The following is a 57,671-nucleotide window of genomic DNA, read 5'->3' on the forward strand; positions in this document are numbered from 1 at the left end:
GGCGCTGGACTAAACAAAGGCCCCCTTTTAGGGGGCTCACACAAAGCCACCTTCTTTAGAAGGTGGTAATTTACTTTTGTCAGGTTTTCCAACCTTGTGGAATGCTTTGGTGAATGCAGTCTAAAAGTACGGATAAGCGCAGTGGTGGTCGTCCTGCTGGTGTATAGCAGTTAATGGAAATAGGCTCAGAAAGCCAACCTTCTAAGCAAGGCGTGATTCGCCCTGGGTGATGTTTCTCATAGCCGTATGCTGTCCAAGTCGGCAGCAGTCCAATACCATGACCATTCGCGATACTGTCTATTTGCATTGCTATGTTGTCGCTGTATAAGCGACTAACAAAGGGTTCTAAAAAGAACTCACCGTGTTGAGGGTGTGCTAGCATCAATCCATTTTCTTGCACTGAACCAAAATCGATCCATGGATGTGCTTCAAGTTCTTTGGGGTGCGGTATAGGCCCATGTTGTTTTAGATAATTTGGAGAGGCAAAAGGCGTATAGCGAAATACCCCCAGCACTTCTTTTCGCCAGTCTAGCTCTTTACGTTCACCGAGCCAGATGAACAAATCTGGGTCATGATGCGCCTCAGAAAAGTCACTGGTAAGTTGAACTCTAACATCGGGATTATCAGCTAGAAAACGATTGAGTACGCCGCCGAGCCAGCTTCTAACTAAGGCAGTATGACAAACAATATGCAGTGGCCCTGAAACTTGGTTCGTTAAACCTTGCAGTGCATCATAACTCTCTTCGCTTAACTCAAGAATCTGGCGGCTGTAGTGGGCAAAGATTTCTCCAGCTCTTGTCAGAACTAATCGATTACCTTGTCTGGCGGTTAGAGCCTGACCGAAGTCTTCTTCTAATTGTGCCAAGCGACGACTTAGCGTTGATTTTGGCTGATTAAGGGCTTTAGCAGCGGCTGTCAAACTTTTATGCTGATTGAGCGCATCAAAGGCTCTAATTGATGCTAAGTCGTGCATATTTCTTTTACTCCTTACTGCGTTATGTACGAGTTCCATAAATGGAAAGAACCGTTCCATAACTCTCACTATGCATCTCATTCTATTTGTGAATAATTCACTTTCGAAAATAATAATCATTATCAATTATGGAGATGTAGATGTCTACTCTTAGACTGCCAGTTATTACCGCAACTGGTATTTTAGCCTTCGTCAGTGTCCCTCATGTTTTTGCCAATGATGCAGTTTCTAAAATGGAAACAGTGGTTGTAACTGCATCAAGTTATGAGCAATCTCAAGCGGACGCGCCTGCAAGTATTAGTGTGATTTCACGTGAGGAGTTGGACTCCCGTTATTACCGCGATGTGACTGATGCACTAAAAAGTGTGCCAGGTGTTGTCGTGACAGGTGGTGGTGATACCACCGACATTAGTATCCGTGGTATGGGTTCTAAATACACTTTGATACTGGTCGATGGTAAACGTCAAAGTACGCGTGAAACTCGTCCAAATAGTGACGGCCCTGGTATCGAACAAGGTTGGTTACCTCCTCTTCAAGCGATTGAGCGAATCGAAGTTATTCGTGGCCCAATGTCGACGCTTTACGGTTCTGATGCGATTGGTGGTGTGATTAACGTCATCACACGAAAAGATGCGCTAGAGTGGACGGGTAATGTTCAACTGGGCACGGTACTACAAGAGAATAGTCGCTCAGGGGGAGAGCAGAGCGCGAACTTTTTCGTTAATGGTCCGTTGGCTGAAAATTTATCTCTCCAAGTATATGGTCAGTACACAACCAGAGAAGAAGATGACATCGAATACGGTTATGAAGATAAAGATATGCAGAGTATCTCTTCAAAACTGACTTACCAGATTAATGATCGCCACTCGGTGCAATTAGAAGGCGGCACGTCGGCACAAAGTCGTCGTGGTAATGTAGGCCTTTCAGTGCCGACCACTGGGTGTCGTGGTGGGTGTGAAGACTCACTGAATGAATATCGTCGTAATTACGTAACGGTAAGCCACAACGGTGATTGGGATTCGATTGGCATTTCAGATACTTACTTACAGCGAGAAGAGAGCGAGAACAAATCTCGTGAGATGACGATCACCAACACCACGTTCAAATCGAGCTTGGTGACTGGTATCGGAAACCATACGTTGACGACGGGTGTGGACGCCACTCATGCAGAGCTTGAGGATTTCACCTCCAACAAAGCGTCATCGAAGACTGAAACATCGAATACGCAGTGGGCTGTTTTCATTGAAGATGAATGGAGAATCGCTGATCCGTTTAGCGTTACGCTTGGTGGTCGTCTAGATCATGACGAAAACTATGGCGCGCACTTTAGTCCGCGTGTTTACGGTGTATGGCGAGTTGAACCGTCTTGGACGGTGAAAGGCGGTGTGGCAACAGGTTTCCGTTCTCCACAATTACGTGAAATTACTCCTGGCTGGGCGCAAGTCAGTGGTGGCGGTAATATCTACGGTAACCCAGATCTTGACCCTGAAACGTCGCTAAACAAAGAAATCAGCGTCTTGTATCAAGGTGATTCTGGCTTAGATGTTTCTTTGACAGCGTTCCATAACGAATTCAAAGACAAGATCACACGTGTTGTTTGTCCAGACACTATCTGTACTGATGGTCCAAACCAATGGGGCGCAGATCCAACGTACCGTATTAACGTGGATGAAGCCGTCACACAAGGTATTGAAGCGACCTTAGCATCGCCGTTAACGGAAACCATTTACCTTAGCTCGAGCTACACATTTACCGACTCAGAGCAAAAAACAGGTGAATACAAAGGCATGCCGCTGCAGCAGTTACCAAAGCATCTGTTTAATGTGGATGTGACTTGGCAAACGACAACAGATCTAGAGAGCTGGGCGAAAGTCACGTACCGAGGTAAAGAAATGGATCCGGTTACTGGCCCATCAAGAAACAGTATCGTAGAGCCAGCTTATACCTTTGTGGACGCCGGTGTGACATACCAGTTAACCGACAATACTCGTATTAAAGGCGCTATCTATAACTTGCTGGACGAGGAAATCAGTTACGAAGAATACGGATATATTGAAGATGGTCGTCGCTACTGGTTAGGTTTAGACGTCGCATTTTAATTATCTATCGTTGTAATAAGGTCGAGCATAGTCTCGACCTTTTTTAATCCTGCTTTACTGTGATTCAACAGGTGCGTTTGTCAGCCTGATCAGGTAGTATCTGTAACACGAAATTTTTGGTAGGGCGAAGGATAAATGCTAAAGGTTGCGATCAATGGATTTGGACGTATAGGTCGTAATGTTCTGCGAGCGGTGTATGAAAGCGGAAAACACCAGCAGATCAAGGTTGTGGCGGTTAACGAACTAGCACAGCCAGAGGCGATGGCACACCTACTGCAATATGACACCAGTCATGGTCGCTTTGGTAAAAAAATTTCCCATGACCAAGAACATTTGCATGTTCATCATGACAGCGGTGAATATGATTCCATTCGCATTCTCCACCTCTCCGAAATCGAATTACTTCCTTGGCGTGATTTAGAAGTTGATATCGTCTTGGATTGCACTGGCGTATTTGGTTCGCAAGCGGATGGGCAAGCGCATATAGAAGCTGGCGCGAAGAAAGTACTGTTTTCGCACCCGGGCGCAAACGACCTAGATAATACGATTATCTATGGCGTGAACCACGAAACTCTGAAAGACGAGCACCGTGTTGTCTCCAATGGCTCTTGCACCACCAACTGTATCGTTCCCATCATTAAAGTATTAGACGAAGCCTTCGGCATAGAGTCTGGCACCATTACCACAATTCATTCGTCCATGAACGATCAACAAGTAATTGATGCGTATCATAACGACTTACGCCGTACCCGCGCTGCAAGCCAATCTATTATTCCGGTGGACACTAAGTTGCATAAGGGGATTGAAAGAATCTTCCCGAAATTTTCCAACAAATTCGAAGCAATTTCTGTTCGTGTTCCAACGGTTAACGTCACTGCAATGGATTTAAGTGTCACAATTAGTACAAATGTGAAAGTTAATGACGTAAATCAAACCATTGTTAACGCATCTCAGTGTACATTACGTAACATTGTTGACTATACTGAATCGCCACTCGTTTCCATCGACTTTAACCACGACCCCCATAGTGCGATTGTGGATGGAAGCCAGACTAGAGTGAGTAACGGGCAACTCGTAAAAATGCTCGTTTGGTGCGACAACGAATGGGGCTTTGCTAACCGGATGCTGGATACTGCCTTAGCAATGCAAGCTTCTTCGCAAGTGGAACAGTAATGACGAAGAAGTGATGGAGAATTTTTATTTCTAGCCTTGAAATAAATCCATAATATCTCCATATCTATAACCAGTTTGAAGAATTAACAGGCTTGGCAGGGTTGCCGAGTTTTCAAAAACTTTAATTATTAAATATTTGAGAGGACACATCATGTCTGTAATCAAGATGACTGACCTGGATCTTGCAGGTAAACGTGTATTTATCCGTGCTGACCTAAACGTGCCAGTAAAAGACGGTAAAGTAACTTCGGATGCACGTATCATCGCATCTCTTCCAACTATTAAGCACTGCCTAGAAGCAGGCGCTAAAGTAATGGTTACGTCTCACCTAGGTCGCCCAACTGAAGGTGAATACGCTGAAGAGTTCTCTCTACAACCAGTTGTTAATTACCTAAACGACGCACTAGATTGCGAAGTGAAGCTAGCAAAAGACTACCTAGATGGCCTAGAGCTAAATGCGGGTGAACTTGTTGTTCTTGAAAACGTTCGCTTCAACAAAGGCGAAAAGAAAAACGACGAAGAGCTATCTAAGAAATACGCAGCACTATGTGACGTATTCGTAATGGACGCATTCGGTACGGCTCACCGTGCTCAAGCATCTACTCACGGCGTTGGTATGCACGCAGACGTAGCATGTGCTGGTCCTCTACTAGCGAACGAACTAGAAGCGCTAGGCAAAGCAATGGACAAGCCAGCTCGCCCAATGGTTGCTATCGTTGGTGGTTCAAAAGTATCTACTAAGCTAACGGTTCTTGAGTCTCTATCTAAAATCGCTGACCAACTCGTTGTTGGTGGTGGTATTGCTAACACATTCATCGCAGCTGCTGGCCACAACGTTGGTAAGTCTCTATACGAAGCAGACCTAGTTGAAACAGCTAAGAAGCTAATGGACGAGTGTGCAATTCCAGTAGCAACTGACGTTGCATGTGCGAAAGCATTTGACGAGAACGCAGAAGCTGAAATCAAGCACGTTTCTGAAGTACAAGACGACGACATGATCTTCGACCTTGGTCCAGATTCAACTGCTGAACTAGCTGAAATCCTTAAAAACGCTAAGACTATCCTATGGAATGGTCCAGTAGGCGTATTCGAATTCAAGAACTTCGAAGCAGGTACTAAAGGTATCTCTGAAGCTATCGCAGCTTCTGAAGGCTTCTCTGTTGCTGGTGGTGGTGACACGCTAGCGGCTATCGACAAGTTCGGTATCAAAGCGGATGTATCTTACATCTCTACTGGCGGCGGCGCTTTCCTTGAGTTCGTAGAAGGTAAAGTTCTTCCAGCAGTAGAAATGCTAGAAGCACGCGCTAAGTAATTAAAGCAAAGCGGGGGAGTGATTCTCCCGCTTTCTTGTTTGCTGCAACGTGTGAGGAACTCTGCTAGAATAGCCTCAGTTGTGAGCAAACGTTTGCAAGATTTTCAACTTAACAAGTTTTGTTTAAAAACGACAGATAAATAGGATTACATCCATGTCTAAGATCTTCGACTTCGTAAAACCAGGTGTTATCTCTGGCGATGACGTTCAGAAAGTATTTGAAGTTGCAAAAGAAAACAGCTTTGCACTTCCAGCAGTAAACTGTGTGGGTACTGACTCTGTAAACGCAGTACTTGAAGCAGCTGCAAAAGTTAAAGCTCCAGTTATCGTTCAGTTCTCTAACGGTGGCGCTGCTTTCTTTGCTGGTAAAGGTCTAAAACTTGAAGGTCAAGAAGCTCAAATCCTAGGTGCTGTTGCTGGTGCGAAATACGTTCACGCTGTAGCTGAAGCTTACGGTGTTCCAGTAATCCTACACACTGACCACGCAGCTAAGAAACTACTTCCTTGGATCGACGGTCTACTAGACGCTGGTGAAGAGTACTTCGCGCAAACTGGTAAGCCACTATTCTCTTCTCACATGATCGACCTTTCTGAAGAGTCTCTAGAAGAGAACATCGAAATTTCTGCTAAGTACCTAGAGCGCATGGCTAAAATGAACATGACTCTAGAAATCGAACTAGGTTGTACTGGTGGTGAAGAAGACGGCGTTGACAACTCTGATATGGATGCGTCTGAGCTATACACTTCTCCAGAAGACGTTGCATACGCATACGAGAAACTAAGCGCAATCAGCCACCGTTTCACTATCGCAGCATCTTTCGGTAACGTACACGGCGTATACAAGCCAGGTAACGTTGTACTAACTCCAACTATCCTACGTGATTCTCAAGCGCACGTTTCTGAGAAATTCGGTCTTCCAGCGAACTCTCTAAACTTCGTATTCCACGGCGGTTCAGGTTCTTCTCTAGAAGAAATCCGTGAATCTATCGGCTACGGTGTAATCAAAATGAACATCGATACTGATACACAGTGGGCTACTTGGGATGGTATCCGTAAGTTCGAAGCTGAAAACCACGATTACCTACAAGGTCAGATCGGTAACCCAACGGGTGAAGATGCACCAAACAAGAAGTACTACGATCCACGCGTATGGCTACGTGCAGGCCAAGCTTCAATGGTTACTCGTCTAGAGCAAGCATTTGCTGACCTTAACGCAGTTGACGTACTATAATCGTTACTGATTAAGTTACTTAAAAACCCGCTCTCTGAGCGGGTTTTTTTATGTCTATCACTTTCTTCCCCGCTGCTTTCTCCCGATATTTTTATGCGTTAGGTTGTATTTGCTAGTGAGATATCTCACCTTTAACGTTTTTTTAAAGAAAACATGGGAATATCAGTCTTAAGAGTGGCGAAATCAGAGTGCATTGCGTAACCTGTAACAAGTCAGTGTCAGAAAGCTCTGATAAAGTCTTGTTTTGCATATCTTTGCGAAACTCTGACTTTGAAAAAAGTCAGAGTTGGGATATTGTGCCAAAAATCTGACACTGTTCAGTGGAGCAATAGGGATGTTGTTTTAGAAAAGAGCCTTTAAAAAACAAGGTTCATAAATTAACGGCAATTGGATTTATATCTCTTTATTTTTGAGGATAAGAATTATGGCAGGTGAATCGGTGGGTATCGATACCACTTTAACGGATGGTCTAACTCAGGCTGAAACTTGGCTGACAAACAATTCAGATCTACTGGTTCAGTACGGTGTGAACATTATCTCTGCGCTGCTTATTCTGTTTATCGGTAATCTTATCGTTAAGGCAGTCGCTGGTAGTGTTTCTAAAGTACTAGAAAAGAAAAACATGGATAAGGCCGTCGTTGAATTTATTCACGGTCTTGTTCGTTACTTGCTATTTGTAATCGTGCTAATCGCGGCTCTTGGTCGATTAGGAGTTCAAACCGCTTCTGTTGTTGCTGTGATTGGTGCGGCAGGTCTTGCTGTTGGTCTTGCACTACAAGGTTCACTATCAAACTTTGCAGCAGGCGTACTTATTGTTGCGTTCCGTCCATTCAAATCAGGCGACTACGTAGAAATCGGTGGTGTAGCGGGTAGTGTTGAAGCAATTCAAATCTTCCAAACAGTTCTAAAAACACCAGACAACAAAATGGTTGTTGTGCCTAACTCTTCAGTTATCGGCGGTGCCATTACTAACTACTCTCGCCATGCGACACGACGTGTCGACCTAGTGATTGGTGTTTCATACAAAGCAGACCTTAAACTAACCAAGAAAGTGATTCGTGAGACGCTAGAGAAAGATCCACGTATCTTGAAAGACCCAGATATCACAATTGGTGTACTTACGTTAGCAGACTCTTCAGTTAACTTTGTGGTTCGTCCATGGGTGAAAACTGCAGATTACTGGGGCGTATACTTTGATGCAATGCAAGGTATTAAAGAAGCATTGGATGAAAATGGTATCGAGATTCCATTCCCACAAATGGATGTTCACCTGAACAAAGTCGACGCTTAATCAAAAGCAGTCGATATTCAAAAGCGAGGCCAATAGGCCTCGCTTTTTTATATTTCGTAAAGGGTGTGATGACCAGCAAGTAAGAGGCGTTTTAGATGTTTACCTGCAAATCCAAATGTGAACTCAGGTAAGCCAGGCGTATAGAGCAACTCTTGATGTTGATAGAGATTGGTATCAACAATGATAGTGATGTATTCCGGTAAGCCTATTGGGCAAACCGCGCCGGGTACGCAACCTAACACTTCGACCATTTCATCGTCATTACAAATAGAGGGACGTTTACCTGTAATCGCTTTAATCTGCTTGGCATCGAGGCGCGAGTCCTTATCTGTCAGATAAACCGCGTAACCTTGTCCTTTGAGTGTTAAAAAGAGGCTTTTGGTATGCGTACCCGTCCAACCAAGCTCTCTCGCAATACGTATATCTGTCTCAAAGTCTAAGATGGCTTCGTGCTGCCATTCCCGAAAAGGAATAGAGAGCGCGTTGAATCGCTCTCTATTGTTGTTATAAATACGTTTTAGTGACTCCATGTCTTTGCTGCCTTACTACCTTATGATTACCAATACTTATCAATAAGCTCACTCGCTAAGATATACGCTATTGTGAACATCATCATTGCGATTGCAATGTCGATGGTTTTTTTCACTTTTGGTTTAGAGAGTGTTGGACCTAGTTTGGCGGCTCCTATCGATAAAGTGTAGAACCAAACAAAGGAAGCCATAATCGTACCTAGTGCAAAAGCAATGCGATCATGGCCTTCAAATTGTCCACCGATCGAACCTAGAATAACGACTGTATCTAAATATAAGTGCGGATTAAGCACAGTAACGGCTAACGCACCTAGAATAACCGTTCGACGACCTCGAGCTACGATCTCCCCTTTTGATTCCGATTCACTCTCTGGCTTAAAAGCACTTTTTAGTGAGAGCAGTCCATAGAAGCTCAAGAAAGCAATACCACCAAGTGTCACCGACGTCAGTAAGATTTCATTTTGAGACAGAATTGCACCACCACCAAAAATACCTAGAGAGATGAAAATCATATCTAGCACGCTACAAATAGTGGCGGTTGTTAGGTGGTGGTTACGCTTTATGCCTTGATTCAAAACATACGCATTTTGCGCGCCGATCGGAATGATCATTGATGCTCCTAAACCAAAACCTTGCAATAGAACCCACAAGCTCACACTTCACCTCACTTCAAAATAACAAATACATTTACAGAAAAGGGAAAGATAAAGCGTTTATCTAAATAAGTATAATTAATGATTTTAATCTTACATTAGATAGACTAATTTAACGGGAGGCGTTTGATCAAGAGTGAGAGGAAAGGTATGCGAGGGTTAGATTACAAATGGATTGAGGCATTAGACGCTATAGTTTATCAGGGTAGCTTTGAGCGTGCTGCCGAGCATTTATTTGTTTCTCAATCCGCCATTTCTCAACGTATCAAGCAGTTAGAGAAGTTTCTCGCGCAGCCTGTTTTAATTCGAAGCCAGCCACCTAAGCCAACGCCAATTGGTAAAAAATTGTTGGGTCTTTATCGGCGAGTACGCTTGCTAGAGCATGAAATTCTCCCCGAACTAAAAAATGATACCAGTACGCGACCTGTGCAACTCTCTTTAGCGACTAATGCAGATAGCCTTGCAACATGGCTACTGCCAGCGCTGAAAAATGTTATGAAGCAGCGTCAAGTTGAACTAAAACTGACTATCTATGGTGAATACCGCTCTATTGAAAAACTCAAAAGTGGCGAAGTGACAGGAGCGATCAGCTTGGAGTCCCAGCCAATCCCCGGATGCAGAGCAGACTATTTAGGTCGCATCGATTATGTTTGTGTCGCGAGCCCAGAGTTCTATCAGCGTTATTTTTCTAAAGGCGTAAATAATCAGACATTGGCAAAAGCACCGGCCGTTTCATATGACCAATATGATGATCTACATAAAACATTTCTTACCGAGCATTTTAACGTCAATCCTGACAGCGTTATTCATCACAACATCAGTAGTTCTGAAGCGTTTCTAAAAGTGGCGTTAGCTGGTGTTGCTTATTGCTTGATCCCCCGCTTGCAAATTACCGACGAATTAGACAGAGGTGTGTTGGTTGATGTGACTCCAGGTTTTTTAATGTCCCATCGGATTTATTGGCACCACTGGCAGTTAGAAACTGGGGTATTACAAGAAATCTCACACGCGATAGTCGGGTATGCGCAGGAGCATCTACCTCAATAAGTTTGTCAGAGCTGCATATCGTTAACTTAAGTGTGTTTTGTTTAAAAATTACGCCAATGTTACATAGTCAAAGTTGTGTTAGAAGTCACTATGGGTGCTTGGATAATCGGCGGAAGTTTCTATTATGAAACCACACGCTTTCTCAGCCATGATAGTGATGTTGGAATCTGAGATTAAGTACTTAATTTTGTATGGATGGATTTATTGAATGAAATTGTATTCATTTTTGCTGGCTTCAGCACTCAGCCTTACCAGTGCTTCAGTTTTGGCGAATACGCCAGAGTTTGCTCATGTTACGACAACGGGGTATGGCGAAGTGACGGCCACACCTGATATGGCTACGTTTTCTGTAAAAGTAGTCGATACGACAATGACGGCCGAACAAGCGAAATTGTCCGTAGATAAAACCGTTGAAGAGTTTCTAAAAAGCTTATCGGATGCCGGCTTGTCAAAAGACAATATTACTAGCTCGAATTTATACCTTGCTCCTCAGTACCATTACCCTAAATCAGGGAAAGCAGAACTTGTTGGGTATCGAGCATCTCGCAGTATTGATGTCACGGTGACGGATCTGAAAAACCTTAACCAATACCTAGATATGGCGTTAGAAGCGGGAATTAATCAGGTTGATAATATTCAACTTAAGGTAAGCAACCAAGCCGAGTATCAGCAAAAGGCACGAATGGCTGCGATTAAGGACGCAAGAGAAAAAGCAGGGTCATTAGCGACTGGTTTTGAGAAAAAGTTGGGCGATGTATGGCAGATCAATTACAGACAGATGCACGTTCAGCCTGTGTTAATGCGTTCAATGGCGATGGATAGTAAAGAAGGAGCGAATAGCTACCAAGATTCAACTATGATCATTCGCGATCAAGTCGATGTCATTTATAAGCTAAAGTAAGGCTTAGCAAACAGTAAAAAGCAAAAGGCAGGGAGTCATAACCCCTGCCTTTGTCGTTTCTGTTTCACTGTTTAGTGCAGGATACGAGCACGGATTGTGCCTTCAATGTTTTTGAGCTTTGTTAGAGCTTCTTCTGAGCGTTCAGTTTCAACGTCGATCACTACGTAGCCTATTTCAGCGGCTGTTTGTAGGTACTGCGCGGCAATGTTAATGCCTTCTTCAGCAAAGATGGTGTTGATCTGAGTTAGGATACCAGGACGGTTCTTGTGGATATGAAGCAGACGAGAACACTCACCACTGTGTTCTGGTAATGACACTTCAGGGAAGTTTACGCTTGAAAGTGTCGAGCCATTATCAGAGTACTTAGCCAGTTTACCCGCCACTTCTAAGCCGATATTCTCTTGCGCTTCTTGCGTTGAACCACCAACGTGTGGAGTGAGGATGACGTTATCGAATTTTTGTAAAGGAGACTCGAACGGGTCAGCATTCGTTTTTGGTTCAGTTGGGAATACATCAATTGCAGCGCCGGCAAGGTGACCAGCTTCTAAGCTATGGCAAAGTGCAGGAATATCCACAACGGTGCCACGTGCCGCGTTGATAAAGATGGAACCTGGTTTCATTCGAGCAAATTCAGCTTCACCCATCATGTTTTTCGTTTCCGGTGTTTCGGGAACGTGCAAAGAAATCACATCACATTTGTTCAATAGTTCACTCATGGTATGTACTTGCGTCGCATTACCAAGGGACAGTTTGTTCTCAATATCGTAGTAGTAAACGCGCATACCTAAGTTTTCGGCAATAATACCAAGCTGCGTACCAATGTGACCGTATCCGATAATGCCAAGGCACTTACCACGAGCTTCGTAAGAGTTGTCTGCACTTTTCTTCCAAATACCGCGATGTGCAAGTGCATTCTTTTCAGGAATACCACGCACTAGTAAAAGGATTTGCCCAAGTACAAGCTCTGCCACGCTTCGAGTGTTAGAGAATGGTGCATTAAAGACAGGAATACCGCGTTTTGCTGCTGCATCTAGGTTTACTTGGTTAGTACCAATACAAAAACAGCCAATTGCAACCAGCTTGTTCGCCGCATTGATTACCTCTTCGGATAGGTTCGTACGGGAGCGGATACCAATGAAGTGCACGTCTTTTACCGCTTCAATTAGTTCTTCTTCCGGAAGGGAACCTTTATGGTATTCAATGTTGGTATAACCAGCTGCTTGAAGAACTTCAACTGAAGAAGGGTGGAGTCCCTCTAACAAGAGGATCTTAATCTTTTCTTTTTCCAGTGAAACTTTGGCCATTTTTTCTCGTCCTTAAAATGGAAAGGTGGGCTAATGTGGCGCACATTGGGCAAAACTATTAAAAAGGGGATAATTAACAGTTTTGTAGGAAGACAAACGTTTCCCTGTGCGTCTTCTGTTCAATAAAGTAACAAAAAAAAATTGCTTTGGGTAAGAAAATTACGGAATAAGAGATAATTTTCTTATAGAAAGGAATAAAAAACGGTGCCTTGCAGCACCGTATGTAATGAAATAACAGAAAAGTGAACCAGATAGGTTCATTTTGGGCTGTTATTTATTCTTCAATTTTTGCACCTTCTGGTGTGCCAGTGATCACTACGTCAGCACCACGATGAGCGAAAAGACCCACAGTCACCACACCAGCGATGCCGTTTATTTTGTCTTCCATTTCTTTCGGGTTGGTAATTTGCATATTGTGCACATCCAGAATCACGTTGCCGTTGTCAGTCACAACGCCTTCACGGTAAGCTGGATCACCACCTAGTTTTACCAATTCACGAGCCACGTAAGAGCGTGCCATTGGGATTACTTCAACAGGCAATGGGAACTGGCCAAGTACGTCAACTGCTTTAGTGCCGTCAACGATACATACGAACTTATCAGAGATTGCTGCGACAATTTTCTCACGAGTCAGAGCCGCGCCGCCGCCTTTGATCATTTCACGTGCTGGGTTGATCTCATCTGCGCCATCAACATACACATCCAGCTTCATTACATCGTTACACTCGTATACTTCAATACCAAGCTCTTTAAGGCGCTCAGTTGAAGCGACAGAGCTAGACACTGCACCTTTAATATCATCTTTGATAGTGCCTAGTGCATCGATGAAGTGATTCACGGTAGAGCCAGTACCAACACCGACAATGCTGCCTTTCTCAACATATTTTAGTGCTGCCCAACCAGCCGCTTTTTTCATTTCATCTTGAGTCATGCCAATCTCCTGAATAGATGTTCGTTAACGTTTGCGGGCGTGATTATAGCGGCTTACTTGTCACTTTCCCATTGCCATATTTGGCTTGGGGTCACGATCTTAGGTAATGGAATATCCCAGCTTTCAATTGGTAAGCGTTCTACATGTTGGCAGTCATGAGCGATACCGACAGGTTTAGCACCCTCTCCAGTTATAAACCAACGTGACAGAGTACGATCGTAGTACCCTCCGCCCATGCCTAAGCGGTGTCCGATACTGTCGAACCCAACTAAAGGCGTGCAGATTAAATCAAGCTGGCGAACGGGTTTGAGGTGTCTGATATCGAGCTTGGGCTCTAAGATGCCGTACTTGTTGTAGACGAGCTGTTCATCACTTATATACTGAAGAAACAGTAACTGACCTTTAGAAAAGGGATGGATGACGGGCAGATAAACCGATTTTCCCTGTTGCCATAACCATTCAATGAGCGGTTTAGTATCAAGCTCACCGTCTGCAGAAAGGTAGATGGCAATATGTTGCGCCTGATCGATTTCAGGAAGTTGGGAAAATTGAGTAATAAGGTCGATTCCCGCTTGGTATTGCGTATCACTGCACAGAGCGTTGCGCTTTTCACGAATCAGTTTGCGGAAGTCTTGTCGAGAGAGGTCTGACATAGAGAGAATACCCCAGGGTGCCGTTGAGGATTGTGGCCCTTGAACCAGCTGGTTCAAGGCGGATCAGCAATGACAACCGTAGGCTTCTCGGTGCATGCCGAGCTTGCTCAATAGTTACCAAATACTAACCCTTAGGTATTGCTTATCGGCTCAGGGACTTAAATCCTGCTGACGCACACCCCAGGGTAAATTTTGTATTTACTGCTGTCCTTGCGTAACTTTGCTTAGTGCGTTCTCTAAAGACGCGGTGAGCTTTTCCATTCGCTCAGTAATTTCTTGCTGTTGACCATTGGATTCGTATGACTTGGTGTGCAACTCATAGCAAATATTCAATGCAGCAAAGGTCAGCAGTTGGATTTCATTGGTTACCTTAGTACGTTCGCTCATTTCTTTCAATCGGCGATCCAGATCTTTTGCCGCTGCAACAAGAGACTCTTCTTGTCCTGTCGGACAATTCACACGTGTAAGTTTGCCTAATATTTCAACGTCGATCGCTTGATTGCTCATGATGAATAAACTCTATATTCGCGCTATCTAAGGTGTTGCTTCATACAACTACCGAGGAGCAAACTATAGGAAAACCGCTATTAAGATTCAAGCATTTCCCATCACAGAAAGAGAAATGATGACGAGATCACACAGGAATTGGGCAAATTGAACAAATGCTGTCCAAAATTGAATTTGATAGCCGTTTCAGACCACTAACCTTGATGGTAGGATATACCAATACATTATTACGCAAGAATGAGCCAAGTTATGAGTGAAATCACCCTTCCTGAATACCAATCTATTGCTGCTGAACTGCAATCTGCAAGCCTAGCAGTAACACCGGCGGAGTTACATGGCTTATTTGTCGGCATGTTAAGTGGTGGATTGGCGATTAATGATCAAACTTGGCAGCCTATTCTGTTTGACTACACCAATGATGGTATGGGTTGGCCTTCTACCGCGCTAGCTTTTGCTCAAAGCGTATTCACTGTTACTGTCAATGAACTAACTGGCACGTCGATGGAGCTGTCTTTATTATTGCCAGATGAGCCGGGCGAAGAAGGCTTATTCGCATTAGCCGACAGTGTGTCCGACTTTGTAAACCACTTTATTTCTGGGTTAGGTCTAGCAGGCGTTGCTCTTAATAAAGCATCTGATGACGCTAAAGAAGCACTGGCTGACTTAGAAGAGATTGCCAAATTAGGCATCGATGAAGATGACGATCTTGGTGAACAAGCGCAATTGCTAGAGCAAGTGATTGAGCACATCAAAGCTTGCGTACTAACAATTCATGCTGAATTTGGTGTTCGTCCTGAAAGCAGCGACAAAAAACCTACTATTCACTAATCGTAGACTGTCCAGAGGTTAGTATGAAGCAATATGATGTAGTCATTGCTGGTGGTGCCATGGCTGGTGCAACGTTAGCATTGGCGATTGACCATTTGTCTCAGGGAAAGCTCCGCATTGCAGTCGTTGAGCCTTTTAAAGCACAATCAGATATGCACCCTGGTTTTGACTCTCGCTCAATCGCATTGTCTTACGGTACTGTCAATCTGTTGCGTCAACTACAGCTCTGGACGTCAGTAGAACCGTTTGTCACCCCCATTGAACATATCCACGTTTCTGACCGTTCTCATGCTGGGATGACGGAGATTACCAAGCAAGAGGTTGGGGTTGAAGCTCTAGGGTATGTTGTAGAATTAGCCGATGTTGGGCGTGTATATCAAGAATTATTAGACAGCAGCGAATCAATTACGCTGTTTTGTCCTGACTCCGTTACCGATATCGAGCGCGAGCAAAACTGTACCCATGTGACGTTGAAAAGTGGTGAGCAACTTGAAGCAAAACTGTTGGTAGCTGCAGATGGTGCTGTTTCGACCTGTTGTCAGAAAATTGGTCTAGAACTTTCTGAGCAAGATTTTGAACAAGTGGCTGTCATTGCCAATATTGTGACTCAAGAACCTCATCAAGGTAGAGCCTTTGAACGTTTTACTGAAAATGGCCCTGTTGCTTTATTGCCAATGAGTGACAATCGAATGTCCTTAGTTTGGTGTTTGCACCCTGAAGAAGCCCAAGCCGTTCTTGAGTTATCTGATCAAGCATTTCTCCAGCGTTTACAGAACGATTTTGGTTGGCGTTTAGGCGCGATGAAAAAAGTGGGTCGCCGTGCAAGTTACCCATTGCTTCTTCGCCATCGAAAGCAAAATATTTCACATCGCTTTGCGATTGTTGGAAATGCGGCGCAAACGCTGCACCCGATAGCTGGACAAGGCTTTAATCTCGGTATTCGCGATGTAGTCTCACTAGCAGAAGAAATTGTGCAGCAAAGTGAGGATGTGGGTCTTTATCAAGGCCTGATGCGCTTTAGTCAACGTAGAGAAGCAGATCGAAGCGAAACTATTTGGCTAACCAGTGCCTTGGTGCATGTTTTTTCAAATGATTTACCCGCGATGCGAATTGGCCGAAATACTGCCTTAGCAGCGATGGATAACCTTTCTATTTTTAAGCAGCCGCTACTACGCCATACTCTTGGCTTGGTAAAACGATGAACGGCCGCACTGAATTAGGTAATAAAAAGCAATGATGCAAAGTGTAGATATCGCCATCATCGGCGGAGGGATGGTTGGGTTGGCACTTGCTGCCGCGTTCAAAGACAGTGATCTGCGTGTCGCCATTATTGAAGGTAAAGTGCCAGATGATTCGTTGAAAGAATTACCCGATGTTCGTGTGTCTGCGTTGAGCCGCTCTAGTGAGACGATTTTGCGTAAACTTGGTGCTTGGCAGGGCATAGAACAGCGCCGAGCTTCGCCTTACCATGGCATGGAAGTATGGGAACAAGATAGCTTTGCCAGCATTGAATTTAATGCACAAAGTATGGCACAACCTGATTTAGGACATATTGTTGAGAATCGTGTGATTCAACTTGCGCTGCTTGAACAAGTCCAAAAGCTCGATAACGTCACTATGTTTATGCCTGCACGTTGCGCGACTCTCGCGGTCGGTGAGCAAGAAAGCTGGCTGACGCTCGATAATGGCCAAGCCATGACCGCTAAATTAGTGGTCGGAGCCGATGGGGCGAATTCGTGGCTTCGCCATCAAATGGATATTCCATTAACGCATTGGGACTATGGTCATCATGCTTTGGTCGCGAATGTCAAAACTGCCATGCCACACAACAGCATTGCGCGCCAGATATTTACTCCTCACGGACCGTTGGCATTTTTGCCAATGTCGCAACCAGATATGTGCTCTATTGTTTGGTCCACGGAGCCAAATCGAGCAGAGCAGTTAGTGGCGATGAGTGAACATGATTTCAATAAAGCGTTGACGAGTGAGTTTGATGCTCGACTTGGTCTATGTGAAGTAGTGGGAGAGCGTGCTGCGTTTCCTTTGAAAATGCGCTATGCGCGAGATTTTGTTGTCGAGCGAGTCGCGCTGGTTGGTGATGCGGCCCATACCATTCACCCATTAGCGGGGCAGGGTGTGAATTTAGGTTTATTAGATGCGGCCAGTCTTGCTCAAGAAGTATTAGCACTTTGGAAGCAGGGTCAAGATATCGGCAGTAAACGCAACCTAAGAAGCTACGAGCGTTGGCGAAAAGCGGAAGCGGCAAAGATGATCGCTACTATGCAAGGGTTTCGAGATTTGTTCTCTGGCGAGAACCCAGCTAAGAAGCTCGTTCGTGGCATTGGCTTAAGTTTAGCGGGGCAACTGCCGGGAGCGAAAGATGAGATCATGAAGCGCGCGCTTGGTTTAAAGGGACACTTGCCGGATCTGGCGCGTCAGTAAGTGCAAAGCGAACTTCAAATACACAAAAGGCTGGTTAATCCAGCCTTTGTTTTATCAACATTTTGCTAAGCATATGCGCATCGGAGTTTCATTATTTCTTGATTGATCTCTTTGACCGCTCGGAAATGGCGTTGCTCTGCTTTCTCCGGCAGTATTAACTTACCGTTATCAAACTCGAATCTACCGACCCCGTAAATATAAATTCTTCCTTTAAAAAGACGACTTATATGTTTAGCAATCATACTTGGTGTATAGCGCTTAAACAGTCTCATATTTACTTTCCTTTTATCTAACCTAGCCTAGGTATTCTACGTTCTGGACGCGAAAATTATTGTGACAGCAATAGTATTAAATACAGATGTAGGGTGTTGCGTCAGAGAATTGTGTTGTCTTAGACAATTTGACAGTGTCATCTCTTAAATAGCGTGAGGATTACCCCAAAAATAACCTCTCTAAAGGAACCCTTACCCAATACACTCCTTTTTACGTGACGCATTAAGCAATAGTTTTGTTACAGAATTAAGAATAGAACGAAAACGGTTGTTTGCTAGTTGTTTCTATTAAGGTCGTGCTTCGCGTAACACACTTTACGTTCTAACGATTAGAGGAAATGAAAGAGAAAAAGTTCCACGTAAAAAAAAGCCCGCTTCAGCGGGCGAATAGTCACAGATGCATTACACAAAAGTGGATAACTAACTGCATGAATGCTGTCACTCAGCTAGCTGACTCACTTTATATTGGTTAAGTGCTTGTTTGAAACTTAACCAACAAATTCAGCATATACGAGTTTTATCTTTGTGACTATTTATGTTTTATATGTGATTAAAAATTCTCATGTCTATTTTTGTAGATATGAGCGAGATCACGCAGTGATAGAAACACTACGTGTCATTACATTGTTTTTAGACGATTAACGACAGATCTCAGCTACGGTCGGCTGACACAATTGGATAAGATCTTGGATAGAAAGCGCCAGTCCAGCCATGCGATCGCCACTGCTGATCGTGACTTCCTGTTCTTCTAGTAAGCTAGGGTCGAACACGATTGGCATATGACGTTTTAGTAGCAGAGGAGTGACAGTACCAATTTTGTAACCAGTGATGGACTCAACATCGGCTTGATCAACACAAGTCATCCGGCGACATTTCAGTAACGAGCGCACTTTTTTGGGATCAACGCTACGATCACCTGGCGCACAGGCGAGTGCATATTGATTACCCATGTCTCGTAGCAAGATTGCTTTCACCATTTGAGAGGGGCGAATGCCGCGTTGGTGCGCGGCATCCTCAATGGTGGTTGCTGGTCTTTGATGCGGTAACAGACGAAACGGAATGTGTTGGTCTGTGAGAAATTGCATCAAAGGAGTATTGATTGTATTACTCATCATCAAGACTGTAAGGCAGTGATTCGATTGTCCATTCACATTCTGGTTGCGCAACCAAACGAAGACGAGTGTCCTCATCGAGATTATTAGGCAGCACGATCAGGCCAATCGCGTGATTGTCACTGAACTGGTAGTGATTTAATAAAGCACCTACTGAACGCCAGTTTTCACCTACGCTGCGTTCGAGCTCAATTGGTTCGTCACTGAATGGAGCAGAAGTTGCACCTTTTACGATATACATCGCACGTTTATTGGTACCGCGATACTTCGCTCGTGCTACCGTTTCTTGTCCCGTGTAGCAGCCCTTTGTGAAGCTTATGCCTCCTAAAGCTTGCACGTTAAGTGCTTGTGGAATGTGAGCATTCTGCGCGGATGCAGAGACAAATGGTAAACCTGCCTCAATATCGAAACGATTCCAAAGCTCATTTGTCGTAAAGACAGCGTCGGTAGTTTCAACGATTTGCTGTGCTTCTGGCGCACTTAATATCAGTAACCAGCGATCTTGTGCAACTTGCACTGCTGTGCCACCGTCAACTGGGCGAACGCTGCCAGTTGTCTTGCTCATTGTTGAAATGAATTCATCGGCTTTGACGCCAGCGACACCTAAGATAACGTCATCAGAAGCTTCAATCGTTACTTTAGAGAAAATGGCGTATTTCTTTATTTCACTAAGTTCTACGTCAATCGCCGATTTTGGTTGGATCATGCCGTAGCCATCATGATGATGGAAAAGGCGGAACACGCTCCACACTTTGCCTTTCGCATCACAATGTGCGCCCAGTGTTGATTGGTCTTGTTCTAAAGAAACAACATCGCAGGTAACCTGACCTTGTAAGTATGATTTTTTATCGTCACCGATCATGGTGATCATGCCGAAGTTATCCAGCAGTGAGATAGATAACTCTGGAAGTGCGTCTTGAGTTGAGAGAGGTAATGCTGAAAAACGAGTTTGCCATTCCATAATTACAATGCCTTTTGAAGATATTTTTCCGCTATGTTATACCCAAATAACCTTGAGATACTAGGGGAGCGATTTACGAATCAACATTTGTCTGCTTTCACTATCGTATTGTGACCCGCACACTAGTGACGTAGCACATCCCTTGTTACACTCCGCACTAACAACAAGACATCTATGAAGGAATAGTGAATGTACACTCCGGAAGAAAAAGCGCGTATTAAATGGGCTTGTCGTCGAGGCATGCTTGAGCTTGACGTAGTAATTATGCCGTTTTTTGAAGAGTGCTTTGATACTCTGAGTGAACAAGAGCAGCGTGACTTTGTTTCTTTACTTGAATGCGATGATCCTGATCTGTTTACTTGGGTAATGGGGCATGGCCGTAGCGAAAATTTAGGTCATGCAGCAATGGTTGATAAAATTGTCGCCCATAACCTCAGCAAAGTTCGTTAATTTTACTGCTTCTCCCTCTCTGACTGCCCGAGTCCTCAATGTTGTACTTTTCTTATTGATGACTTGGGCTGTTATCTTCTCTAGCATTCCGCTCGTATTATCGACTTATTTGTTATTACTGATTGTTAAGGCTCTCTCAAGCCAAGGTCTTGTTCAACCTACAAGTCATGGGCATTGGTATGTGCACTGCGATGGCTCGGTTAGGTTTGATGCTCTTGAATATGGCGAATACTCGGAAGATATTGAGTCCGAAAAGGGTCATTTACAGCGAGTCGATACATCGGCATCACCATTCAAGATAACATTCCAATTGCAATCTGGCCGTAGTGTTACGATTTGGCGTGATAGCTGTGACGATGAGCAGTATCGTCAACTATCTTTGGTATTACGCCAATGGGAAATGAAACAGGGAGCTAATGCTCCCTGCTGATGGAATAGTTTACTCGGTAGAGTTAAAGCTGTTTAGCTGGAACCAAAATCGTTGGTCCGCTGTTTTCCAGTTGGTTCGGATAATCAAGCGTGTAGTGCAAACCTCGACTCTCTTTACGCTGCATCGCACAACGAACCATCAACTCTGCTACTTGTAAAAGGTTACGCAGTTCTAATAAGTTGTTCGACACTCGGAAATTGCTGTAGTACTCGTGTGTTTCTTGTTGCAACAGTTGGATACGGCGTAAGGCGCGCTCTAAACGCTTGTCAGTTCGCACAATGCCCATGTAGTCCCACATAAACAGACGAAGCTCGTGCCAGTTGTGCTGAATGATCACTTCTTCATCACTATTGGTTACTTTGCTTTCATCCCAACATGGCACCTGTGAAGGTAGCTCAACGTTAGTGTGATGTTTTAGAATATCTTTTGCCGCAGACCAAGCATAAACCACGCATTCGAGAAGTGAGTTTGATGCCATGCGGTTAGCACCATGCAGCCCGGTGTAGCTAACTTCACCAATCGCATACAAATTTTTCAGATCGGTGCAGCCATTTCTATCCACCATGACACCGCCACAAGTGTAGTGTGCAGCAGGTACGATTGGGATTGGCTCTTTAGTCATGTCAATGCCCAAGTCCATCAAACGAGAATAAATGGTTGGGAAGTGTTTCGTAATAAAGTCAGCAGGCTTATGGCTGATGTCGAGATACATACAGTCGGCACCTAAACGCTTCATTTCGAAGTCGATAGCACGAGCCACGACGTCACGCGGAGCAAGCTCTTTACGTTCATCGAAATCTGGCATAAAGCGAGAACCATCTGGACGACGCAGGTAAGCACCTTCGCCACGTAACGCTTCAGTTAGCAAGAAGTTACGTGCTTCTGGGTGATATAAACACGTCGGATGGAACTGGTTAAATTCCATATTAGCCACACGACACCCTGCACGCCAAGCAATCGCAATACCATCACCAGACGACACATCTGGGTTAGAGGTGTATTGATAAACCTTTGAAGCACCACCTGTAGCGAGAACCACAAATTTGGCTCGCACGGTTTCGACATGCTCTTCGTTGCGGTTCCAAATATAAGCACCGATAACTTTGTTTTTATCACCGCCAATTTTGTCTTCGGTGATTAAGTCCAGAGCATTGTGACGTTCGAGAACATGAATGTTTGGATGGTTATGAGCGTTATCTTGCAGGGAGGTTTGCATCGCCATACCTGTCGCATCTGCCGCGTGAAGAATACGACGACGGCTATGACCACCTTCACGAGTTAAGTGGTAGCGAGGTTCATCGTCAGAGTCATCTTCTTCACGATCAAATGGGACACCACCGTCAATCAACCACTGTACACACTCTTTTGAATGCTCAGCAATGAACCTTACGGTCTCCTCATCGCAAATACCATCCCCGGCGATTTGCGTGTCTTCAACGTGTGAATCAATGGTGTCTGACTCATCAAATACGGCAGCGATACCGCCTTGAGCATAGTAGGTCGCCCCTTCGCTGCGTGGTCCTTTACTCAGCACCATCACCTTACAGTGGTTAGCAACGCGCAAAGCCAACGACAAACCTGCCGCGCCACTCCCTACCACTAATACATCACACTCATGTTCACGATTTGTGTTCATATAACTTTTATAATCCCAAGCTAAGGTAACAAAGTTACCTTGTGTATTATTTGCACACCATGTGCATTCCATTATCGCGACATCTGTCGCTAAGGGCTAAGTTGGGAGACCTATCGACGTCCGTGTTACGGCGGTGACTGAGCCACTCTTCTTTTTCATGCAGAGCATTAGCATGCTTCCTAAGTTATAATTTGTAACGCGGTGTTCAGATAGCCATTAGCCATGCAAATGAAAAGTAATAGTTTGTCAATGCCATTGCTTTTCCATGCCCGACCCAGCACAATCTGGGACAGAGATCATTCATTATACCCATTTCCCTCCAAGATGCTCGCTTGTCAAACTTAGACTAAAGTCAGGCAGCGGTGGTCATTTGGGTACAGACATCACATTGTGAAAAAACAATGACAAAAAACTTGAGAAACCATGGAACTTTCTCATTCACGTTAGGGTCACAATAGTGCTCAAGTAAGCAGTGGTGTCAATACTACGTTTTGCATAATTAGTACCCATATCTGAGAAGAGTAGGGGCATAACAAATAGGAGTATCCGCTCGAATGAACGAGCAGCTGACCGATCAAGTATTGATTGAGCGAGTTCAGAATGGCGATAAGCAAGCATTCAACCTGTTGGTAACAAAGTACCAGAATAAGGTATGTAATCTTATTTCCAGATACGTTAGTAATCCTGGCGATGTACCAGATGTAGCACAAGAAGCGTTTATTAAAGCTTACCGAGCTATCCCTAGCTTTCGTGGGGAAAGTGCGTTTTATACGTGGCTGTATCGCATTGCAGTGAATACTGCGAAAAATCACATTGTTGCTCAAGGGCGTAGACCTCCAGCGACAGATGTCGATGCTGAAGATGCTGAATTTTACGAAACAGGTAGTGCACTTAAAGAAATATCGAACCCTGAGAACTTAACGTTGTCCAAAGAATTGCAACGGGTGGTGTTCAGTGCAATCGAAGCTTTACCTGAAGATTTAAAAACCGCAATGACATTACGAGAGCTCGATGGCTTGAGTTATGAAGAAATTGCAGAAGTGATGGATTGCCCGGTAGGAACGGTACGATCGCGTATCTTCCGTGCTCGTGAGGCGGTGGAAAAGAAAATCAGACCTCTTTTGCAACGCTAGTACAAGTAATAACTATGGTGAAAATAATGGCTGACAAAGAAAAACTTTCAGCTCTCATGGATGGAGAATTGGTCGATAAGGCTTTAATTCAAGAGTTAGAGCAAGACCAAGAGAGCCGTGATGCTTGGCAGAACTATCACCTGATTGGTGATGTGATGCGAGGCGAAGCGCCAGCAAAACCTGAGTGGAATATTGCTGAAAGCGTGGCGTTAGCGTTAGAAGATGAACCTGCACACCGTGCGTTTGATTCGCACAGTGCAAATGTTATCTCAATTGCGGATACGCCAAAAGAGTCGCAACCAGAACCGCAAAAAGCAAAACGTCAGTTGCCAGGTTGGTTGACGCAGTTTGGTCAAGTTGCTGTTGCTGCATGTGTATCGCTTGTTGTTATTTTAGGTGTACAGCAGTACGGTGGTAGCGATTCAATGTCGCCGCAAACAGATCAATTACCTGTATTGCAGACGGTTCCGTTTGCTGGCAGCGCAGAACCAGTGAGTTTGACTCGTGAGTCTGTAGAACGTTCTGTAGGCGAGGCAAATATGCAAGAGCAGCGCAAGCGTGTTCATGCTATGCTGCGAGACTACGAATTGCAGTTACGAATTAACAGTGATGCATCTCAACAAGATGCAAATCTGAATCCGGATATTGAATGAAAAAATTTCTGATCAGCGCTTGCGCTCTGTTCAGTATGATGTCTTCTCAAGCCTTTGCTGGTGACAAGCCAGCGGAGGCTTTATTGCATCAAATGAGCGAGGCGAGTAAGAATTTAAGTTACGAACTCTCTTATATCCTTATCAAAAAGAACAGCATTGAGCCGTTGCTGTATCGTCATGCCACGCATGGTGACGATCAATATGCTCATCTTGTCTACTTAAGTGGCCCTGTGCGTGAAGTGATTCGTCGCGGAACTGAAGTAAGTTATATCGAAACGGGTTTAGAACCGTTCACCATTGAGTCAGGTAAAATGGTCGCTCCGACTATGCCTATGCTCAACACCAATATCGATGAGCTAAACTTGTATTACGACTATGTAAAAGTGGGTAGAGCTCGTGAAGCTGGTGTGGCAACACAAGTGCTGCGTATTGTTCCTAAAGACGGTCTGCGCTATTCATACGTACTATGGATCGATGAAAAGAGTAAATTGCCGTTGCGTGCCGACCTTGTGGACCGCGATGGTGAAATGCTTGAACAATATCGCACTATTTCTTACACGGTAAACCCAAAAATCGCAGAGTTAATGAGTGGCCTGCAAGATGTTCAATTACCTGCTGTTCTCACTATGCCAAAAGGCGATATTGGGACCAGTAATTGGCAGGTTGGTTGGATCCCTGAGGGTTTCGAGCCGAACGAGCTCAACCGCTATCGTATGGCCGTTACTAACCAAATGGTGGAGAGCCAGCTGTATTCTGATGGTCTGTTTAGCTTCTCTGTTTACGTAGCAAACAAGGATGAGCATTCGTTAAAAGGGCAGTTGGTTCGCCAAGGCAGAAGAACGCTACACAGTTTTGTGAGCGGTCAACATGAAATCTCTGTTGTAGGAGACATTCCACCGACCACAGCACAGCGTATCGCCCAATCAGTCACATTTAATGTAACAAAGAGTAAATAACAATGATGACCGCGTTGGCTACCGTGACAGACGTGCATCGTCGCGGCAAGCAATACGAAATTGATTTAAGTTGCGAACAGCAGACCAGTTGCAGTAGTTGCTCTTCACAGAAAAGCTGTGGAACGGGCGTTGTTACTAAAGCCATTGGTAACAAGAGTTTATCTTGGCACCTGCGCACGGATAAATCGGTGAAAATAGGTCAAGTCGTCGAGATTGGTTTTCCTGAGTCGAGCCTAATAAAATCAGCAATGGCGGTTTATTTACTGCCATTGTTTGGTTTGATTATCGGTGCGATGTTTGGTCACTTCCTATTAGCGCCGCTGACAGCCGGCGGGGAAGGCATCATCATATTGGCATCGGTATTGTTTGCCGCTGGTGGAATGTGGATCGCAAAACGTGTTTCTCGTCCGTTAGAAGATGAATCTAAGCGCCAAGTTACCCTCGTTAGGGTACTTGGAGAGCCAATCCAGTAAGTGTTGTCCCCCTCCACTAAAGGTTATTTGGGTATGTACTTTAAATTACGTGCGCCCGTTAACGAAATTCGGTAGAATCTGCCAACTTGATTGAAATGCCGTCAGTAGATGGCGTTTCTTACTGTCCCTATTTGTAAAGAGTTAGTCACCCTAAATCTATGAAGCACATTCGTAACTTTTCGATTATCGCCCACATCGACCATGGTAAGTCGACCCTATCAGACCGTCTAATCCAAGTTTGTGGCGGGTTAACCGATCGTGAAATGGCCGCACAGGTTCTGGATTCTATGGATCTTGAACGTGAGCGTGGCATCACCATCAAATCTCAGAGTGTGACGCTAAACTACACCGCTAAAGACGGTGAGACGTATCAGCTGAACTTCATCGATACTCCGGGGCACGTTGACTTTGCATATGAAGTATCACGTTCTCTAGCGGCTTGTGAAGGTGCGCTATTGGTTGTGGATGCGGGTCAAGGTGTTGAAGCTCAAACACTGGCTAACTGTTACACCGCGATCGAAATGGATCTAGAGGTTGTGCCAATCTTAAACAAGATTGACCTACCTGCAGCTGATCCTGAGCGTGTAGCGGAAGAAATTGAAGAAATCGTTGGTATCGATGCAATGGAAGCAACTCGCTGTTCTGCGAAGACAGGCATCGGTGTTGACGACGTTCTAGAGAACATTGTGTCAGCGATTCCAGCACCGGAAGGTGATCCAGATGCGCCACTACAAGCGCTGATCATTGACTCATGGTTTGATAACTACCTTGGCGTTGTTTCTCTAGTGCGTATTAAAAACGGCGAACTGAAGAAGAACGATAAGATCAAAGTGATGAGTACGGGCCAAGTTTGGGGTGTAGACCGCCTTGGTATCTTTACGCCAAAACAAGTAGATACCGATACCCTTCGTACTGGTGAAGTAGGTTGGGTTGTTTGTGGCATCAAAGACATTCTTGGTGCCCCTGTTGGTGATACGCTGACTCTAGCGAAGAATGGTTGTGATAAACCGCTACCAGGCTTTAAGAAAGTTAAACCTCAGGTTTACGCAGGTCTGTTCCCTGTATCTTCTGACGATTACGAGAACTTCCGTGACGCACTAGGCAAACTAAGCCTTAACGACGCATCGCTATTCTACGAGCCAGAAAACTCTGCGGCACTTGGCTTTGGTTTCCGTTGTGGTTTCCTTGGCATGTTGCACATGGAAATCATCCAAGAGCGTCTAGAGCGTGAATACGACTTGGATCTTATCACCACAGCACCAACGGTAGTTTACGAAGTTGAGAAGACGGATGGCGATCTGCTGTATGTTGATAGCCCAGCAAAACTACCAGCGATCAATGATATTGAAGAAATTCGTGAACCGATTGCACGTTGTAATATCCTTGTGCCTTCAGAGTACCTAGGTAACGTAATCACCCTGTGTGTTGAAAAGCGAGGCAGTCAAGTTGATATGGTTTATCACGGTAACCAAGTCGCTGTGACTTACGATATTCCAATGGCTGAAGTGGTACTGGACTTCTTCGATCGTCTGAAATCAACATCACGCGGTTACGCATCTTTGGATTACAACTTCCAGCGTTTTGAAGCTTCGAACATGGTACGTGTAGACGTTCTTCTTAACGGTGACACTGTTGATGCATTGGCGATGATCACACACAAAGATCAGTCTCAGACTCGCGGTCGTCAGTTGGTAGAGAAGATGAAAGAATTCATCCCTCGCCAAATGTTTGATATCGCAATCCAAGCGGCAATTGGTAACCACATTATCGCTCGTTCAACGGTAAAACAGTTGCGTAAGAACGTTATTGCGAAATGTTACGGCGGTGACGTAAGTCGTAAGAAAAAACTTCTGAAGAAACAGAAAGAAGGTAAGAAACGCATGAAGCAGATCGGTAACGTTGAGCTGCCTCAAGAAGCGTTCCTAGCCATCCTTCACGTAGGTAAAGACTAAAGTTGAACTTTGTCTCACACTTGTCGGTCTTAAGACGTTAGATATTAAAATAAGTGAAAGGGTTTCGGCTCTTTCACTTTCGTATTTTTAGATAAGGGAATTTAATGGCGAATACATTCTCACTGATGTTGGTTATTGCGACTTTGGTAACTGGCGTGGTTTGGCTATTGGAAAAGCTGGTTTTCGCGAAAAAGCGTCAGGAAAAACTGGCTGAGATTCAAGCTCAGACGTCTAATGGTTTGGATGCAGTGACCTTGCAAAAAGTTGAGCGTCAGCCTTGGTGGGTTGAAAATAGCGTCTCTATTTTTCCTGTGATCGCGTTCGTTTTAGTATTACGTTCTTTTATCTACGAACCATTTCAAATCCCATCAGGCTCAATGATGCCTACCTTGCTGGTTGGCGATTTCATTTTAGTTGAGAAGTACGCGTACGGTCTAAAAGACCCAGTATGGCGTACTCAGCTAGTGGAAACTGGTAAGCCTGAGCGTGGTGATATCGTGGTCTTCAAATACCCACCACAACCAAGTGTGGACTACATTAAGCGTGTAGTTGGTTTACCTGGTGATATCGTGCGTTATTCAAGTGATAAGCAGCTTTGCGTGCAAAGCCAAGGCGAATCGGCATGTAAGCCAGTTAAACTGAGCAATGTTGAAGAAAGTCAGTTTAGCTCGAACGGTATTCCAATGATCCAACTGGATGAAAAATTGGGTAACGTTGAGCACAATATTTTGGTTAACCCTCTTGTGCGTAACCGCGTGGAGCAATATTTCCCACGCAGCGGCACGACAGAGTGGGTTGTACCACAAGGTCAGTATTTTGTGATGGGTGATAACCGTGACAACAGTGCTGACAGCCGTTACTGGGGCTTTGTTCCAGAAGCAAACTTAGTCGGTAAAGCTGTCGCGATCTGGATCAGCTTCGAGTTTGATCGTGGCGCAGATAGTGTTCTACCTTCATGGATTCCAACTGGTGTGCGTTTTAACCGCATCGGTGGCATTCACTAACCATTCAAATATCGAGAGAGTATGAATTCTCCAATTGATAAACTAGAGAGAAAGCTCGGCTACCAGTTTCAAGATGCCGGGCTTATCAATTTGGCGCTGACGCACCGCAGCGCCAACAGTAAGCACAATGAACGTCTTGAGTTTCTGGGCGATTCAATTTTAAGTTTTGTCATCGCTGATGATCTGTACCATCGTTTCCCAAAAGTGAACGAAGGTGACATGAGCCGCATGCGTGCTACTTTGGTTCGCGGACATACATTGGCGGAACTGGGTCGTGAATTCGATCTAGGAGATTATTTAAAATTAGGTCCAGGTGAATTGAAGAGTGGCGGTTTTCGCCGAGACTCTATTTTAGCCGATGCGGTTGAAGCCATTATTGGCGCAATTTACCTAGACAGTGATCTTGAAGTTGTGCGAGGCATTGTACTGAGTTGGTATCAGTCACGCCTTGAAGCCATTAAACCAGGCGTTTCACAGAAAGATCCGAAAACTCGCCTACAAGAGTTCCTACAAGGCAGAAGAAAACCGCTGCCTGTCTACACAGTGACTAATATTAAAGGTGAAGCACACAACCAAGAGTTCACGGTTGAGTGCGAAGTAGCAGGTGTGGATAAGCCTGTAATCGGTAAAGGCACCAGCCGCCGCAAGGCAGAACAAGCGGCTGCTGAAACAGCACTTGAGCAATTAACAAATGGCTGATAACGAATTCGATATCGATGCGTTTTTCGCATCACAAGGTGAGCCAAGCTCGCCAGAAAACCAACACTGTGGCTTTATTGCTATTGTTGGTCGTCCAAACGTAGGTAAGTCGACACTTTTGAACAAGATTTTGGGTCAGAAGATTTCGATCACCTCTCGTAAGCCGCAAACGACACGCCACCGTATTATGGGTGTGGATACGGACGGCGATTACCAAGCGATTTACGTCGACACGCCTGGACTTCACATTGAAGAAAAGCGTGCGATCAACCGTTTGATGAACCGTGCAGCTAACTCGTCATTGAGTGATGTAAACCTTGTGTTCTTCTTAGTCGATGGTACGCATTGGACTAAAGACGATGAGATGGTGCTGACCAAACTTCAAAAATCGAACTTCCCAGTTGTGCTTTGTGTAAACAAAGTCGACAACGTACAAGATCGTAACGACGTGATGCTACACATGGCGGAGATGTCGAAGAAGATGGACTTCGTGGATGTTGTGCCAATCTCTGCCAAGCAAGGTAAGAACATTGACGTACTGCGTAAGCACGTGCGTAATCACTTACCTAAAGCAACGCATCACTTCCCAGAAGAATACGTGACTGACCGTTCTCAGCGTTTTATGGCGTCTGAGATTGTGCGTGAAAAGCTGATGCGCTTTACTGGTGAAGAGCTGCCATACTCAGTAACGGTTGAAATTGAACGTTTTGATTACAACCCAGAAACCGACGGTTTCCACATCAATGCCTTGATTCTTGTTGAGCGTAATGGCCAGAAGAAAATGGTGATTGGCAAAGGCGGCGAGAAGATTAAGACCATTGGTCGCGAAGCGCGTTTAGATATGGAAGAATTGTTCGGTCGTAAGGTTTACCTAGAAACCTGGGTAAAAGTGAAATCTGGCTGGGCAGACGACGAACGAGCGTTGCGATCGTTGGGTTATATAGACGATTTATAATCTTGGCTGCGAAGGTGCTTCGCTCCAACATCGATGAAAAATCAGTATCGATTAAAATAAGGAGCCGCTCGGCTCCTTATTTTTTATTTCACACTTTTTAGGCACAATGACTTAGATGAGTAATCTGTCTTCCGAAGGTTTACAGCGCTGTTTTGTATTGCACCGACGCCCTTACAGTGAATCGAGCTTAATCCTTGATGTATTTAGTGAGGAATATGGCCGAATGACTTTAATGGCCAAAGGCGCGCGCAGTAAGCGTTCGAACTTAAAAGGCGCATTGCAACCTTTTACCCCGCTATTACTTAAATGGTCGGGGAAAGGCTCAATGAAAACTTTGCGTCAAGCCGAGCCGATAAGTCTAGGTTTGCCGTTAACGGGCATTAATCTCTACTCAGCCATGTACGTCAATGAACTGATTGGCCGTATTTTGATGGCTGAAGTGCCGATGCCAGCACTATTTCATGATTATTTGCATGCGTTAACCGAGTTGGCGCACAACGAGAACCCTGAGCCTGCACTGCGTCGTTTTGAGTTAGCCTTGCTGTCTGCGATGGGGTATGGCGTGGATTTTTTGCATTGTGCAGGTACCGGCGAGCCCGTCGATCCAGAAATGACCTATCGTTACCGGGAACAGAAAGGGTTTATTGCTTCGGTTAGGCGCGATAACCTCACGTTTTTAGGGAATGAACTGATTGCTATCAGTGAGCGGCGGTTCGTCACTAAAGAGCAGCTAAAAGCGGCAAAACGCTTTACACGTATAGCCTTAAAGCCGTATCTTGGCGGCAAACCTTTAAAAAGTCGTGAATTTTTCATTCAGACCCCCAGAGCACGGAGTAACGGAAAATGAGCTCAATTTATTTAGGCGTCAATATCGACCATATTGCCACTCTACGTAATGCACGTGGTACAAAATACCCAGATCCTGTTCACGCTGCTGAAATTGCAGAGCGTGCAGGCGCGGACGGTATCACTATCCACTTACGTGAAGACCGTCGCCATATTTTGGATCGTGATGTACGTATTCTGCGTGAAACCATTCAAACGCGTATGAATCTAGAGATGGCAGTGACGGACGAAATGGTTGAGATTGCGCTGCAAACTAAACCAGAGTTTGTGTGTCTAGTGCCTGAAAAGCGTGAAGAACTGACGACGGAAGGTGGCTTAGATGTAGTAGGGCAGCTTGAAAAAATTAAAGCTGCGACGAAAAAGCTGACAGATGCCGGCATTAAAGTTTCGCTCTTTATTGATGCTGACCGTCAACAGATTGAAGCTGCGAAAAAGTGTGGCGCTCCGTTTATTGAGCTGCATACTGGCCACTATGCAGATGCGACGACAGAAGACGAACAGCAAGCTGAACTGAAGAAGATTGCTGCTGGTGCGAGTTATGCACATGACCTAGGTATTATTGTTAATGCCGGGCATGGCCTGACTTATCACAATGTCGCACCAATTGCTGCATTACCAGAAATTTACGAACTCAACATTGGTCACTCAATCATTGGTCGCGCAGTATTTGATGGTTTAAATAAAGCGGTTGCTGACATGAAAGCACTGATGATTGAGGCTCGCCAGTCATAGGGCTATCTAGATGGCGATTATAGGGTTAGGGACCGACATTGCAGAAATTGAGCGTATTGAAAAAGCGTTAGCTCGTAGTGGTGAACCTTTTGCTCAGCGGATTCTTTCAGAAGAAGAAATGGCCAAATTCTCACAGCTTAAGCTGCAAGGTCGTTATCTTGCTAAGCGCTTTGCAGTCAAAGAAGCGGCCTCAAAAGCATTGGGAACAGGGATAGCAAAAGGGGTCACGTTTCACGACTTTTCCATCTCGAACGATGAGCTTGGAAAACCAGTACTCGCATTGACGGGCACAGCCAAGCAAATAGCGGATGCGATGGGTGTTAACCACATTCACCTGTCCATTTCCGATGAGCGTCATTACGCTGTGGCGACGGTCATTTTTGAATCCTAGCTTGTAAGTCTTAAACAAAATACTAAAAAGCCAGAGCATTTGCTCTGGCTTTTGTTTCTCTTCAATAGATCACTGTTCAAGGTATAACTTTGCGGTTGTTGTTACTTTAATCATTTCATCTTGCAGCTCGAACATTTCAGGCTCAACCTCCTCAAGACTGATCCCTGAGCGCAGTGCTTGCTCAAGCGTCGCACAGAGTGACTTCAGTCTTGGAACGCCACAATATGAACTACTGCCGTGCAGCTTATGGATGACATGAATTAGGTCATCACGAGAGATATCTTCTTGCTCTAGAGCTTGGTCAACAACCGCTTCTACTTCAGGGATGAACTCAATCAACATGCGCAGCATATCTTTGGCGAGATCCTCTTTATTCGCGCTCTGTTTCAAGGCCGCTTGCCAATCAATAATCACATCCTGTTGAGGTGAAGAAACGGATTGTGGTGCGCTTCCTTCAGGTTCATCAACGTATGAAGGGGCGACTTTGCCAATGCTCTCTGTACAAGCATTGGGGTTCCAGTGAACCAAAACCTGTTGTAGCACATGCTCTTCAATAGGTTTGGTCAAGTAGTCATCCATTCCTGCCGAGAGCAAGCGGTCTCGTTCCCCTGCCATGGCATGCGCCGTTACCGCAATCACTGGCGTGTCTTTATTTAGCTCCAACTCTTTAATGTGCTTACAAGCGGTCACCCCATCCATTTGTGGCATTTGGATATCCATGAAGATTAAATCGTACTTTTTCTCTGTCGCCAGGTTCACCGCTTGCTGGCCATTGCTACAGGCGGTGACGGTTTCTACTCGTTCGCGGAGCAGTGCAGAGATCAGCTTCAAGTTTGCAGGGTTGTCATCCACTGCTAGTACAGTGAGAGGTAAACGGTCCCCTTCGCTTGGCGTAATTGGAGCGCTTAATACCGGTGGCGATTCTACATGTTCGCTAATCAGGCTTTGTAGCAACTTACGGCGAGACAATGGCTTCGTCAGGCACTGGACGTGATGCTCAGTCATTATTTGGTCCGCAAGCGCCAATTCGGTACTCGGTGTCCCTAGGAGAACACTCGGAGCCATACGTTTCGCTTGTTCTATCCAAGGTGTAATAACTTCCGCATCGTGAGTCTGGTTGGCCGCTAAATTCAACAATACATAATCATATTGTTCTTCGTTGTTTGGTAGCGAAGAGCGGTAGGTTACTAAAATACCCTCCTGACTAAGAATCTGTTGGGTTACGGATGCGGCTTGCATGTTTGGTTCAATCAGCAGTAACTGCTTCCCAGTCAGAAGTTCCACTTCAATCAGTTCGCTCATTGGCATCTCGGTTGAGTGCAAGCGCACCGTAAACCAGAAGGTTGAACCTTGGTGTAGACGGCTGGTTAAACTGATTTCGCCGCCCATCTGGCTCACCAGTTTCTGAGTGATGACCAGACCAAGGCCAGTACCACCGTAACGACGTGAAATACTGGCATCCGCTTGGCTAAAGGCTTGGAACAACTGCGCTTGCTGACGCTCAGAGATACCAATACCGGTATCACGCACCATGAATTGCAGTTCGACGGAGTCTCCTGATTGAGAGCGCATTTCTACGCTAACATCAATGTTGCCTCGCTCGGTAAACTTGATTGAGTTACCGACTAAGTTCGTCAAAATTTGCTGAATACGTAGTGGATCCCCAACTAAACCCGGTGGAATTTTAGGGTCCACTTTTAGGGTGATTTCTAACCCTTTCTCATGTGCACTTGTGGCTTGTAGGTTAATTACCTCTTCTAAACTTTCTCGGAAATCAAAAGGAATGTTTTCCAGCGCCAGCTTACCCGCTTCAAGTTTCGAGAAGTCGAGAATGTCATTGATGATATTCAGCAGGTTGTTCGCCGACTTCTCAATCGTCTGTAGGTAATCCGTTTGGCTGTTAGAAAGCTGCGTTTTAAGCATTTGACGAGTAAAGCCAATCACCCCATTGAGCGGAGTACGCAGCTCGTGCGACATGTTTGCCAAGAACTCTGACTTAACCCTGGCCGCTTCTTGCGCGCGTTTCTTCGCGATATCCAGCTCAACGTTCTGAATTTCTAGCTGCTCAAGCGTTTCACGTAAGTCGGACGTGGCTTGGTCTATACTGTGCTGCATCTCCACGTGATATTCTGATAACGATACCGCCATGGCGTTGATGCCATTTTTTAGCTGGTCTAACTCCCCGTGCATTTTGCCTTCGATACGCACATCAAGATGACCGCGGCGAATGCGGTCAACGACATTCTTCATGTGGGTGATAGGTTGGGTCACATCGTGCATTAGACGTGAAGCAAACACACTTGCTAAGCCAAGACCGAGAACCAGAACTAAAAATGCAGAGAAGACTTCTTGATACTGTTGCAGCCTCAAGGAGGAGAGATCTAACTCGACGGCGATGTAACCAATCGCTTTTGTGCCTTGGCTTTCGTTCGACAACTCCGCTAAGTAGTGACCTTCTGACAAAATGGGGACACGCAATATCAGTGAGTTTTCGTAGATTTCCGAATTACCCAGTTGCGGGATCGGTTTATCTTTGGGGAACATCAAGGCTTCAAAATTAGGATGAAAGTTAGAGGTAACAAAGAGCTCATGATGTTCATCAAATACCGCGATACTACGAACCAGTTTGGAGTTTTTGCGGTGCGCGTAGCTTATCAAGCGACGTACCGCCTCTCGGCTTTCTGATAGTAGATGAGTTTCACTGGCAATCGCCAGCGGCTCAATAATGCTGTTACCAGTGGTGATAACTTGTTTCTCAAGGTCTTGGTAGCGGTTAAATGAGAAAAAGCCGCTCAGTAATAAACCAATAATGAGAGTGGGAGCGAGAGTTAGTGTAATTACACGTGCTCGTAAGCCATATCTGGTCATGTTATCTAATTACATCGGAGTCTGGATATGGGAAAATAACGCATTATTTCTCAAGCGCACGATAAAGCCTTGAGCAAAGAAGTGACGTCACCGAATAAACGGTAAGCATAATCAAGTCACTCGAATCACACAACGGCTGCAATCAAGAATAGTGAAGCCGAAGAGCAATTACACATAAATCAGGCATAGAGCATGGCACGCATCTTTCAACCGAAAAAGAAAACCCAACTCAATACTCGGCACCAAGCAGTGCAAGTAGAGCGTTTAGATCACCACGGCGCAGGCATTGCTTACCTCAAAAAGAAGCCATTGTTCATTGATGGAGCACTGCCGGGTGAGGAGGTGGTCACTCAATTGGTGGAAGAAAAGAGCAAGTTCGCTCGCGGTAAGTTGATTAAAATCCTTAAGCCGAGTGAAGCTCGTGTGGAGCCATTTTGCCCACATTATCATGAGTGCGGTGGCTGTGATTTGCAGCATCTAGATTATGACCAACAATTGACGTACAAACAGCAAACGTTGCGTCAGCTAATGCGAAAATTTTCAGGCAGTGACATTGAACTAGATGCCCCGTTATTGGGAGATTCGCAGGCCTACCGTCGCCGTGCGAGAGTGAGCTTGTTTGTTGATAAAAAAACACGTCAGCTACATTTTGGTTTCCGTAAAAAGCAGAGTAAGCAAATTGCGCAAGTGACTGATTGCCCAGTGCTAGCACCGGAACTGAATGTTTTGCTGCCAGAGATTTACTCAGCCCTAAAAGCGTTCAAAAAGCCTGAACAATTGGGTCATGTAGAGTTGGTACTTGGTGATAATGGACCGTGTATTACGCTGCGCCACTTGAGCGCTCTGACAACGAGTGAAACTCAATCTCTAACGGAGTTGGCAAAACGTCATGGCGCATCGTTGTACTTAATGCCATCGACAGAACAATTAGACCTTATCGAAGGCGATATGCCTTTTTATCAAGAAGTTGGAGTGAAAATCCCTTTTGCACCAAATAACTTTATTCAAGTAAACCAAGGTGTAAACCAACAAATGGTCAAACAAGCGGTTGAGTGGTTAGACCCACAAAAGAGTGACCGAGTGTTAGATTTGTTCTGTGGTTTAGGCAACTTTAGTTTACCAGTTGCGAAATTAGCTAAGTACGTGGTTGGAGTAGAGGGTGTTGCAGAGATGGTAGAAAAAGCCACAAACAATGCATCTTTGAACCAAATCAATAACGCGCAATTTTATCACGCTAACCTTGAGCAAGATTTTGAAGGCCAAGCCTGGGCCGCAGAGCGGTTTGATAAAGTATTATTAGACCCGGCACGCGCGGGAGCGAGTGGGATCATCGATCAAGTTTCTGAGCTTGGCGCACAGCGTGTAGTTTATGTTTCTTGTAATCCTGCTACCCTTGCTAGGGATAGTCAAAGCTTGATAGAGCAAGGCTATAAATTAACGAAATTAGGTATGCTGGACATGTTCCCTCATACCAGTCATCTAGAATCGATGGCATTGTTTGAAAAGTCCTAACTTTAGGACTTTGACCCCTTATTTGTGGTGGGTGGTCATAAAGCCAGCGTGTACGCGCGGTAAAAAGAACTAACCTGGACGGTGTTAGTCAAACCACACGAATATAATAATTAGGATGATGAGATGGTTGCGGTAAGAAGCGCGCATTTAAACCAAGATGAACAGTTTGAACTCGAAAACTGGGTGGCTAGCCTAGGACAAGAGAAAAACACAGCCTCACGCTTAATCGAAGTATATCGAGATTGCCAGACGGTATTAGCTGATAACGAGCAAGCGGAGCTGTTGTTGTGGCGTGGACGAGAAATGATCGAAATTTTGATCACCTTGTCTATGGATCAAGCCACTTTAGTGGCTGCTCAACTGTTTCCTTTGGTTTCAAGTGGTGCTTTTAACAGAGAAATTCTGGAAGAGAAATACAGCAAAGAAATCATAAAATTAATCGACGGCGTTGAAGAAATGGCTGCTATTGGCCAACTCAACGTCAACATGGAAGGCAGTGCAGCGTCATCTCAGGTAGATAACGTACGCCGCATGCTGCTTGCCATGGTGGATGACTTCCGCTGCGTAGTTATCAAGCTCGCGGAACGAATTTGTAACCTTATTGAAGTTAAAAAAGCGCCAGATGAAGTTCGACGTGCGGCGGCAAAAGAGTGTGCCAACATCTATGCGCCGCTAGCAAACCGATTAGGCATCGGTCAGCTGAAATGGGAAATTGAAGATTACGCTTTCCGCTACCAACAACCGGAAACTTACAAACAAATTGCCAAACAGCTTTCTGAGCGACGCATCGTTCGTGAACAGTACATCAAAGACTTTGTTGAAGACCTCACGCACGAAATGGAAGTGTCGGGCATCAATGCCGAAGTGAGTGGTCGACCTAAGCACATCTACAGCATTTGGCGAAAAATGCAGAAAAAGAGTTTGGCCTTTGATGAGCTGTTTGATGTGCGAGCAGTGCGTATCATCGCGGACAAACTGCAAGATTGTTACGCGGCTTTAGGCGTAGTTCACACCAAATACAAGCACCTACCGAGCGAGTTTGATGACTACGTTGCTAACCCTAAACCAAACGGTTATCAATCGATCCATACAGTAATTCTAGGGCCAGAAGGCAAAACCATCGAGATCCAGATTCGTACCAAGCAAATGCATGAAGAGTCGGAGCTGGGTGTTGCAGCGCACTGGAAATATAAAGAAGGGGCAAGCAGCCGAAGCGGTTATGATGAGAAGATCACGTGGCTGCGTAAGCTATTGGATTGGCAAGAAGAAATGTCTGACTCTGGCGAAATGCTCGATGAACTGCGTAGCCAAGTCTTTGATGACCGTGTTTATGCCTTTACACCACGTGGTGATGTTGTCGATTTGCCAATGGGGGCAACGCCGCTAGATTTTGCCTATCACATTCACTCCGAAGTGGGACACCGTTGTATCGGTGCCAAAGTCGGAGGTCGTATTGTGCCGTTCACGCATAAATTACATATGGGTGACCAAGTCGAGATTATCACTCAGAAAGAACCTAACCCATCACGTGACTGGTTAAACCCATCATTAGGCTTCGTTCATTCTGGTCGTGCGCGTGCCAAAATTAACGCCTGGTTCCGAAAACAAAGCCGTGAGAAGAACCTCGAAGCAGGTCGTGAAATCCTTGAGCATGAGTTAGCCAAAATTGGCGCAACGTTAAAAGATGCAGAGCATTACGCCCTCAAGCGGTTTAACGTCAAAACACCAGATGAATTGTATGTTGGTGTAGGTAGTGGTGATTTGCGCATCAACCAAATCATTAACCATATCAACGCGTTAGTTAACAAGCCAACGGCAGAGGAAGAAGACCAGCAAGCACTGGAAAAACTGCAAGAAGCTGAGCATAAATCACCCGCGCAAAGCCGACCGAAAAAAGACGCAGTTGTAGTAGAAGGCGTCGATAACCTAATGACACATCTAGCACGTTGCTGTCAGCCAATTCCAGGTGACGATATCTCTGGTTACATAACGCAAGGTCGTGGGATTTCAGTACACCGTAGTGACTGTGAACAGCTAGAAGAACTGCGCCATCATGCGCCAGAGCGCATCATCGATACAGTCTGGGGCAGCGGCTTTGTGGGGTCATACATCCTCACCGTGCGTGTTGAAGCGATGGAGCGAGGTGGTCTACTCAAAGACATTACGACACTGTTCGCCAACGAAAAGATCAAAGTGACCAGTATGAAGAACCGAGTCGACTACAGACGTCAACTTGCCATCATGGACTTTGACCTAGAAGTCACCAATATTGAGGTGCTTTCGCGGGTTTCGAAGCGTGTGGAACAGATCAAGGATGTCATGACGGTGAAACGCCTCGGCTAAAACTCTCGTCATAGTTATCGTTGTAGCGTTGTTGCCTGCGCTCACTCCGGAGTGCCGGCCCAGGCTCATCACATAGGCGAGCTATGCTCAGGAGTCGCGAAAATTTGTTGCCTTGTCAAAGTAACAATTACTTAGTGAAAGCTGCTGAGAAAATATAATGTAGAAGGTGAGTGGTTTTGGCTGCTCACCTTTTTCTTTAATAGAAAGGTTTAAAGGAACAAAAAATGAGTCATCCAATTGAACAGTTAGAACAAATCATGGCGAAGCTGCGTGACCCAGAAAACGGTTGCCCTTGGGACTTAAAACAAACCTTTGACACCATCGTTCCGCATACTATAGAAGAAACCTACGAAGTGGTGGACGCGATTCAAAATCGAGATTGGCCCAATCTAAAAGAAGAGCTAGGGGATTTGTTGTTTCAGGTGATTTTTTACAGTCAGCTAGCGAAAGAGCAAGAGCTGTTTGACTTTTCGGATGTCGTTGAAACCGTGAACGAAAAACTGACTCGTCGCCACCCGCATGTTTTTTCAGATGTTGAGTTTGAATCTGACGAGGAAATTAACGCGAACTGGGAAGAGGAAAAAGCAAAAGAAAAAGCCCTAGTAGGCAAAGCGGAAGAAAGTATCCTAGACTCAATACCAAACTCTTTACCGGCACTTTCTCGTGCTACAAAAATTCAGAAAAAATGTGCAAAATTTGGGTTTGATTGGGATTCACTTGGCCCGGTTGTCGATAAAGTACGAGAAGAAATTGACGAAGTCATGGAAGAGGCACTGCAAGTTCAGCCCGATGAAGAGAAAGTTGAATTGGAGCTCGGTGATTTGCTATTTGCGACTGTCAATTTGGCTCGCCACCTTGATAAAAACCCAGAAGTCGCGCTAGGAAAAGCAAACGTAAAGTTTGCGCGACGTTTTAAACAAGTTGAAGGCAAGGTCCAGCAGTCAGGCAAAGTACTTACAGATTGTTCTTTATCAGAACTTGACCATTTTTGGGATGAAGTAAAACAAGAAGAATCGAGGCAGAGGTAAACTGGCAGAATACATAATATAAGGTCAGCTTGTTTGGTTACACGAAAACGGACTTTGGTTTGTCTTTGCTCACTTTGATTTGAAGCAAAAAATAAAAAATTACGGTGTGATAGATTTCACGTTGTGGCGGTAAGGAGCTTCTGGTATATTTATCTCCCGTCCAGAAGCACTCCATTTCCCTCATTCAACCAATTTCAGGTTAAACATGACGACAAATTACATTTTTGTTACTGGCGGGGTTGTATCCTCTCTAGGTAAAGGTATTGCAGCAGCATCTCTTGCGGCTATTCTAGAAGCTCGTGGTCTTAAAGTGACTATGATGAAGCTTGACCCTTACATCAACGTTGACCCGGGCACAATGAGCCCTACTCAGCACGGTGAAGTGTTCGTTACAGAAGATGGCGCAGAGACTGACCTTGACCTTGGTCACTACGAGCGTTTCATCCGTACCAAGATGACCAAGCGTAACAACTTCACTGCAGGTCGTGTTTATGCCGACGTACTTCGTAAAGAACGTCGTGGTGACTACCTAGGCGCAACTATTCAAGTTATCCCTCATATCACTAACGCAATCAAAGATCGCGTTATTGCAGGTTCTGAAGGCCATGATGTGGCTATCGTTGAAGTTGGCGGTACTGTTGGTGATATCGAATCACTACCATTTATGGAAGCGATTCGTCAGCTAGCTGTTGAGCTAGGCCGTGAGCGCGCAATGTTCATGCACCTAACACTTGTTCCTTACCTAGCGGCAGCGGGCGAAGTGAAAACTAAGCCGACGCAACACTCTGTAAAAGAACTTCTATCTATCGGTATTCAGCCAGACATCCTAGTTTGCCGTAGCGATCGCGTTATTCCTGCGAATGAGCGTAAAAAAATCGCACTGTTCTGTAATGTTCCAGAAAAAGCAGTAATTTCAATGAAGGATGTAGACTCTATCTACAAGATCCCTCAGTTGATTAAATCTCAAGGTCTAGATGATCTTGTGTGTGCTCGCTTTGGTATTACTGCTCCGGAAGCAGACCTTTCTGAATGGGAACAGGTTATCTACGAAGAAGCAAATCCTACTGGTGAAGTAACCATCGGTATGGTTGGTAAATACATTGAATTACCAGATGCATACAAATCTGTGAACGAAGCGCTTAAACACGCTGGCTTGAAAAACCGTCTAAGCGTCACAATTAAGTATGTAGACTCACAAGATATCGAAACAAAAGGCGTTGAACTTCTAGAAGGTTTGGACGCGATCCTAGTACCAGGTGGCTTCGGCGATCGTGGTATTGAAGGCAAGATCCGTGCGGCTCAATATGCACGTGAAAATAACGTGCCTTACCTAGGTATTTGTTTGGGTATGCAAGTTGCACTAATCGAATACGCGCGTAACGTTGCGGGTATGGAAGGTGCACATTCAACAGAATTTAACAAAGAGACTAAGTACCCTGTGGTAGGTTTGATCACAGAGTGGGTAGACGAATCAGGTAGCGTAGAAGAGCGTACTGAAAAGTCTGACCTAGGCGGTACGATGCGTCTTGGTTCACAGTTGTGTCACCTAGAGAAAGGGACTAAAGCTCGTGAACTGTACGGTAGCGCGACGATCCATGAACGTCACCGTCACCGTTACGAAGTGAATAACGTGCTTCGTCCGCAAATCGAAAAAGCAGGCCTAAAAGTATCAGGTCTATCTGCGGACAAGAAGTTAGTGGAAATGATTGAGAACCCAGCTCACCCATGGTTTGTAGCGGCTCAGTTCCACCCAGAATTCACCTCGACTCCTCGCGATGGACATCCATTGTTTGCAGGTTTTGTTAAGGCTGCGGGCCAAAACGCACGCGGCGAATTCGAGAAGTAAAAGGATACGGGCGGCGGCGAAGGTTGTGCTGCTGCCCTTTAAGATTGACATTTATATTTGAAACGAGAGGAAACATTAATGTCTAAGATCGTTAAAGTTCTAGGTCGTGAAATCATCGACTCACGTGGTAACCCAACTGTAGAAGCTGAAGTACACCTAGAAGGCGGTTTCGTAGGTATGGCGGCAGCTCCATCTGGCGCATCTACTGGTTCTCGCGAAGCTCTTGAGCTACGTGACGGTGACAAAGCACGTTTCCTAGGTAAAGGTGTTCTTAAAGCAGTTGAAGCTGTAAACGGCCCAATCGCTGAAGCTCTAGTTGGCAAAGACGCTAAAGACCAAGCTGCAATCGACGCAGTAATGATCGAACTAGACGGCACTGAAAACAAATCTAAATTCGGTGCTAACGCTATCCTAGCTGTTTCTCTAGCAAACGCTAAAGCTGCTGCTGCTGCGAAAGGCATGCCTCTATACGAGCACATCGCTGAGCTAAACGGCACTGCAGGTCAGTTCTCTATGCCTCTACCAATGATGAACATCATCAACGGTGGCGAGCACGCAGACAACAACGTTGACATCCAAGAGTTCATGATCCAACCAGTTGGCGCTAAGACTCTTAAAGAAGGTCTACGTATCGGTGCAGAAGTATTCCACAACCTAGCTAAAGTTCTTAAGTCTAAAGGCTACAGCACTGCAGTTGGTGATGAAGGTGGTTTCGCTCCTAACCTTAAATCTAACGCTGAAGCTCTAGAAGTTATCGCAGAAGCTGTTGCAGCTGCTGGTTACGAACTAGGTAAAGACGTTACTCTAGCTATGGACTGTGCTGCATCTGAGTTCTTCGACAAAGAAGCTGGCATCTACAACATGAAAGGCGAAGGTAAAACTTTCACTTCTGAAGAGTTCAACCACTACCTAGCTGAACTAGCTAACCAATTCCCAATCGTTTCTATCGAAGACGGTCTAGACGAGTCTGACTGGGATGGCTTCAAGCACCAAACTGAACTACTAGGTGACAAGCTTCAACTAGTAGGTGACGATCTATTCGTTACTAACACTAAGATCCTTGCTGAAGGTATCGAGAAAGGCGTAGCTAACTCTATCCTTATCAAGTTCAACCAAATCGGTTCTCTAACTGAGACTCTAGCTGCAATCAAGATGGCTAAAGACGCAGGTTACACAGCAGTAATCTCTCACCGTTCTGGCGAAACTGAAGATGCAACTATCGCTGACCTAGCGGTAGGTACAGCTGCAGGTCAAATCAAAACTGGTTCTATGAGCCGTTCTGACCGTGTTGCTAAGTACAACCAGCTAATCCGTATCGAGGAAGCTCTAGGTGAGCGCGCTCCTTTCAACGGTCTTAAAGAAGTTAAAGGTCAAGCTTAATTCTTCACTGAATTAGCAGCTTAACTTAAAGCTTTTAAAACACCCTGCTTTGGCGGGGTGTTTTTGTATCTGACATATGAGAACAGGCTTTGCTTTTTGATGTCTTTCGCTTACGTTCATTTGTGATTCCATAGAACGAGGAGAGAGAGTAGAGAAGTCTCTTTGTTTCATTTTGCTGCCTATTTCTTGTAAGGAGCGTGTGAGTCTCCCTTTCTCCCCTAGAGGCAACCTCGCATTTATGCTATATATGTCACCTTATCTAATTCCTTCCGGTACAGAATGTTAGCAGCGATATGCGAATCTTTGTTATAGCCCTTACGCTACTGTTTGGCTTGCTTCAATACACTCTATGGTTTGGTAAAAACGGAGTGTCTGACTACTACACAGTAAAAGATGAAATTGAAGTTCAGCAACAAGTGAACAGCAAGCTACAAGCTCGCAACAATGAAATGTTCGCTGAGATTGATGACTTAAGGCAAGGTCTTGATGCGATTGAAGAACGTGCGCGTCATGAGCTCGGTTTAGTTAAAGATGGCGAGACTTTTTACCGCATTATAGGTGAGGAAAACCATTAAAATGTTGGATATGAACTCATCGCATATCGCAATTGTGCCTGCTGCTGGTGTAGGGAGCAGAATGAAGGCAGATCGCCCTAAGCAATATTTATTGATCGAAGGTAAAGCGGTACTGGAACATACCGTAGAGAAACTGCTTTCTCACCCAAATATTTCTAAGGTTGTCGTTGCCATTACTGACGGCGACCCATATTACCCAGAATTGTCCATTGCTAAGCACCCAGATGTGATTCGTGTAGCTGGTGGTAAAGAAAGAGCAGACTCTGTGTTATCAGGGCTAAACTATGTCAATGAGCATCTGGAAAGCGAGTGGGTATTAGTCCACGACGCTGCGAGGCCATGTGTATTAACATCCGACATTGACCGTTTGATTGATGTTTGCTGCGCCCACTCAACGGGTGGCATTCTCGCATCTCCTGTGAGAGATACAATGAAGCGAGCAAACGTAGTACAAGATATCGATCATACGGTAGATAGAGAAGCATTGTGGCATGCACTGACTCCACAAATGTTTAAAACTCAGCAGCTTACTCAAGCACTGGCTGACGCATTAGAACAGGGTGTAACCATTACTGATGAAGCCTCGGCTTTGGAATGGTTAGGCGAGAAGCCAGCCTTAGTTCAAGGGAATGCGAACAATATAAAAATCACTCAGCCAGAAGATCTTGCGTTAGCCGAGTTTTATCTAAGCCGTGAGCGCGGCGAATAAAGAAAGGATAGAAAATGATTCGAATTGGTCATGGTTTCGATGTACATAAATTCGGTGGTGAAGGCCCAGTCATTATTGGTGGTGTAGCAATCCCTTATGAGCAAGGTTTGATTGCTCACTCAGATGGTGATGTAGCGTTGCATGCGTTAACGGATGCTCTGCTGGGCGCGATTGCTGCCGGCGATATTGGTCGTCATTTCCCAGATACGGATGATAAATGGAAAGGCGCAAACAGTCGTGAATTACTGAAAGACGTTTACCGTCGAGTTAAAGAGCAAGGCTACCGTCTTGGCAATGCTGATGTAACCATCATGGCACAAGCGCCTAAGATGGCTCCGTACATTGAAGCCATGTGCGCAGCGATTGCCGAAGACTTGGAAACCGACATTAACAACATTAACGTAAAAGCGACGACGACAGAACGTCTTGGTTTTACTGGACGCAAAGAAGGCATTGCAACGGAAGCAGTTGTACTTCTGTTTAAGCAATAACTAGCAATTTGCTCCTCTAAGCTGTGATATCAGCGGAAACACATCATGTCAGACATTTTATCTTCATTGGCTTACCTAACAGGTAAGCCAGTTGCATCTGCAAAAATCAAAGCGCAACCAGAGCATTTTCAGGTTCGCGAAGATTTAGGTTTTGCCTTTACGGGTGAAGGCGAGCACTTAATGGTTCGTATCCGTAAAACAGGTGAGAACACCAGCTTCGTAGCTAACGAGTTAGCAAAAGCCTGTGGTGTTAAGTCGAAAGACGTCAGCTGGGCAGGTCTTAAAGACCGTCATGCTGTGACTGAACAGTGGCTAAGCGTGCATTTACCAAAAGGTGAAACCCCAGACTTTTCAGCATTTTTGGCGCAATACCCGAGCATCGAAATCCTTGCAACGGATCGTCACAACAAAAAACTGCGTCCTGGTGACTTAGTAGGGAACGAGTTCGTGGTTACTTTGTCTGAAGTGACAGATGTAGCGGATGTTGAGCAACGTCTTGAAAATGTGAAACAAGTAGGTGTGCCAAACTACTTTGGTAGTCAGCGTTTTGGTAACGATGGCAACAACCTTGAAGAAGCACGTCGATGGGGACGCGAGAACGTTCGTACCCGTAACCAAAATAAGCGCAGCATGTACTTGTCAGCGGCTCGCTCGTGGATCTTCAACCGCATCGTTTCAGCTCGTCTAGAGAATTGTGTGTTTGATAAGTTCATTGATGGTGACATTGCACAGACGAATTCTGGCACTCAGTTGATTGATGCAAACAACATCACTGATTTGCAAGTGCAATTTGCACAAGGTGAAGCGGCAATTACCGCTGCGCTTGCTGGCGATAATGCACTGCCTACTCAAGCCGAGGCTCTGGCATTAGAGCAACCGTTTTTAGACGAAGAGCCTGACCTCATGGCGCTGATTCGTGGTAATCGCATGCGCCACGATCGTCGCGATATTGCGCTGAAGCCAAAAGATTTAGCTTGGACGGTTGAAGGTAACAACATTACGCTGACTTTCTCACTGGATGCGGGATCTTTTGCGACCTCTATTGTTCGTGAGTTAGTTAATGAGGTTGAAGTAGAAAGAGAATACTAATGGAACAGGATTCACGAAACCCGAAGCCCTTAAGAGTCTTAATCAGCAATGATGATGGTGTTCATGCACAAGGGATTCATGCCCTCGCTGATGAGTTGAGAGATATCGCCGAAGTGACCATTGTCGCACCTGATCGAAATCGTTCAGGTGCTTCGAATTCACTCACATTAGAACAACCATTACGCGTGACTGAAATTGCCCCAAATATCTACTCAGTGCAAGGCACGCCCACGGATTGTGTGCATTTCGCGCTGAATGAGCTAATGAAAGATGATTTGCCTGATCTTGTTCTGTCAGGAATCAACCATGGCGCTAATTTGGGTGATGATGTTCTTTATTCTGGAACGGTAGCAGCAGCCATGGAAGGTCATTTCCTTGGCGTTCAGTCGGTGGCTTTTTCTCTAGTGGGTAAGCGACATTTCGAATCCGCCGCTAAAATTGCACGTCAAATTGTACAACAGCATTTAGCGTCGCCGATTCCAACGAATCGTCTACTGAACGTAAACGTGCCTGACTTACCATCAGAGAATTTAGGTGAAATTGAAGTTACTCGTTTAGGTGCACGTCATCACGCAGAGAATATGATCAAGCAGAAAGATCCGAGAGGCCATGACATTTATTGGTTAGGCCCACCAGGAAAGGAGCAAGATGCAGGAGAGGGCACGGACTTTTATGCAATTGAGCATGGCCGAGTTTCAATGACGCCTCTGCAAGTTGATCTCACCGCTCACGAGTCGCTGCGTGCTATGGATAGTTGGTTAAAGGAAGAGAAGTAATGAGTAACCCACATGCTGACAGGTTGATAGCGTTTCTTATCTCCAGTGGCATCAAAGACCAAAGAGTTCTGGATGCTATCCAACGCTTGCCACGAGAAAGCTTTGTTTCTCAAGCGATGATGCACCAAGCCTATGATAACAATGCGTTACCAATTGGTCAGGGACAAACTATTTCTCAGCCTTATATCGTTGCTCGTATGACCGAGTTGCTTGAGCTAGAACCGGCGAGTCGTGTTCTGGAAATCGGAACGGGATCGGGTTATCAAACCGCGGTACTGGGGCAAATTGTTGATCATGTATACTCCGTTGAGCGAATTAAATCGTTGCAATGGGAAGCAAAGCGTCGCCTGAAGCAATTGGATATCTACAATGTTTCAACTAAGCATGCTGATGGGTGGCAGGGCTGGGAAGCGCGAGGTCCTTTCGATGCTATTATTGTTACCGCTGCCGCTGAAGTGATTCCCCAAGCTCTTCTCTCACAATTAAGAGATGGCGGCAAAATGGTCATTCCTGTTGGAGATACGGAACAACAGTTATTAAAAATAGAGCGTAAGGGAGACGAATATCTCTCTACCGTTGTAGAAATGGTTCGGTTCGTACCTCTGGTTGCGGGTGATTTAGCTTAAGGGTTAGGGATAGGTGAATAAGTTACTACGTCATATTGGTATTAGCTTTGTGTTTGCTGCAGGACTAGTTGGTTGTGCAGCGCATTCCCCTGCACCTGTCTCTAGCCTAAAAAAAGACTATTCAAGCCTTGAAAGAGGAAGTTACAGAGGGAGTTATTATGAGGTAAAAAAAGGTGATACACTTTACTTCATAGCTTATGTCACAGATAAAGATGTAAATGATCTTGTTCGTTACAATGAGTTAACTCAGCCTTACACTATCTACCCAGGACAGAGGCTAAAACTTTGGGCTCCGAAATATGTCGCCCCTAAATATGGTCAAAAAGTTGAACCCGTTGTGGCTCCTGTTGTTACGACACCCCCAGCTCCAGTGACGAAAACATCAACAGCCTCTAAACCTAAACCTTCGAGTAAAAACTCTAGTCAAAAACCTACAGAGACTAAGCCTAAAGTCGTACAAAAACAGCCTCCAAAGAAGGTTGAACAATCGAAAACAAAGGAGTATGTTGGTTCAAAAGATAACCAAAAAGTGAAGCAAAAAGCGCCAACTACCACAGCAAAGAGTGATAAAGTCTCAAAGTGGTTGTGGCCAACAAAAGGGAGAGTAATCAAGAACTTTTCGGCGGGAGAACAGGGAAATAAAGGTATCGACATCGCAGGACAGCGTGGTCAACCTATCGTTTCAACCGCAGCCGGCACAGTCGTTTATTCAGGCAATGCGCTACGAGGTTATGGCAACTTAATTATAGTAAAGCATAACGACAATTATTTAAGCGCATACGCACACAATGACAAACTGCTGGTCACAGAAGGACAAAGCGTAAAAAGCGGACAAAAAATCGCCACCATGGGTAGTTCAGGTGCAAAGTCGGTCAAACTACACTTTGAAATTCGCTATCAAGGTAAATCAGTGAATCCAAAACGCTATTTGCCTTAAAACTTTGAAAAACAACTTGCGACATCATTTAGCGACATATTGAGTTGTCATGTCTTGCTAACTCGCCAGGGGGAGGCGTTATGAGTATCAGCAACACAGTAACCAAAGTTGAAGAGTTTGCATTTGACAATGCGTCAGTGAAGACCATTGATAACGAACTCGAAAGATCATCATCCACAGAAAGCAAAGCGACTGCGCGTGAAGAGTTTGACGCGAGCAGTAAAAGCTTAGATGCAACTCAGTTGTATTTGGGCGAAATTGGCTTCTCACCTTTACTTACTGCCGAAGAAGAAGTGCTTTACGCAAGACGCGCCCTACGTGGCGACGAAGCGGCACGCAAACGTATGATCGAAAGTAACCTACGTTTGGTTGTTAAGATTTCTCGTCGATACAGTAACCGTGGTCTAGCACTACTTGATCTGATTGAAGAAGGTAACCTCGGCTTGATCCGAGCGGTCGAAAAATTCGACCCAGAACGTGGTTTCCGTTTCTCTACTTACGCAACGTGGTGGATCCGACAAACGATAGAGCGAGCGTTGATGAACCAAACTCGCACGATCCGTCTACCTATCCATGTAGTGAAAGAGCTGAACATTTATCTGCGTACTGCGCGTGAACTTTCTCAAAAGCTCGATCACGAACCGACCGCAGAAGAAATTGCTGCTCAATTAGATATTCCAGTCGAAGACGTAAGCAAAATGTTACGCCTTAATGAGCGTATTAGCTCTGTCGACACGCCAATCGGTGGTGACGGTGAGAAAGCGCTGCTAGATATTATTCCTGATGCAAACAACTCTGATCCAGAAGTTTCGACTCAAGATGACGACATCAAATCATCGTTGATTCATTGGTTAGAAGAGTTGAATCCGAAACAGAAAGAAGTGCTTGCACGTCGCTTCGGCCTACTAGGCTACGAGCCTTCGACGCTGGAAGAAGTTGGTCGAGAGATTGGTCTGACACGTGAGCGAGTACGTCAAATACAAGTGGAAGGTTTACGTCGTCTTCGTGAAGTCCTAATCAAACAAGGTTTGAATATGGAAAACTTGTTTAACGTAGAAGACGATTAAATAGTCCGTATTTCACTAGATACACAAAAGGCTATGGTTCCCCATAGCCTTTTTTCTTTTTTTCTCGTTGGTGTGAGTCTGTTTACAGCATCTTCTTCAAGCGATACAGCTCTTCAAGAGCTTGGCGTGGCGTTAAGTCGTCAGGATCAATACCTGACAGAGCTTGTTCGACCTCGCTAGGCTCTGGAATCAGGCTCAACTGGTTAGCCACATCTACTGCACTTGGACGTGGTGTGTCACTGTTTTGCCCCAGTTGCTCTAGCTGAGATAGCTTGTTACGCGCATTTTTGATGACCGTTTTTGGTACGCCTGCTAAGCCCGCAACAGCCAGGCCGTAAGACTTACTTGCCGCACCTTCTTGAACTGCGTGCATAAAGGCAATGCTGTCTCCATGTTCTACGGCATCCAAGTGAACGTTCGCTAAGTTTGGCAGCTGGCTTGGTAACTCTGTTAATTCGAAGTAGTGGGTTGCAAATAGGGTCATCGCACCAATTTGTGTTGCGAGCCATTCCGCACTTGCCCAAGCTAAAGACAGACCGTCGTAAGTACTAGTACCACGTCCGATTTCATCCATTAGCACCAAACTATTCTTAGTTGCGTTGTGAAGAATATTGGCTGTTTCTGTCATTTCTACCATGAAGGTCGAGCGGCCAGATGCAAGATCATCTGACGCACCAATACGAGTAAATATACGATCTAAAGAACCAATCTGTGCGGATTCTGCCGGTACATAAGAGCCGATATGTGCCATCAATGCAATCAGCGCAGTTTGACGCATGTAGGTTGATTTACCACCCATGTTTGGACCGGTGATGATCAACATCTTACGGGCTGGGTTAAGCTCAATTGGGTTCGCGATGAACGGCTCTGTTGTTACTTGTTCTACGACTGGATGACGACCAGCTTGAATGTGAATTCCTGCGTCTTTCACAAGCGTTGGGCGGCAGTAATCTAACGAATCTGCACGCTCTGCTAGGTTTTGTAATACATCCAGTTGAGACAGAGCAGAAGCTAGGTTTTGCAGCTTCTCAAGGTTTGGCATCAATAGATCAAACAGTTCTTCCCACAACTGTTTCTCAAGTGCTAACGCTTTAGATTTCGAGTTAAGTACTTTGTCTTCGTGTTCCTTAAGCTTTGGAATGATGTAGCGTTCAGCGTTTTTGAGTGTTTGGCGACGTACATAATGCGGTGGAACCAAATGGCTCTGGCCACGGCTTACTTGGATAAAGAAGCCATGAACGTTGTTATAGCCTACTTTAAGCGTATCGATACCGTGTCGTTCACGCTCATCTCGCTCAAGCTGCTCAAGATATTCTGTTGCACCATCTGCCAATTTTCGCCATTCATCGAGCTCCGCATTGTAGCCTTCAGCGATGACGCCACCATCACGAATAACAACCGGCGGATTTTCTTTAATCGCGCGCTCTAACAGGTCACATACTTCGTCAATCGGAGCTGCATACTTCGCCAATTTCGTTAGGTACGGATGGGTCAAAGAAGCGGTGACAGATTCTAGCTCTGGTAGCTGTTGCATGGCATTGCGAAGTCTAGCCATATCGCGAGGGCGAGCAGAGCGTAATGCAAGGCGCGCTAAGATACGTTCAATATCACCAATTTGCTTTAACGTTGGTTGAAGATCAGCAAACAGAGCTTGTTCTTTAATCTCACCAATCGCATCAAGGCGATCGTTTAACGTTTCAATGCAACGCATAGGCTGATGCAACCAACGCTTCAGCATTCGGCTGCCCATCGGAGTTGCACAATGGTCGAGTACTGCAGCGAGCGTGTTATCGGTTCCGCCTGCTAGATTTTGAGTAATTTCCAGATTACGTCGGGTAGCAGCATCAAGGATGACGGATTGATCCTGATGATCAAACGTTAAAGAGCGAATATGAGGTAAAGCCGTACGTTGAGTATCTTTTACGTACTGGATCAAACAACCAGCAGCACACAGCCCTAAGGACGCATGTTCTACACCAAAACCAACCAGATCTTTTGTGCCAAATTGTTGATTGAGTTGTTGCTTAGCCGTATCAAGCTCAAACTCCCAGACTGGGCGACGACGGTTACCATTGCGGCTCGCCATTAAATGTACAGGTTCAAAATCTTCTGGGAACAGTAGCTCACGTGGTGCAGTGCGTTGAAGCTCGGCTGTCATCGCTTCTTCAGTTTCTGGTTCTGTCAGTTGGAAGCGACCAGAGGTGACATCCAGCGTCGCATAACCGAACTTACCGTTGTGATGGTAAATTGCTGCGATTAAGTTATCGACACGCTCAGAAAGCAGCGCTTCATCCGTCACAGTACCTGGTGTCACGATACGCACAACTTTACGTTCTACCGGGCCCTTGCTGGTGGCCGGATCGCCAATCTGTTCACAGATCGCCACAGACTCACCAAGCTGAACAAGTTTTGCCAGGTAGCCCTCTACGGCGTGAAATGGCACACCCGCCATTGGGATTGGTTCACCTGCAGACGCACCACGTTTGGTCAATGAAATATCAAGAAGCTGAGAAGCTCGCTTGGCATCATCGTAAAAGAGTTCGTAGAAATCGCCCATGCGGTAGAACAGCAAAATCTCTGGGTTCTCAGCTTTTAGCTTGAGGTATTGCTGCATCATCGGAGTGTGTTTTTGTTCAGCTTTCACAGGTAAGTTCTTTTGTTTATTTCCGTAGCGGCTTAGGATACGTGAATCCCTATCAAGTAAAAAGAGACAAAGGGCATTTTGGCTATGGAAAAAACAACAAAATTGAGTGCCGATTTAGGCGCATTATTGGCTAAACACGGGCATGTTTTAACGACCGCAGAATCATGCACAGGTGGTGGTGTTGCAACCGCCATTACTGACATTGCTGGTAGTTCAGCGTGGCTTGACCGTGCGTTTGTCACCTACAGTAATGAAGCGAAAATGGAGATGCTTGGTGTGCAAGCTTCAACGTTAGAAGCGCATGGTGCAGTGAGTGAGCCAGTTGTGATTGAAATGGTACAGGGTGCAATTAAAAACTCAAATGCCACCATCGGTGTATCCATCAGTGGTATTGCAGGGCCGGGTGGTGGCAGTGAAGAGAAACCAGTCGGTATGGTCTGCTTTGCTTTTGCTGATAACCAAAGTTGGCAGCAAGTAGAAACCATGCATTTCTCTGGTGACCGTGCAGAAGTTCGCAAAAAAGCGGTCGAGCACGCGTTGACTCAATTGTATCAACATCTGCTCTAGAATTTCTTAACTTGTTTTAGCCCAGCATTGATAAGGGCTAGAGCAAATCATGACTTTAGGTCAGCCAAATTTTTTTCATACAGGTATGGACACTGTATGAATCAACAGTATAATAACTTTCATTGCTGAGCAGTTCTTCTGCTTAAGAAAAATGAATTACTATTCGTCGCCCAAAGAAGATGAATAAATCGGAGAAAGTAATGGACGAGAACAAACAGAAAGCGCTCGCCGCTGCGCTAGGTCAAATTGAAAAGCAATTCGGTAAAGGCTCTATCATGCGCCTTGGTGATAACCGCGCAATGGACGTAGAAACCATCTCAACGGGTTCTCTTTCTCTTGATATCGCTTTGGGTGCTGGTGGTCTACCAATGGGTCGTATCGTAGAAATCTACGGCCCAGAATCTTCAGGTAAAACAACATTAACGCTTGAGCTTATTGCTGCTGCGCAACGTGAAGGCAAAACGTGTGCGTTTATCGATGCAGAGCACGCTCTAGATCCTGTATACGCGAAGAAACTTGGCGTTGATATCGATGCATTGCTAGTTTCTCAGCCAGACACAGGTGAGCAAGCGCTAGAGATCTGTGACGCACTTGCACGTTCTGGTGCTATCGATGTTATGGTTGTCGACTCTGTCGCAGCACTAACACCGAAAGCAGAAATCGAAGGCGAAATGGGCGATAGCCACATGGGTCTGCAAGCACGTATGCTTTCTCAAGCAATGCGTAAGCTAACGGGTAACCTAAAGCAGTCTAACTGTATGTGTATCTTCATCAACCAAATCCGTATGAAGATTGGTGTGATGTTTGGTAACCCAGAAACAACAACAGGTGGTAACGCACTTAAGTTCTACGCTTCTGTTCGTCTAGATATCCGTCGTACTGGCGCAATCAAAGAAGGTGACGAAGTCGTAGGTAACGAAACGCGCATCAAAGTTGTTAAGAATAAGATTGCAGCACCATTTAAAGAAGCAAACACACAAATCATGTACGGCCAAGGCTTTAACCGCGAAGGTGAACTTGTCGATCTAGGTGTGAAGCATAAGTTAGTTGAAAAAGCCGGTGCTTGGTATAGCTACAATGGCGATAAGATTGGTCAAGGTAAAGCGAATGCATGTAACTACCTGCGTGAGCACCCTGAAGTGGCTAAAACTATCGATACAAAACTGCGTGAAATGTTGCTAGCGCCAGCACTTGCGGAGGCGCCTGAAGCTGGTGAAGCGCCAGAGCAAGCTGAAGAGTTTTAATCTCTCATAGATTAATAAATGACAAAGCCCTGCAATGCGGGGCTTTGTTGTATCTATTGAAATCAAAAATCGAATTATCACAAAGGCCATTGAGAGCCTGTACAGCAAAAATACTTTTAGGATCATCATGTACCAAAAACGCCAGGCGCCAACATTATCGAGCAAAGAGGCTGCTATACAATTGCTTAGCCGTCGCGATCATGGTCAGTATGAGCTTTACCAAAAATTATCGATGAAGGGCTATGAAGAATCAGACATCGACATCGCAATTAATTTTTGCCTAGACCATAACTATTTAGATGATTTACGTTACGCGAAGAGTCAAATTAGACAGCATGTATACAAAGGACATGGAGAGCGTCGAATTCGTCAAGAGTTAAACCAGAAGCGTGTTGCGGAATCGGTGATTGAGCAAGCTATGGCTGAAGAGCCGCAAGATTGGTTTGAACTGGCTAAACAGGCGGCAGAAAAGAAATTCAAAGGTATTAAAGCCAAAGACCAAAAAGAGTACGCAAAACAAGTTCGTTTTCTGCAGTATCGCGGCTACAGTTTTGACCAAATCAGCTACGCGCTGAACTTTGAGGACGAAGATTAACGGTCAGTCGTCCGCACTGATTTTTGTTTTGCTTCAAATTTTTTCTCCTACTCCCTCTTTTCCTCAAGAAAACTAGTCTCAGCTGTTTGCATGATCTACAATACGGCAAAATTCTAACTCGACTATTTTCAGGAAGAGCTGCATGTACATGAGCACTGATGAGGTTCGTAACGCGTTCCTCAAGTTCTTTGAGAGCAAAGGACACCAAATCGTAGAAAGTTCATCGTTAGTTCCACATAACGACCCAACCCTGCTGTTCACAAACGCAGGTATGAACCAATTTAAAGATTGTTTCTTAGGCTTAGAAAAACGAGCCTACACTCGAGCGACTACGGCTCAGCGTTGCGTACGTGCTGGTGGTAAACATAACGACCTAGAAAATGTTGGCTTTACTGCTCGTCACCACACATTCTTTGAAATGTTAGGCAACTTCAGCTTTGGCGATTACTTCAAAGAAGATGCGATCTCCTTTGCTTGGGAATTCCTAACCGAAGTTCTTAAACTGCCAGCGGATCGTTTATTGGTAACTGTTTACGAAACCGATGACGAAGCGTTTGACATCTGGAACAAGAAAGTTGGCGTACCCGCTGATCGTATTGTTCGCATTGGTGATAAAGAAGGCGGCAAGCCGTACGAGTCTGATAACTTCTGGCAAATGGGCGACACTGGCCCTTGTGGTCCATGTACTGAAATCTTCTACGATCACGGTGAGCACATCTGGGGTGGCCGTCCTGGCACGCCTGAAGAAGATGGTGACCGTTTCATCGAGATCTGGAACAACGTATTCATGCAGTTCAACCGTCACGCAGACGGCACTATGGAACCGCTACCAAAACCATCGGTAGATACTGGTATGGGTATCGAGCGTATCTCTGCAATCATGCAGGGCGTTCACTCAAACTACGAAATCGATGTATTCCAAGCTCTTATCAAAGCAGCAGCAGAAGTGATCGGTTACGAAGACCTATCAAACCAATCACTACGCGTTATCGCTGACCACATCCGTTCATGTTCATTCCTGATCGTGGATGGTGTTATGCCTTCAAACGAAGGTCGAGGTTACGTATTACGCCGTATCATCCGTCGTGCAGTTCGTCACGGTAACAAGCTGGGCGCACAAGGTGCATTCTTCCACAAGTTGGTTGGCGTTCTAGCTGACATCATGGGTACGGCTGGTGAAGAGCTGAAGCGTCAACAAGCTGTGGTTGAAAAAGTACTGCGTATCGAAGAAGAAAACTTTGGTCGTACACTTGAGCGCGGTATGGCGATTCTAAACGAAGCACTAGATAACCTAGACGGTAAAGTACTAGACGGCGAAACCGTATTTAAACTTTACGATACTTACGGCTTCCCAGCTGACTTAACTAACGACGTAGCACGTGAGCGTGAGTTCGCAATCGACGAAGAAGGTTTCGAGAAAGCGATGGAAGAGCAGCGTCAACGTGCGCGTGAAGCGGGTAACTTCGGTACTGACTATAACGCAGCAATCAAAGTTGATACGCAAACAGAATTCTGTGGTTACACAGGTACTAAAGGCTCTAGTTCTGTAGCAGCGATGTTCGTTGAAGGCAACGAAGTAGATTCGCTATCTGCGGGCGACAAAGCAATCATCGTACTTGGTGAAACACCATTCTACGCAGAGTCAGGCGGTCAGTGTGGTGACGCTGGTGAAATCCGTACTGAGTCTGGTGTATTCCGCGTTGAGGACACTCAAAAACTAGGTAACGCAATCGCGCACCACGGTGTAATGGCAGAAGGCGTTCTAGCGAAAGGTGATGAAGTAGCAACTATCGTTGACGCAGAGCGTCGCGCAGCTATCTCTCTAAACCACTCAGCAACGCACTTGCTACACGCAGCACTACGCCAAGTTTTAGGTGAGCACGTAACGCAGAAAGGCTCATTGGTGAAGGCAGACAACCTACGTTTCGACTTCTCACACCTAGAAGCCGTAACTGCAGCAGAACTGAAAGAAGTTGAGCGTCTAGTTAACGCGCAAATTCGTCGCAACCACACGATTGAAACCAACGTGATGGACATTGAGTCTGCTAAGAAGAAAGGCGCAATGGCACTGTTTGGTGAGAAGTACGATGACGAAGTACGCGTACTGTCTATGGGTGACTTCTCGACAGAGCTTTGCGGTGGTATTCACGCATCAAGCACAGGTGATATTGGCCTATTCAAAATCACTTCAGAAAGCGGCATTGCTGCAGGTATTCGACGTATTGAGGCGGTAACAGGCGAGGCTGCATTAGACGCGATTGAAGCTCAAAACGCGAAGTACGAAGAGAAACTGGTAGAATCTGCACAGAAAGCAAAAGCGCTAGAGAAAGAAGTACAGAAGCTAAAAGATAAGATGGCGGCAGCAGAAAGCGCTAACATCATGGGCAAAGCGGTTGAAGTCAATGGTACAAAAGTTCTAGTCGCAGCTCTTGAAGGCGCTGACAGCAAGAACCTACGTACTATGGTTGATGACATCAAGAACCAAATGGGGTCTGGTGTCGTACTGCTTGCTAACGTAACAGGTGACAAGGTTGGCCTGATTGCTGGTGTGACTAAAGATCTAACTGGTAAAGTAAAAGCTGGTGATCTAGTTAAGATGATTGCTGAGCAAGTCGGTGGTAAGGGCGGTGGTCGTCCTGACATGGCTCAAGCTGGTGGTACTGATGTAGCCGCACTACCAGAGGCAATTAAAACAGTTCAGCCTTGGTTAGAAGAGCGCTTATAAGCTTTTAACTACTAAAATTACGCTCAATCAAGTTTCTTTGATTGAGCGTAATTTTTTTTAGCAGCCAAGTGGTTTAATTGACCAAAAGTTAACCGAGTCATTTAGGCTATTTGGTTTTT

General features: G+C 45.2%; 53 protein-coding genes and 1 other RNA gene. 40 read left to right on the forward strand and 14 right to left on the reverse strand.

Annotation, left to right across the window (positions count from 1 at the left end):
* Positions 1-79: 79 nt before the first annotated feature.
* Complete coding sequence (locus tag R7F67_RS19490) at positions 80-973, reverse strand: LysR family transcriptional regulator (protein ID WP_053306784.1); 894 nt, start codon at positions 971-973, stop codon at positions 80-82.
* Positions 974-1,113: 140 nt separating this feature from the next.
* Here R7F67_RS19490 and R7F67_RS19495 point away from each other — a divergent pair, with 140 nt between their 5' ends.
* From R7F67_RS19495 to mscS, 5 genes are all read left to right on the forward strand, one after another.
* Positions 1,114-3,072 (forward strand): ligand-gated channel protein, encoded by a 1,959-nt coding sequence (locus R7F67_RS19495; protein WP_318057310.1) that lies wholly within the window; start codon positions 1,114-1,116, stop codon positions 3,070-3,072.
* A gap of 135 nt (positions 3,073-3,207) precedes the next feature.
* On the forward strand, positions 3,208-4,245 hold the full coding sequence (gene epd / locus R7F67_RS19500; protein WP_005384545.1) for an erythrose-4-phosphate dehydrogenase: 1,038 nt from the start codon (positions 3,208-3,210) through the stop codon (positions 4,243-4,245).
* Between the two features lie 151 nt (positions 4,246-4,396).
* Positions 4,397-5,557 (forward strand): phosphoglycerate kinase, encoded by a 1,161-nt coding sequence (locus R7F67_RS19505; protein ID WP_005384547.1) that lies wholly within the window; start codon positions 4,397-4,399, stop codon positions 5,555-5,557.
* Positions 5,558-5,711: 154 nt separating this feature from the next.
* Entirely contained in the window at positions 5,712-6,788 is a 1,077-nt protein-coding gene (gene fbaA / locus R7F67_RS19510; RefSeq protein ID WP_005380996.1) for a class II fructose-bisphosphate aldolase, read from the forward strand.
* Between the two features lie 424 nt (positions 6,789-7,212).
* The gene (gene mscS / locus R7F67_RS19515; protein WP_005380995.1) at positions 7,213-8,079 is read left to right on the forward strand and encodes a small-conductance mechanosensitive channel MscS; all 867 of its coding nucleotides are present in this window, start codon (positions 7,213-7,215) and stop codon (positions 8,077-8,079) included.
* 47 nt (positions 8,080-8,126) lie between these two features.
* On the opposite strand, the gene R7F67_RS19520 is transcribed toward mscS, so the two are convergent.
* Together R7F67_RS19520 and R7F67_RS19525 are read right to left on the reverse strand one after the other, a co-directional pair.
* The gene (locus tag R7F67_RS19520) at positions 8,127-8,609 is read right to left on the reverse strand and encodes a YbaK/EbsC family protein (protein WP_005380994.1); all 483 of its coding nucleotides are present in this window, start codon (positions 8,607-8,609) and stop codon (positions 8,127-8,129) included.
* A gap of 26 nt (positions 8,610-8,635) precedes the next feature.
* The gene (locus R7F67_RS19525; RefSeq protein ID WP_025998531.1) at positions 8,636-9,265 is read right to left on the reverse strand and encodes a LysE/ArgO family amino acid transporter; all 630 of its coding nucleotides are present in this window, start codon (positions 9,263-9,265) and stop codon (positions 8,636-8,638) included.
* Positions 9,266-9,412: 147 nt separating this feature from the next.
* Here R7F67_RS19525 and R7F67_RS19530 point away from each other — a divergent pair, with 147 nt between their 5' ends.
* Complete coding sequence (locus R7F67_RS19530) at positions 9,413-10,309, forward strand: LysR family transcriptional regulator ArgP (protein ID WP_132936935.1); 897 nt, start codon at positions 9,413-9,415, stop codon at positions 10,307-10,309.
* 208 nt (positions 10,310-10,517) lie between these two features.
* Positions 10,518-11,210, forward strand: a complete 693-nt coding sequence (locus R7F67_RS19535) for an oxidative stress defense protein (RefSeq protein WP_005384550.1) — start codon at positions 10,518-10,520, stop codon at positions 11,208-11,210.
* A 71-nt stretch (positions 11,211-11,281) separates the two neighbouring features.
* On the opposite strand, the gene serA is transcribed toward R7F67_RS19535, so the two are convergent.
* From serA to R7F67_RS19560, 5 genes are all read right to left on the reverse strand, one after another.
* Positions 11,282-12,514: a phosphoglycerate dehydrogenase gene (gene serA / locus R7F67_RS19540; protein WP_005384551.1), complete on the reverse strand. Its 1,233-nt coding sequence runs from the start codon at positions 12,512-12,514 to the stop codon at positions 11,282-11,284.
* 274 nt (positions 12,515-12,788) lie between these two features.
* Entirely contained in the window at positions 12,789-13,445 is a 657-nt protein-coding gene (gene rpiA / locus R7F67_RS19545) for a ribose-5-phosphate isomerase RpiA (RefSeq protein ID WP_005380982.1), read from the reverse strand.
* Positions 13,446-13,498: 53 nt separating this feature from the next.
* Positions 13,499-14,098, reverse strand: a complete 600-nt coding sequence (locus R7F67_RS19550) for a 5-formyltetrahydrofolate cyclo-ligase (protein ID WP_005384552.1) — start codon at positions 14,096-14,098, stop codon at positions 13,499-13,501.
* Between the two features lie 5 nt (positions 14,099-14,103).
* Positions 14,104-14,288: non-coding RNA, 6S RNA (gene ssrS / locus R7F67_RS19555), on the reverse strand.
* 8 nt (positions 14,289-14,296) lie between these two features.
* Positions 14,297-14,605, reverse strand: coding sequence for a cell division protein ZapA (locus tag R7F67_RS19560; RefSeq protein WP_005384553.1), 309 nt, complete (start codon positions 14,603-14,605; stop codon positions 14,297-14,299).
* Positions 14,606-14,854: 249 nt separating this feature from the next.
* Between R7F67_RS19560 and R7F67_RS19565 the strand changes: the two genes are divergently transcribed.
* Genes R7F67_RS19565 through R7F67_RS19575 form a run of 3 tightly spaced genes read left to right on the forward strand, consistent with a single transcriptional unit; the run spans position 14,855 to position 17,875 of the window.
* Entirely contained in the window at positions 14,855-15,433 is a 579-nt protein-coding gene (locus tag R7F67_RS19565) for a YecA family protein (RefSeq protein ID WP_033907447.1), read from the forward strand.
* A gap of 23 nt (positions 15,434-15,456) precedes the next feature.
* The gene (gene ubiH / locus R7F67_RS19570; RefSeq protein WP_005380974.1) at positions 15,457-16,635 is read left to right on the forward strand and encodes a 2-octaprenyl-6-methoxyphenyl hydroxylase; all 1,179 of its coding nucleotides are present in this window, start codon (positions 15,457-15,459) and stop codon (positions 16,633-16,635) included.
* A 31-nt stretch (positions 16,636-16,666) separates the two neighbouring features.
* Positions 16,667-17,875 (forward strand): FAD-dependent 2-octaprenylphenol hydroxylase, encoded by a 1,209-nt coding sequence (locus tag R7F67_RS19575; RefSeq protein ID WP_025768841.1) that lies wholly within the window; start codon positions 16,667-16,669, stop codon positions 17,873-17,875.
* A 65-nt stretch (positions 17,876-17,940) separates the two neighbouring features.
* Here the strand turns inward: R7F67_RS19575 and R7F67_RS19580 are convergent, their stop codons facing one another.
* The 3 genes from R7F67_RS19580 to ygfZ all read right to left on the reverse strand — a co-directional run bounded on the left by R7F67_RS19580 (position 17,941) and on the right by ygfZ (position 20,220).
* A complete protein-coding gene (locus R7F67_RS19580; RefSeq protein ID WP_005380970.1) occupies positions 17,941-18,147 on the reverse strand; it encodes a DUF1107 domain-containing protein in 207 nt (68 codons plus the stop codon).
* A gap of 638 nt (positions 18,148-18,785) precedes the next feature.
* Positions 18,786-19,259, reverse strand: coding sequence for an aminoacyl-tRNA deacylase (locus tag R7F67_RS19585; RefSeq protein WP_005384562.1), 474 nt, complete (start codon positions 19,257-19,259; stop codon positions 18,786-18,788).
* On the reverse strand, positions 19,252-20,220 hold the full coding sequence (ygfZ, locus tag R7F67_RS19590) for a tRNA-modifying protein YgfZ (RefSeq protein WP_025768842.1): 969 nt from the start codon (positions 20,218-20,220) through the stop codon (positions 19,252-19,254). Before ygfZ ends, R7F67_RS19585 begins: the two co-directional genes overlap by 8 nt.
* Before the next feature lie 189 nt (positions 20,221-20,409).
* Here ygfZ and R7F67_RS19595 point away from each other — a divergent pair, with 189 nt between their 5' ends.
* On the forward strand, positions 20,410-20,670 hold the full coding sequence (locus tag R7F67_RS19595; protein WP_005380951.1) for a succinate dehydrogenase assembly factor 2: 261 nt from the start codon (positions 20,410-20,412) through the stop codon (positions 20,668-20,670).
* Positions 20,639-21,100 carry a protein YgfX gene (locus R7F67_RS19600; RefSeq protein ID WP_230623489.1) on the forward strand — a complete coding sequence of 154 codons (462 nt, stop codon included), beginning with the start codon at positions 20,639-20,641 and terminating at the stop codon, positions 21,098-21,100. The genes R7F67_RS19595 and R7F67_RS19600 overlap by 32 nt, the downstream gene beginning before the upstream one ends.
* Positions 21,101-21,122: 22 nt before the next feature.
* Here the strand turns inward: R7F67_RS19600 and nadB are convergent, their stop codons facing one another.
* Positions 21,123-22,736: an L-aspartate oxidase gene (gene nadB / locus R7F67_RS19605; protein ID WP_005380947.1), complete on the reverse strand. Its 1,614-nt coding sequence runs from the start codon at positions 22,734-22,736 to the stop codon at positions 21,123-21,125.
* A gap of 554 nt (positions 22,737-23,290) precedes the next feature.
* On the opposite strand from nadB, the gene rpoE reads away from it, so the two are divergent.
* From rpoE to acpS, 11 genes are all read left to right on the forward strand, one after another.
* Positions 23,291-23,869 carry an RNA polymerase sigma factor RpoE gene (gene rpoE / locus R7F67_RS19610; RefSeq protein WP_005380946.1) on the forward strand — a complete coding sequence of 193 codons (579 nt, stop codon included), beginning with the start codon at positions 23,291-23,293 and terminating at the stop codon, positions 23,867-23,869.
* 26 nt (positions 23,870-23,895) lie between these two features.
* Positions 23,896-24,522 (forward strand): sigma-E factor negative regulatory protein, encoded by a 627-nt coding sequence (locus tag R7F67_RS19615; RefSeq protein ID WP_005380944.1) that lies wholly within the window; start codon positions 23,896-23,898, stop codon positions 24,520-24,522.
* Positions 24,519-25,478: a sigma-E factor regulatory protein RseB gene (gene rseB / locus R7F67_RS19620; RefSeq protein WP_005380941.1), complete on the forward strand. Its 960-nt coding sequence runs from the start codon at positions 24,519-24,521 to the stop codon at positions 25,476-25,478. The genes R7F67_RS19615 and rseB overlap by 4 nt, the downstream gene beginning before the upstream one ends.
* A gap of 2 nt (positions 25,479-25,480) precedes the next feature.
* Positions 25,481-25,951 carry a SoxR reducing system RseC family protein gene (locus tag R7F67_RS19625; RefSeq protein ID WP_005384575.1) on the forward strand — a complete coding sequence of 157 codons (471 nt, stop codon included), beginning with the start codon at positions 25,481-25,483 and terminating at the stop codon, positions 25,949-25,951.
* A 158-nt stretch (positions 25,952-26,109) separates the two neighbouring features.
* On the forward strand, positions 26,110-27,903 hold the full coding sequence (lepA, locus tag R7F67_RS19630; protein ID WP_005380934.1) for a translation elongation factor 4: 1,794 nt from the start codon (positions 26,110-26,112) through the stop codon (positions 27,901-27,903).
* A gap of 104 nt (positions 27,904-28,007) precedes the next feature.
* Positions 28,008-28,907, forward strand: a complete 900-nt coding sequence (gene lepB / locus R7F67_RS19635) for a signal peptidase I (protein WP_005380933.1) — start codon at positions 28,008-28,010, stop codon at positions 28,905-28,907.
* A gap of 21 nt (positions 28,908-28,928) precedes the next feature.
* Positions 28,929-29,606: a ribonuclease III gene (gene rnc, locus R7F67_RS19640; RefSeq protein WP_005380932.1), complete on the forward strand. Its 678-nt coding sequence runs from the start codon at positions 28,929-28,931 to the stop codon at positions 29,604-29,606.
* On the forward strand, positions 29,599-30,561 hold the full coding sequence (era, locus tag R7F67_RS19645; protein WP_005380931.1) for a GTPase Era: 963 nt from the start codon (positions 29,599-29,601) through the stop codon (positions 30,559-30,561). The genes rnc and era overlap by 8 nt, the downstream gene beginning before the upstream one ends.
* A 115-nt stretch (positions 30,562-30,676) precedes the next feature.
* Positions 30,677-31,408 (forward strand): DNA repair protein RecO, encoded by a 732-nt coding sequence (gene recO / locus R7F67_RS19650; protein WP_005384578.1) that lies wholly within the window; start codon positions 30,677-30,679, stop codon positions 31,406-31,408.
* Positions 31,405-32,139 (forward strand): pyridoxine 5'-phosphate synthase, encoded by a 735-nt coding sequence (pdxJ, locus tag R7F67_RS19655; RefSeq protein WP_005384579.1) that lies wholly within the window; start codon positions 31,405-31,407, stop codon positions 32,137-32,139. Before recO ends, pdxJ begins: the two co-directional genes overlap by 4 nt.
* Positions 32,140-32,149: 10 nt before the next feature.
* A complete protein-coding gene (acpS, locus tag R7F67_RS19660) occupies positions 32,150-32,530 on the forward strand; it encodes a holo-ACP synthase (RefSeq protein WP_005380927.1) in 381 nt (126 codons plus the stop codon).
* 69 nt (positions 32,531-32,599) lie between these two features.
* Here acpS and barA read toward each other — a convergent pair whose 3' ends face one another.
* Entirely contained in the window at positions 32,600-35,398 is a 2,799-nt protein-coding gene (gene barA, locus R7F67_RS19665) for a two-component sensor histidine kinase BarA (protein WP_033907441.1), read from the reverse strand.
* 192 nt (positions 35,399-35,590) lie between these two features.
* Here barA and rlmD point away from each other — a divergent pair, with 192 nt between their 5' ends.
* The 13 genes from rlmD to rpoS all read left to right on the forward strand — a co-directional run bounded on the left by rlmD (position 35,591) and on the right by rpoS (position 49,777).
* Positions 35,591-36,910 (forward strand): 23S rRNA (uracil(1939)-C(5))-methyltransferase RlmD, encoded by a 1,320-nt coding sequence (gene rlmD / locus R7F67_RS19670; RefSeq protein WP_213961249.1) that lies wholly within the window; start codon positions 35,591-35,593, stop codon positions 36,908-36,910.
* Positions 36,911-37,033: 123 nt separating this feature from the next.
* Entirely contained in the window at positions 37,034-39,253 is a 2,220-nt protein-coding gene (gene relA, locus R7F67_RS19675) for a GTP diphosphokinase (RefSeq protein WP_005380915.1), read from the forward strand.
* Positions 39,254-39,477: 224 nt separating this feature from the next.
* Positions 39,478-40,281, forward strand: coding sequence for a nucleoside triphosphate pyrophosphohydrolase (gene mazG, locus R7F67_RS19680; protein WP_318057311.1), 804 nt, complete (start codon positions 39,478-39,480; stop codon positions 40,279-40,281).
* Positions 40,282-40,486: 205 nt separating this feature from the next.
* Positions 40,487-42,127: a CTP synthase gene (locus R7F67_RS19685; protein ID WP_021034029.1), complete on the forward strand. Its 1,641-nt coding sequence runs from the start codon at positions 40,487-40,489 to the stop codon at positions 42,125-42,127.
* 78 nt (positions 42,128-42,205) lie between these two features.
* A complete protein-coding gene (eno, locus tag R7F67_RS19690) occupies positions 42,206-43,507 on the forward strand; it encodes a phosphopyruvate hydratase (RefSeq protein WP_005383785.1) in 1,302 nt (433 codons plus the stop codon).
* A gap of 293 nt (positions 43,508-43,800) precedes the next feature.
* Complete coding sequence (gene ftsB, locus R7F67_RS19695; RefSeq protein WP_005380907.1) at positions 43,801-44,082, forward strand: cell division protein FtsB; 282 nt, start codon at positions 43,801-43,803, stop codon at positions 44,080-44,082.
* Position 44,083: 1 nt separating this feature from the next.
* Complete coding sequence (ispD, locus tag R7F67_RS19700) at positions 44,084-44,791, forward strand: 2-C-methyl-D-erythritol 4-phosphate cytidylyltransferase (RefSeq protein ID WP_318057312.1); 708 nt, start codon at positions 44,084-44,086, stop codon at positions 44,789-44,791.
* Between the two features lie 14 nt (positions 44,792-44,805).
* Positions 44,806-45,282: a 2-C-methyl-D-erythritol 2,4-cyclodiphosphate synthase gene (ispF, locus tag R7F67_RS19705; RefSeq protein ID WP_053304132.1), complete on the forward strand. Its 477-nt coding sequence runs from the start codon at positions 44,806-44,808 to the stop codon at positions 45,280-45,282.
* Between the two features lie 45 nt (positions 45,283-45,327).
* Positions 45,328-46,371, forward strand: a complete 1,044-nt coding sequence (gene truD, locus R7F67_RS19710) for a tRNA pseudouridine(13) synthase TruD (protein ID WP_318057313.1) — start codon at positions 45,328-45,330, stop codon at positions 46,369-46,371.
* Complete coding sequence (gene surE / locus R7F67_RS19715) at positions 46,371-47,147, forward strand: 5'/3'-nucleotidase SurE (RefSeq protein ID WP_005380894.1); 777 nt, start codon at positions 46,371-46,373, stop codon at positions 47,145-47,147. The genes truD and surE overlap by 1 nt, the downstream gene beginning before the upstream one ends.
* Positions 47,147-47,773, forward strand: a complete 627-nt coding sequence (locus tag R7F67_RS19720) for a protein-L-isoaspartate(D-aspartate) O-methyltransferase (protein ID WP_318057314.1) — start codon at positions 47,147-47,149, stop codon at positions 47,771-47,773. The genes surE and R7F67_RS19720 overlap by 1 nt, the downstream gene beginning before the upstream one ends.
* A gap of 13 nt (positions 47,774-47,786) precedes the next feature.
* Positions 47,787-48,710, forward strand: a complete 924-nt coding sequence (locus R7F67_RS19725; RefSeq protein WP_017633546.1) for a peptidoglycan DD-metalloendopeptidase family protein — start codon at positions 47,787-47,789, stop codon at positions 48,708-48,710.
* Between the two features lie 80 nt (positions 48,711-48,790).
* Complete coding sequence (gene rpoS, locus R7F67_RS19730) at positions 48,791-49,777, forward strand: RNA polymerase sigma factor RpoS (RefSeq protein WP_005380887.1); 987 nt, start codon at positions 48,791-48,793, stop codon at positions 49,775-49,777.
* Between the two features lie 82 nt (positions 49,778-49,859).
* Here the strand turns inward: rpoS and mutS are convergent, their stop codons facing one another.
* A complete protein-coding gene (gene mutS, locus R7F67_RS19735) occupies positions 49,860-52,421 on the reverse strand; it encodes a DNA mismatch repair protein MutS (RefSeq protein ID WP_318057315.1) in 2,562 nt (853 codons plus the stop codon).
* An 84-nt stretch (positions 52,422-52,505) separates the two neighbouring features.
* Here mutS and pncC point away from each other — a divergent pair, with 84 nt between their 5' ends.
* From pncC to alaS, 4 genes are all read left to right on the forward strand, one after another.
* Positions 52,506-52,988 (forward strand): nicotinamide-nucleotide amidase, encoded by a 483-nt coding sequence (gene pncC / locus R7F67_RS19740; RefSeq protein WP_005383794.1) that lies wholly within the window; start codon positions 52,506-52,508, stop codon positions 52,986-52,988.
* Between the two features lie 200 nt (positions 52,989-53,188).
* The gene (recA, locus tag R7F67_RS19745; RefSeq protein ID WP_005380874.1) at positions 53,189-54,232 is read left to right on the forward strand and encodes a recombinase RecA; all 1,044 of its coding nucleotides are present in this window, start codon (positions 53,189-53,191) and stop codon (positions 54,230-54,232) included.
* 127 nt (positions 54,233-54,359) lie between these two features.
* Positions 54,360-54,827 carry a recombination regulator RecX gene (recX, locus tag R7F67_RS19750; protein ID WP_005383799.1) on the forward strand — a complete coding sequence of 156 codons (468 nt, stop codon included), beginning with the start codon at positions 54,360-54,362 and terminating at the stop codon, positions 54,825-54,827.
* Between the two features lie 142 nt (positions 54,828-54,969).
* Positions 54,970-57,552, forward strand: coding sequence for an alanine--tRNA ligase (gene alaS / locus R7F67_RS19755; RefSeq protein ID WP_318057316.1), 2,583 nt, complete (start codon positions 54,970-54,972; stop codon positions 57,550-57,552).
* Positions 57,553-57,671 lie beyond the last annotated feature (119 nt).

This window comes from Vibrio sp. YT-17, from assembly GCF_033337375.1.
Taxonomy (GTDB): domain Bacteria; phylum Pseudomonadota; class Gammaproteobacteria; order Enterobacterales; family Vibrionaceae; genus Vibrio; species Vibrio alginolyticus.

Bases quoted from the DNA above. Each gene is read 5' to 3' on its own strand.
- R7F67_RS19490 (WP_053306784.1), bottom strand. From the start codon at position 973: ATGCACGACTTAGCATCAATTAGAGCCTTTGATGCGCTCAATCAGCAT.
- R7F67_RS19495 (WP_318057310.1), top strand. From the start codon at position 1,114: ATGTCTACTCTTAGACTGCCAGTTATTACCGCAACTGGTATTTTAGCC.
- epd (WP_005384545.1), top strand. From the start codon at position 3,208: ATGCTAAAGGTTGCGATCAATGGATTTGGACGTATAGGTCGTAATGTT.
- R7F67_RS19505 (WP_005384547.1), top strand. From the start codon at position 4,397: ATGTCTGTAATCAAGATGACTGACCTGGATCTTGCAGGTAAACGTGTA.
- fbaA (WP_005380996.1), top strand. From the start codon at position 5,712: ATGTCTAAGATCTTCGACTTCGTAAAACCAGGTGTTATCTCTGGCGAT.
- mscS (WP_005380995.1), top strand. From the start codon at position 7,213: ATGGCAGGTGAATCGGTGGGTATCGATACCACTTTAACGGATGGTCTA.
- R7F67_RS19520 (WP_005380994.1), bottom strand. From the start codon at position 8,609: ATGGAGTCACTAAAACGTATTTATAACAACAATAGAGAGCGATTCAAC.
- R7F67_RS19530 (WP_132936935.1), top strand. From the start codon at position 9,413: ATGCGAGGGTTAGATTACAAATGGATTGAGGCATTAGACGCTATAGTT.
- R7F67_RS19535 (WP_005384550.1), top strand. From the start codon at position 10,518: ATGAAATTGTATTCATTTTTGCTGGCTTCAGCACTCAGCCTTACCAGT.
- serA (WP_005384551.1), bottom strand. From the start codon at position 12,514: ATGGCCAAAGTTTCACTGGAAAAAGAAAAGATTAAGATCCTCTTGTTA.
- rpiA (WP_005380982.1), bottom strand. From the start codon at position 13,445: ATGACTCAAGATGAAATGAAAAAAGCGGCTGGTTGGGCAGCACTAAAA.
- R7F67_RS19550 (WP_005384552.1), bottom strand. From the start codon at position 14,098: ATGTCAGACCTCTCTCGACAAGACTTCCGCAAACTGATTCGTGAAAAG.
- R7F67_RS19560 (WP_005384553.1), bottom strand. From the start codon at position 14,605: ATGAGCAATCAAGCGATCGACGTTGAAATATTAGGCAAACTTACACGT.
- R7F67_RS19565 (WP_033907447.1), top strand. From the start codon at position 14,855: ATGAGTGAAATCACCCTTCCTGAATACCAATCTATTGCTGCTGAACTG.
- ubiH (WP_005380974.1), top strand. From the start codon at position 15,457: ATGAAGCAATATGATGTAGTCATTGCTGGTGGTGCCATGGCTGGTGCA.
- R7F67_RS19575 (WP_025768841.1), top strand. From the start codon at position 16,667: ATGATGCAAAGTGTAGATATCGCCATCATCGGCGGAGGGATGGTTGGG.
- R7F67_RS19580 (WP_005380970.1), bottom strand. From the start codon at position 18,147: ATGAGACTGTTTAAGCGCTATACACCAAGTATGATTGCTAAACATATA.
- R7F67_RS19585 (WP_005384562.1), bottom strand. From the start codon at position 19,259: ATGAGTAATACAATCAATACTCCTTTGATGCAATTTCTCACAGACCAA.
- ygfZ (WP_025768842.1), bottom strand. From the start codon at position 20,220: ATGGAATGGCAAACTCGTTTTTCAGCATTACCTCTCTCAACTCAAGAC.
- R7F67_RS19595 (WP_005380951.1), top strand. From the start codon at position 20,410: ATGTACACTCCGGAAGAAAAAGCGCGTATTAAATGGGCTTGTCGTCGA.
- nadB (WP_005380947.1), bottom strand. From the start codon at position 22,736: ATGAACACAAATCGTGAACATGAGTGTGATGTATTAGTGGTAGGGAGT.
- rpoE (WP_005380946.1), top strand. From the start codon at position 23,291: ATGAACGAGCAGCTGACCGATCAAGTATTGATTGAGCGAGTTCAGAAT.
- R7F67_RS19615 (WP_005380944.1), top strand. From the start codon at position 23,896: ATGGCTGACAAAGAAAAACTTTCAGCTCTCATGGATGGAGAATTGGTC.
- rseB (WP_005380941.1), top strand. From the start codon at position 24,519: ATGAAAAAATTTCTGATCAGCGCTTGCGCTCTGTTCAGTATGATGTCT.
- R7F67_RS19625 (WP_005384575.1), top strand. From the start codon at position 25,481: ATGATGACCGCGTTGGCTACCGTGACAGACGTGCATCGTCGCGGCAAG.
- lepA (WP_005380934.1), top strand. From the start codon at position 26,110: ATGAAGCACATTCGTAACTTTTCGATTATCGCCCACATCGACCATGGT.
- lepB (WP_005380933.1), top strand. From the start codon at position 28,008: ATGGCGAATACATTCTCACTGATGTTGGTTATTGCGACTTTGGTAACT.
- rnc (WP_005380932.1), top strand. From the start codon at position 28,929: ATGAATTCTCCAATTGATAAACTAGAGAGAAAGCTCGGCTACCAGTTT.
- era (WP_005380931.1), top strand. From the start codon at position 29,599: ATGGCTGATAACGAATTCGATATCGATGCGTTTTTCGCATCACAAGGT.
- recO (WP_005384578.1), top strand. From the start codon at position 30,677: ATGAGTAATCTGTCTTCCGAAGGTTTACAGCGCTGTTTTGTATTGCAC.
- pdxJ (WP_005384579.1), top strand. From the start codon at position 31,405: ATGAGCTCAATTTATTTAGGCGTCAATATCGACCATATTGCCACTCTA.
- acpS (WP_005380927.1), top strand. From the start codon at position 32,150: ATGGCGATTATAGGGTTAGGGACCGACATTGCAGAAATTGAGCGTATT.
- barA (WP_033907441.1), bottom strand. From the start codon at position 35,398: ATGACCAGATATGGCTTACGAGCACGTGTAATTACACTAACTCTCGCT.
- rlmD (WP_213961249.1), top strand. From the start codon at position 35,591: ATGGCACGCATCTTTCAACCGAAAAAGAAAACCCAACTCAATACTCGG.
- relA (WP_005380915.1), top strand. From the start codon at position 37,034: ATGGTTGCGGTAAGAAGCGCGCATTTAAACCAAGATGAACAGTTTGAA.
- mazG (WP_318057311.1), top strand. From the start codon at position 39,478: ATGAGTCATCCAATTGAACAGTTAGAACAAATCATGGCGAAGCTGCGT.
- R7F67_RS19685 (WP_021034029.1), top strand. From the start codon at position 40,487: ATGACGACAAATTACATTTTTGTTACTGGCGGGGTTGTATCCTCTCTA.
- eno (WP_005383785.1), top strand. From the start codon at position 42,206: ATGTCTAAGATCGTTAAAGTTCTAGGTCGTGAAATCATCGACTCACGT.
- ftsB (WP_005380907.1), top strand. From the start codon at position 43,801: ATGCGAATCTTTGTTATAGCCCTTACGCTACTGTTTGGCTTGCTTCAA.
- ispD (WP_318057312.1), top strand. From the start codon at position 44,084: ATGTTGGATATGAACTCATCGCATATCGCAATTGTGCCTGCTGCTGGT.
- ispF (WP_053304132.1), top strand. From the start codon at position 44,806: ATGATTCGAATTGGTCATGGTTTCGATGTACATAAATTCGGTGGTGAA.
- truD (WP_318057313.1), top strand. From the start codon at position 45,328: ATGTCAGACATTTTATCTTCATTGGCTTACCTAACAGGTAAGCCAGTT.
- surE (WP_005380894.1), top strand. From the start codon at position 46,371: ATGGAACAGGATTCACGAAACCCGAAGCCCTTAAGAGTCTTAATCAGC.
- R7F67_RS19720 (WP_318057314.1), top strand. From the start codon at position 47,147: ATGAGTAACCCACATGCTGACAGGTTGATAGCGTTTCTTATCTCCAGT.
- rpoS (WP_005380887.1), top strand. From the start codon at position 48,791: ATGAGTATCAGCAACACAGTAACCAAAGTTGAAGAGTTTGCATTTGAC.
- pncC (WP_005383794.1), top strand. From the start codon at position 52,506: ATGGAAAAAACAACAAAATTGAGTGCCGATTTAGGCGCATTATTGGCT.
- recA (WP_005380874.1), top strand. From the start codon at position 53,189: ATGGACGAGAACAAACAGAAAGCGCTCGCCGCTGCGCTAGGTCAAATT.
- recX (WP_005383799.1), top strand. From the start codon at position 54,360: ATGTACCAAAAACGCCAGGCGCCAACATTATCGAGCAAAGAGGCTGCT.
- alaS (WP_318057316.1), top strand. From the start codon at position 54,970: ATGTACATGAGCACTGATGAGGTTCGTAACGCGTTCCTCAAGTTCTTT.